This is a genomic window from Blastocatellia bacterium, from assembly GCA_035573895.1.
Taxonomy (GTDB): Bacteria; Acidobacteriota; Blastocatellia; order HR10; family HR10; genus DATLZR01.
In genome coordinates, this window is the sequence record DATLZR010000029.1 from 1 (window position 1) to 57,671 (window position 57,671).

Annotated in this window: 43 protein-coding genes (1 of these 43 running past the window's edge); 29 read left to right on the forward strand and 14 right to left on the reverse strand. The window is 59.2% G+C overall.

Features of this window, described 5'->3' with window-relative positions; translation table 11 throughout:
• Positions 1 to 89: 89 nt before the first annotated feature.
• The 3 genes from VNM72_03385 to VNM72_03395 all read right to left on the reverse strand — a co-directional run bounded on the left by VNM72_03385 (position 90) and on the right by VNM72_03395 (position 2,807).
• A complete protein-coding gene (locus VNM72_03385) occupies positions 90 to 1,013 on the reverse strand; it encodes an ABC transporter ATP-binding protein (protein ID HXF04440.1) in 924 nt (307 codons plus the stop codon).
• 76 nt (positions 1,014 to 1,089) lie between these two features.
• Entirely contained in the window at positions 1,090 to 1,809 is a 720-nt protein-coding gene (locus VNM72_03390; GenBank protein HXF04441.1) for a hypothetical protein, read from the reverse strand.
• Positions 1,810 to 1,868: 59 nt separating this feature from the next.
• The gene (locus VNM72_03395) at positions 1,869 to 2,807 is read right to left on the reverse strand and encodes a hypothetical protein (protein ID HXF04442.1); all 939 of its coding nucleotides are present in this window, start codon (positions 2,805 to 2,807) and stop codon (positions 1,869 to 1,871) included.
• A gap of 271 nt (positions 2,808 to 3,078) precedes the next feature.
• Here VNM72_03395 and VNM72_03400 point away from each other — a divergent pair, with 271 nt between their 5' ends.
• Both VNM72_03400 and VNM72_03405 read left to right on the forward strand, forming a co-directional pair.
• A complete protein-coding gene (locus VNM72_03400; GenBank protein ID HXF04443.1) occupies positions 3,079 to 4,788 on the forward strand; it encodes a M23 family metallopeptidase in 1,710 nt (569 codons plus the stop codon).
• 100 nt (positions 4,789 to 4,888) lie between these two features.
• Positions 4,889 to 6,757: a bifunctional homocysteine S-methyltransferase/methylenetetrahydrofolate reductase gene (locus VNM72_03405; GenBank protein ID HXF04444.1), complete on the forward strand. Its 1,869-nt coding sequence runs from the start codon at positions 4,889 to 4,891 to the stop codon at positions 6,755 to 6,757.
• A gap of 16 nt (positions 6,758 to 6,773) precedes the next feature.
• On the opposite strand, the gene VNM72_03410 is transcribed toward VNM72_03405, so the two are convergent.
• Together VNM72_03410 and VNM72_03415 are read right to left on the reverse strand one after the other, a co-directional pair.
• The gene (locus VNM72_03410) at positions 6,774 to 7,178 is read right to left on the reverse strand and encodes a HEPN domain-containing protein (protein ID HXF04445.1); all 405 of its coding nucleotides are present in this window, start codon (positions 7,176 to 7,178) and stop codon (positions 6,774 to 6,776) included.
• Between the two features lie 19 nt (positions 7,179 to 7,197).
• Positions 7,198 to 7,551 (reverse strand): nucleotidyltransferase domain-containing protein, encoded by a 354-nt coding sequence (locus tag VNM72_03415; protein HXF04446.1) that lies wholly within the window; start codon positions 7,549 to 7,551, stop codon positions 7,198 to 7,200.
• 7 nt (positions 7,552 to 7,558) lie between these two features.
• Between VNM72_03415 and VNM72_03420 the strand changes: the two genes are divergently transcribed.
• The gene (locus VNM72_03420) at positions 7,559 to 7,837 is read left to right on the forward strand and encodes a hypothetical protein (GenBank protein HXF04447.1); all 279 of its coding nucleotides are present in this window, start codon (positions 7,559 to 7,561) and stop codon (positions 7,835 to 7,837) included.
• Between the two features lie 289 nt (positions 7,838 to 8,126).
• Positions 8,127 to 11,477 carry an amidohydrolase family protein gene (locus tag VNM72_03425; protein HXF04448.1) on the forward strand — a complete coding sequence of 1,117 codons (3,351 nt, stop codon included), beginning with the start codon at positions 8,127 to 8,129 and terminating at the stop codon, positions 11,475 to 11,477.
• A 460-nt stretch (positions 11,478 to 11,937) separates the two neighbouring features.
• Here the strand turns inward: VNM72_03425 and polA are convergent, their stop codons facing one another.
• Positions 11,938 to 14,697, reverse strand: a complete 2,760-nt coding sequence (polA, locus tag VNM72_03430; GenBank protein ID HXF04449.1) for a DNA polymerase I — start codon at positions 14,695 to 14,697, stop codon at positions 11,938 to 11,940.
• A 408-nt stretch (positions 14,698 to 15,105) separates the two neighbouring features.
• Between polA and VNM72_03435 the strand changes: the two genes are divergently transcribed.
• From VNM72_03435 to cyoE, 7 genes are all read left to right on the forward strand, one after another.
• On the forward strand, positions 15,106 to 15,732 hold the full coding sequence (locus tag VNM72_03435) for a Rieske 2Fe-2S domain-containing protein (protein HXF04450.1): 627 nt from the start codon (positions 15,106 to 15,108) through the stop codon (positions 15,730 to 15,732).
• Between the two features lie 213 nt (positions 15,733 to 15,945).
• Positions 15,946 to 16,857 (forward strand): cytochrome b N-terminal domain-containing protein, encoded by a 912-nt coding sequence (locus tag VNM72_03440; protein ID HXF04451.1) that lies wholly within the window; start codon positions 15,946 to 15,948, stop codon positions 16,855 to 16,857.
• 82 nt (positions 16,858 to 16,939) lie between these two features.
• Positions 16,940 to 17,875 carry a cytochrome C gene (locus tag VNM72_03445; protein ID HXF04452.1) on the forward strand — a complete coding sequence of 312 codons (936 nt, stop codon included), beginning with the start codon at positions 16,940 to 16,942 and terminating at the stop codon, positions 17,873 to 17,875.
• Positions 17,876 to 17,900: 25 nt separating this feature from the next.
• Entirely contained in the window at positions 17,901 to 21,104 is a 3,204-nt protein-coding gene (locus VNM72_03450) for a hypothetical protein (protein ID HXF04453.1), read from the forward strand.
• A 78-nt stretch (positions 21,105 to 21,182) separates the two neighbouring features.
• Positions 21,183 to 22,040 (forward strand): carboxypeptidase regulatory-like domain-containing protein, encoded by an 858-nt coding sequence (locus VNM72_03455; protein HXF04454.1) that lies wholly within the window; start codon positions 21,183 to 21,185, stop codon positions 22,038 to 22,040.
• Positions 22,041 to 22,274: 234 nt separating this feature from the next.
• Positions 22,275 to 23,234: a COX15/CtaA family protein gene (locus VNM72_03460; GenBank protein ID HXF04455.1), complete on the forward strand. Its 960-nt coding sequence runs from the start codon at positions 22,275 to 22,277 to the stop codon at positions 23,232 to 23,234.
• An 11-nt stretch (positions 23,235 to 23,245) separates the two neighbouring features.
• On the forward strand, positions 23,246 to 24,151 hold the full coding sequence (gene cyoE, locus VNM72_03465) for a heme o synthase (protein HXF04456.1): 906 nt from the start codon (positions 23,246 to 23,248) through the stop codon (positions 24,149 to 24,151).
• 308 nt (positions 24,152 to 24,459) lie between these two features.
• Here cyoE and VNM72_03470 read toward each other — a convergent pair whose 3' ends face one another.
• From VNM72_03470 to coxB, 5 genes are all read right to left on the reverse strand, one after another.
• Positions 24,460 to 24,783, reverse strand: coding sequence for a cytochrome C oxidase subunit IV family protein (locus tag VNM72_03470; GenBank protein HXF04457.1), 324 nt, complete (start codon positions 24,781 to 24,783; stop codon positions 24,460 to 24,462).
• 27 nt (positions 24,784 to 24,810) lie between these two features.
• On the reverse strand, positions 24,811 to 25,446 hold the full coding sequence (locus VNM72_03475; protein HXF04458.1) for a cytochrome c oxidase subunit 3: 636 nt from the start codon (positions 25,444 to 25,446) through the stop codon (positions 24,811 to 24,813).
• Positions 25,447 to 25,455: 9 nt separating this feature from the next.
• Positions 25,456 to 26,136, reverse strand: a complete 681-nt coding sequence (locus VNM72_03480) for a heme-copper oxidase subunit III (protein ID HXF04459.1) — start codon at positions 26,134 to 26,136, stop codon at positions 25,456 to 25,458.
• A 9-nt stretch (positions 26,137 to 26,145) separates the two neighbouring features.
• A complete protein-coding gene (locus tag VNM72_03485) occupies positions 26,146 to 27,903 on the reverse strand; it encodes a cbb3-type cytochrome c oxidase subunit I (GenBank protein ID HXF04460.1) in 1,758 nt (585 codons plus the stop codon).
• Positions 27,904 to 28,344: 441 nt separating this feature from the next.
• Positions 28,345 to 29,136, reverse strand: coding sequence for a cytochrome c oxidase subunit II (gene coxB / locus VNM72_03490; protein ID HXF04461.1), 792 nt, complete (start codon positions 29,134 to 29,136; stop codon positions 28,345 to 28,347).
• Positions 29,137 to 30,029: 893 nt separating this feature from the next.
• Here coxB and VNM72_03495 point away from each other — a divergent pair.
• The 8 genes from VNM72_03495 (at position 30,030) to VNM72_03530 (ending at position 39,160) form a co-directional block, all read left to right on the forward strand.
• Positions 30,030 to 31,142, forward strand: coding sequence for a hypothetical protein (locus VNM72_03495; GenBank protein ID HXF04462.1), 1,113 nt, complete (start codon positions 30,030 to 30,032; stop codon positions 31,140 to 31,142).
• On the forward strand, positions 31,105 to 31,455 hold the full coding sequence (locus VNM72_03500) for a di-heme oxidoredictase family protein (protein HXF04463.1): 351 nt from the start codon (positions 31,105 to 31,107) through the stop codon (positions 31,453 to 31,455). Before VNM72_03495 ends, VNM72_03500 begins: the two co-directional genes overlap by 38 nt.
• A 1,073-nt stretch (positions 31,456 to 32,528) precedes the next feature.
• Positions 32,529 to 33,377 carry a hypothetical protein gene (locus VNM72_03505; GenBank protein ID HXF04464.1) on the forward strand — a complete coding sequence of 283 codons (849 nt, stop codon included), beginning with the start codon at positions 32,529 to 32,531 and terminating at the stop codon, positions 33,375 to 33,377.
• A 791-nt stretch (positions 33,378 to 34,168) separates the two neighbouring features.
• On the forward strand, positions 34,169 to 34,309 hold the full coding sequence (locus VNM72_03510; GenBank protein ID HXF04465.1) for a hypothetical protein: 141 nt from the start codon (positions 34,169 to 34,171) through the stop codon (positions 34,307 to 34,309).
• Between the two features lie 250 nt (positions 34,310 to 34,559).
• A complete protein-coding gene (locus tag VNM72_03515; protein ID HXF04466.1) occupies positions 34,560 to 35,012 on the forward strand; it encodes a hypothetical protein in 453 nt (150 codons plus the stop codon).
• A 98-nt stretch (positions 35,013 to 35,110) separates the two neighbouring features.
• Positions 35,111 to 36,043 (forward strand): RluA family pseudouridine synthase, encoded by a 933-nt coding sequence (locus tag VNM72_03520; protein ID HXF04467.1) that lies wholly within the window; start codon positions 35,111 to 35,113, stop codon positions 36,041 to 36,043.
• A gap of 35 nt (positions 36,044 to 36,078) precedes the next feature.
• On the forward strand, positions 36,079 to 38,244 hold the full coding sequence (locus VNM72_03525; GenBank protein HXF04468.1) for an AAA family ATPase: 2,166 nt from the start codon (positions 36,079 to 36,081) through the stop codon (positions 38,242 to 38,244).
• Positions 38,245 to 38,296: 52 nt separating this feature from the next.
• Complete coding sequence (locus VNM72_03530; GenBank protein HXF04469.1) at positions 38,297 to 39,160, forward strand: HEAT repeat domain-containing protein; 864 nt, start codon at positions 38,297 to 38,299, stop codon at positions 39,158 to 39,160.
• A 213-nt stretch (positions 39,161 to 39,373) separates the two neighbouring features.
• Here the strand turns inward: VNM72_03530 and VNM72_03535 are convergent, their stop codons facing one another.
• Positions 39,374 to 39,778, reverse strand: a complete 405-nt coding sequence (locus tag VNM72_03535) for a 4Fe-4S ferredoxin (GenBank protein ID HXF04470.1) — start codon at positions 39,776 to 39,778, stop codon at positions 39,374 to 39,376.
• A gap of 414 nt (positions 39,779 to 40,192) precedes the next feature.
• Between VNM72_03535 and VNM72_03540 the strand changes: the two genes are divergently transcribed.
• Positions 40,193 to 40,519 (forward strand): hypothetical protein, encoded by a 327-nt coding sequence (locus VNM72_03540; GenBank protein ID HXF04471.1) that lies wholly within the window; start codon positions 40,193 to 40,195, stop codon positions 40,517 to 40,519.
• 72 nt (positions 40,520 to 40,591) lie between these two features.
• Here the strand turns inward: VNM72_03540 and VNM72_03545 are convergent, their stop codons facing one another.
• A complete protein-coding gene (locus tag VNM72_03545) occupies positions 40,592 to 42,694 on the reverse strand; it encodes a hypothetical protein (protein HXF04472.1) in 2,103 nt (700 codons plus the stop codon).
• A gap of 13 nt (positions 42,695 to 42,707) precedes the next feature.
• The gene (locus VNM72_03550; GenBank protein HXF04473.1) at positions 42,708 to 43,721 is read right to left on the reverse strand and encodes a DmsE family decaheme c-type cytochrome; all 1,014 of its coding nucleotides are present in this window, start codon (positions 43,719 to 43,721) and stop codon (positions 42,708 to 42,710) included.
• A gap of 1,050 nt (positions 43,722 to 44,771) precedes the next feature.
• On the opposite strand from VNM72_03550, the gene VNM72_03555 reads away from it, so the two are divergent.
• The 9 genes from VNM72_03555 to VNM72_03595 all read left to right on the forward strand — a co-directional run.
• The gene (locus VNM72_03555) at positions 44,772 to 45,236 is read left to right on the forward strand and encodes a (2Fe-2S)-binding protein (GenBank protein ID HXF04474.1); all 465 of its coding nucleotides are present in this window, start codon (positions 44,772 to 44,774) and stop codon (positions 45,234 to 45,236) included.
• Positions 45,233 to 47,677, forward strand: a complete 2,445-nt coding sequence (locus VNM72_03560; protein HXF04475.1) for a molybdopterin cofactor-binding domain-containing protein — start codon at positions 45,233 to 45,235, stop codon at positions 47,675 to 47,677. The genes VNM72_03555 and VNM72_03560 overlap by 4 nt, the downstream gene beginning before the upstream one ends.
• Positions 47,678 to 48,093: 416 nt before the next feature.
• The gene (locus VNM72_03565) at positions 48,094 to 48,561 is read left to right on the forward strand and encodes a (2Fe-2S)-binding protein (GenBank protein HXF04476.1); all 468 of its coding nucleotides are present in this window, start codon (positions 48,094 to 48,096) and stop codon (positions 48,559 to 48,561) included.
• Positions 48,558 to 50,897 carry a molybdopterin cofactor-binding domain-containing protein gene (locus tag VNM72_03570; protein HXF04477.1) on the forward strand — a complete coding sequence of 780 codons (2,340 nt, stop codon included), beginning with the start codon at positions 48,558 to 48,560 and terminating at the stop codon, positions 50,895 to 50,897. Before VNM72_03565 ends, VNM72_03570 begins: the two co-directional genes overlap by 4 nt.
• Positions 50,898 to 51,055: 158 nt before the next feature.
• Positions 51,056 to 52,978: a hypothetical protein gene (locus tag VNM72_03575; GenBank protein HXF04478.1), complete on the forward strand. Its 1,923-nt coding sequence runs from the start codon at positions 51,056 to 51,058 to the stop codon at positions 52,976 to 52,978.
• A 68-nt stretch (positions 52,979 to 53,046) separates the two neighbouring features.
• Positions 53,047 to 54,189, forward strand: coding sequence for an XdhC/CoxI family protein (locus VNM72_03580; GenBank protein HXF04479.1), 1,143 nt, complete (start codon positions 53,047 to 53,049; stop codon positions 54,187 to 54,189).
• Positions 54,190 to 54,281: 92 nt separating this feature from the next.
• Positions 54,282 to 55,286 carry a GTP 3',8-cyclase MoaA gene (gene moaA / locus VNM72_03585; protein HXF04480.1) on the forward strand — a complete coding sequence of 335 codons (1,005 nt, stop codon included), beginning with the start codon at positions 54,282 to 54,284 and terminating at the stop codon, positions 55,284 to 55,286.
• 30 nt (positions 55,287 to 55,316) lie between these two features.
• Positions 55,317 to 56,012: a molybdenum cofactor biosynthesis protein MoaE gene (locus tag VNM72_03590; GenBank protein ID HXF04481.1), complete on the forward strand. Its 696-nt coding sequence runs from the start codon at positions 55,317 to 55,319 to the stop codon at positions 56,010 to 56,012.
• 162 nt (positions 56,013 to 56,174) lie between these two features.
• A protein-coding gene (locus VNM72_03595) for an FG-GAP-like repeat-containing protein (protein HXF04482.1) crosses the window boundary here: on the forward strand, positions 56,175 to 57,671 show its 5' portion. The gene runs 285 nt beyond the window's last position; only the first 1,497 of its 1,782 coding nucleotides appear in the window; its start codon is at positions 56,175 to 56,177; the stop codon falls past the right edge of the window.

Below are 57,671 nucleotides of genomic sequence, written 5' to 3' on the forward strand. Positions count from 1 at the left end.
GGGGAGGTGAAAGGCGAGGAAGAAGGCCAGCCACTTCCAGCGGGTTTCCCGCCATTCCTTCCAGATGAGGGCGCGTCTCATGGCGCGTGTCATTGACGTGCCCCTTCGGAGGTGGTCGCCATGATCGTCTCCACGAAAATCTCTTCGAGCGTGAGCGACTCGACGTCGAGAGGAACAATGCCTCGGTCCTGGAGCGCTTGCAGGATCGCTTCGCTGAAATCTCTGACGATGATCCACTCGTCTCCGTTGACCGACTCGCGCCGAAGGAATCCCGGCACATCGGTGGAGGAGATGGTTCTGCCGTTTGTGCGGCATCGGATCTTCCGCACCGATTCTTTGAGCCATTTGATCGGCGCGGCCAGCAGAAGTCTCCCCTCGTGGAGAATGCCCACGTGATCGGCGACTTTCTCGACTTCTTCCACAATATGTGAGGAAAAGAGGACGGTTTGTTGCGACTCCGTTCTTTCGCCGAGAATGTGAGTGGTGAAATCTCGCCGGACGATAGGATCGAGACCGGTCGTCGGCTCATCCAGGAGAAGGAGTTCGGGATTGAACGAAAGGGCCAGGGTGAGAGCGAGCCGCGCCCGGTTCCCCCGGGAGAGTTCTCTCACTCGCTTGCTCAGGGGGAGATTGAAGCGTCGGACGAGGGCGGAGGCTTTCTCATCGTCCCAGGTCGCATGAAACGCTCGGGTGAAATGAATGATCTCGCGGACGGTCATCCACTCGTAGAGGTAATGATGTTCGGCGACGTAGCCGACGCGCTCGCGCAGCTTGATGCACTCGCCGTCGAGCGGGTGTCCGAGGATTCGTATCCTGCCTCGCGTCGGTTTGAGATGCCCCATGAGCAATTTCAGCAGGGTGGATTTGCCGGAGCCGTTGGCTCCGAGCAGACCGAAGATGGATCCCCTCGGCACCTGAAGGGTGACCGACCGGAGGGCCTCGACCGAGCCAAATGTGCGCCAGAGGTTCTCCGTCTCGACGGCGTATGGGCGATTCTCCTCACGGACAGTCACGGTTGTCGGCGAATCCAGTTGCTGGTCGTGTGCCGTCTGCCGGTTGGCTCGGGCTGACGCCAGGAACCAGCCCGGATCATTTCTTCGTCGAAGGGGGGCCGATATGAATGTGCGCGCCGGTAGCGGACTGCGGAACCTGGCCGGTGAAGGCGATGTAGGGAATCCCGCGTTCGCTGAGGAAACGGATCACCCATTGTCCGGCTTCGCTTTCGGGATGAAGTGCGACATCAATGCGTCCGTGATGATTCAGACCGAGGCGATCGTGCGTCGGCGTTTGCCCGTAGGCGCTCACGGGAAGATCGGTGTGGAATCGTATTTTGAACTCGCGGAGCAATGTCGAAAAGTCCTCGTTCGTCCAGGAGCTTCGGCCGGCGGATCGGCTCACCCGGGTGATGAGGGGATGGGGAGAAGGAGAAGAGGGTTCTCCGTCCGCAGCGCGAGCTTTTGCCAGGTAGTCCTTGGCCCGCTCGACGACCTCGCGCGCCAGGGCGACGACCTCTTGCACTGCTGCCAGGCGAAGGCGGGCCTGCTCGGCATCGGATTCAGCTTTCTCCAGGTCCTGTCGGGCCACGACTCCGTAAGCGGCGAGCGCGCGATATTTCTTCACAAGCTCCTCGGCTCGGATGACCTCCGTTTCCGCCTGGGAGAGATCGCGCTCCGCGTTCTCCCGTTGAATTTCAGCGAGGCGAAGGCGCACCGTGGCGTCGGCCACGATCGCCTCCTTTTGAGCGGAGGTTGATGATGGAAGGGCGCTCACCAGCGCCATGAGCATGACGGCTTTCCCGACGCGTCCCATTCTCCTCCTCGTCTGAAAGAGCCCCCATTTTAGCACAGCTTGCCGGCGGACCGAAAAGCTCAGGCGCTTGCGGGCGAGATATTCTTGAGATTGTTCCAGAAGCTGAGGCGGTACTGGAGCAGCGTTTTATGAACCTGTCGGGGGGTGATCCCGCCGATTTTCTCCGACAGGTGTTTGTGCAATCCCATCTCCGGGGGCTCACTCTGCTTGAGGTAGTCGTTATAGGCGGCGATGATCTGTGCCCGTTGTTCGTCGGTCACATCGGGATCAGCCGTGAGGCTCTTGCGCCACTCGTGTAATTTCTCCAACCACCACCAGACGCGCCCGACATCCAGTTGGAGTTCTCGAGCAGCCGTCTCCGCAATAGCACGAGCGTCGTCCTGTCCCTGAGCCAGCTCGCGCCAGTAGATTTTTTCGATGTCGAAATTGGTCCGTCGCAGCCGTTCATGCTGAAGGTAGTTGCGGACGACATCCGCCACGAGATTGTACGGCAGGCCGAGAAGCGCGGCGATTTTCTTCCGTCGCCCTTCGGGGGGACGCTCGTTCCGTGCGACCATGGCGCGATACATTTCTTCCACCCGGGCTCGCTGCTCGGGCGTGAGCGACATGGGCTTGGGCGGATGGGCGCGCCGCGGACGCAGTTTTTTCATTGTGGCGCGTGCCGCCTTGGGCCGACCCGGTCGCGCGCCGCGTCCTTTCTGGTCGCGCGGTCCAAGATGCTGGCGCCGGATCGGCTCCGCCTCATTCTGGTAGCGCGGCAGGCCCGGTCGTGCATGCGGACGGCCTCGATGGGGAGGCGACGGCGCCGGAGGGACAGAGCGGGATTGATATCGCGGCGGCGGGCTCTCCTCGATAACGGGTGGTACCGCCGTGCGCAAGCGAGCGTCTGCCGAGGAGAGGTCTTCCGGCCCCGGGCTCCCCGACGGCGACGTGGGTTTCTTAATGAGTCGGGGACGTGGGGGCGGGGCGGATGATTCTCGGGGCGGCTGTTTTTTCATCGTCCTTCTCCTTGATCACGCTTTCCTTCCGGCTCGTTTCCCAGTCTCATCTGACAACGTTCGACCTTCACCCGGTCGCGCTATATGATAGCATCACGCTCCGATTTGCCCAAGGACAGAGGGTGTGTGCACTCGCGATCCGTTTTTCCTGTCACCGGCGTCTGTGATTTCTCCCCATGGTACACTCATCGCCATGATGGGTCGGATCTCACTCCCGTTTGCCGCTTGCTCATCGCGTCTCTCTGTCGTAGCCTTATGACAGGCGGAAACAATGATCGCATGGTGGTGGCCACGACGAGAGTCATTTTTCACGCAATCCGCCGCCGCGGTGCTCGTGGCGGTGATGATTCTCCCGGGACCGGTGATCGGACAGAAGCGGCTGGAAAAATTCGTCAACGATAAACATCGGGTCTCGCTCTATTATTCCCCCGATGTGTGGAATTTCCAGCTCCAGAGTAGTCCGCGCAGCGATCTCGCCGTCTTCACGGCGAAGGGCGATCCCGAGGCCGTGGCTGTGCTCAACATGTTCGATCGGGTTCCGGGCTTCACGCTCACCCCACGTCAGCTCTACGAGATGGACAAAGCCTCGCTTCAAAGCATCTTCGGCGGCATGGAGATCCTCGATGAGCGCATGCTCACCCTCGGAGGAGCCAGCGCTCATCTGGTCGTCTTTGACGGCAAAGAGAAGCGCGTTATTCGGTACACCATCGTCCATCAGGGCTACGTGTACCTGCTGGGATATTTTGCTCCCAAGGAGAGACATGCGACTTATCTGAGCGATTTCAAAACGATGGTGGATACCTTCGCCATTGATGGGCTGACGACTCGCGCTCCCGTTCCCCCGATTGATCCCGCGGTGAGCGCACCCCCAGCCCCCTCGATGGCGCTGGAGATTTCCACCCGCCCGCGAAAAGTTTTCCTCGAGCAAATCGGCGACAGTGTGACCTGGCATTATCATCTGGTCGTCAAGAATCCGACATCGGTGGAGGTCGAACTCCAGGGAGCCTTGCTCAAACTCATGAGTGGGACGCGGGTGGTCGAGGACGTGAAACTCGATGCGGAGATGCTCAGGCAATCGGTTCGGACGGAAACGACGCGTATTCCTCCGGGGGGAGAAATCGTTTTGCTTAATAATGCCGAGCGCCGCCCGGCCAGCATGCGCATTGACCGCGTGGAATATGCCCTGCAGTTTCGTCTAGCGGGGGATCGCCTCTACCAGCAGGTGATTTCCATTCCGCTGCTCTCCTATCGTCAGAAGACCTCCCTCATGTTGCCCTTCAATGGAACCTGGCGCGTCGTTCAGGGACACGACATCTTTGAGGGTCACCGCCAGGCCGCCGACGGGCAAGCGTTCGCCTACGATTTCGTCTATGAAGTGGAGGGGCGCGACCGACGACCGACCTCGTCCTCATCTCGCAAGCCCGCTCTGGAAGATTTTTATGCCTATGGCCGGAAGGTTCGGGCTCCCGCCGATGGGCGTGTTGTCCGGGCCGTTGATGGCATAGAGGATGGTCCGCCCACGCTCACCCGTCCGCCCTTTGTCACGCCGCCAGCAAATAATCCCTATAGAATCCTCGGCAATTATGTTGTGCTTGATCACGGCAACGGCGAGTACAGCCTGCTGGCTCATCTGAAAAAGGGGTCGCTGACGTTCAAGGTGGGCGATCTGGTCAAAAAGGGGCAGATTCTCGGCGAGTGCGGCAATTCGGGAAACTCCACCCAGCCGCATATCCATTATCAACTGATGGATGGGCCGGATCATTTCAAGAGTCTCGGCTTGCCGGTGAGATTTTCTCGCTATCGGTCCCGACTGAACGAGAGAGAAGTGGAGGTGGCTGTTGGCACTCCGGTCGTGAGGGAACTGGTGGAGAATCTCGTCCCGCCAACTCCGCCCAAGCCGTCCCCGCGTCTGCGAAAGGCTCCACGCACGAAGGCCTCCGCACGTTCCGTTCCCTCGCGCCGACGAACGCAGCGACGATGAGACTTTGACCGGGGAGGGCGGCCTCTCCTGTTGCCCTCGCGGGAGGTGGTGTAGAATAAGGCCGCTTTTCACGGCAGACAACCGGAGAGGGAGATGCGCGATGGCCAGTGCGTTTTTGGATGTTCTGGAAAAAGAGGTGATGCTCGCCGACGGGGCGATGGGGACGATGCTGCTGGCGCGGGGCATTGATGTCAAAGCCCTCATGGAGCAAAATCTCACCAACCCCGATCTCATCCGGAGCATCCACCTCGACTACATTCGGGCGGGAGCGCGACTGATCGAAACGAACACGTTCCTGGCGAATCGGCTGAGGCTGGCCGAATACGGATTGGAGCACGATCTGGAAGCGATCAATCGGGCGGGCGTGCGCATCGCCCGCGAGGCGGTGGCAGAAAGCGGCGAGCGAGTCTTTGTTGCCGGTTCGGTGGGACCGCTTGGCGCGCTCGTCAAACCCTACGGCAATCTCAGTCTGACTGATCTGGCCGCCGCCTACACGGAGCAGATGGCGATTCTCGTTGACGAAGGCGTGGACGTTCTCATTATCGAGACGCATCCCAGCCTGCTGGAGGCACTGGAAGCCGTTCGGGCCGCCAAAACCGTCTCGCCGACGACGCCGATCATCGCCCAGATGACGTTTCTCGAAGATGGTCGGTCGAAATTCGGCGACGATCTGCGTCGCTCACTGGAGGCCCTGGCGGCTGCCGATGCCGATGTCGTGGGCGTCAATTGCAGCGGGCCGCAGATGACCTATGACATCCTCTATGAGTTCCTCTCCACGACCGATCTTCGCGTCTCGGTGATGCCTAATGCCGGATTGCCCCAGTTCATCGGTGGACGCACGATCTATTTGTCCTCTCCCGAGTATCTGCGGGAATATGCCCGTCGCTTCGTTGAAGCGGGAGCCAATATTGTCGGCGGCTGCTGCGGCACCACCCCCGAACATATTCGGGCGATGGCGACCGTTGTTCAGAATCAGGTTCCCCGCCGCCGTCGCGTCCGTTCGAGTGTGACCGTCGTCGCCGAAGCGACGGGTATGGTCGAACCGGAAATGCAACGGCTTCAAACGCCCTTTCGGGAGAAACTCGGCAAACAGCTCGTCGTCACCGTCGAGGTGAATCCGCCCAGGGGATTGACCTTGGGTCCGCTGCTTGATGCCGTGCAGGCGCTCACGCGGCTCGGCGTGGATGCCTTCAGTGTGACGGATCATCAACTCGGTGGCATCCGATTATCGAGTCTGGCGCTGGCTCATCTCCTTCAAGGACGCACGGGACGGGAAGTCATCCTCCAGTATGCCTGCCGCGATCGCACTCTGGCGACCATTCATTCGGACCTGCTGGGCGCGGCGGCGCTCGGTATCCGAAACATTCTCGCCCTGACGGGGGAGGCCCCAAGCGGGGGCGAACTGCCGCGTCTGCCCGCCGCGCATGAGGTGAATGCGACGGGCCTGGTGAAGATCCTCGACAGCTTCAATCATGGATTTACCATGACGGGAGCAGCCATCGGCCCGGCAACGGATTTTCTGATCGGCGTCGCGGTCAATCCGGCCGCCGACGATCTGGAGGCTGAAATGGAGCGGCTTCATGAGCGCCTCGAAGCGGGAGCCCACTTCGCCCAGACGCAGCCGATCTATGATCTCGATCTGTGTCGGCGGTTCTTGGACCGCTGTCGCTCACTCCGCGTGCCGGTTCTCGTCACGGTGCTTCCCCTCAAGAGCTGGCGTCACGCCGAATTTCTCCATCACGAAGTGCCCGGCATCACCATTCCCGAAGCCATTCGCGATCGCATGCGTCGGGCCGAACCGGATGCTCTGGCCGAAGGACTGGCGCTCGCTGCGGAATTCGTCGAGCAGCTTCGCGCCGATGTGGCGGGCATTCACATCATGCCTCCCGGCGAGAAGGTGGAGGTCATTGCCCCTCTGGTGGAAGTCTGCTCGGGGAAATCGGTCGGGTTGTCAAGCTCGGCGAAATGACAAGGGGGTGGCCCGATTAGGATTCCGTCTCGCCTGACGACTCAGTGGGCGACGGTTTGATCTTCATGGTCACGAATTCCACTGCCTCTGCCGCGAGGCGAACGGCGTCTGCGGCTGCTGCCTGCGTATAGACGCGAGCCGGGATACTATCGGGAAGGCTGTGGGGGTACCGGGTCGGCACATAATAGCCGTCGAGGATCGCCCAGGTTTTACCTCTCTCAGCGAACTCGGGATCGTATTCCGACGCCCGGCTGCACAGACGTTCAACCGAATGTCCCGTGACCACCGGCTCCCCTTGAGCGTAGAGGAACGCTTTGAGTGCCTTCTCAGCAATCTGCTGGGCGAGAAAGCAAGCGATATGGTAACCTCCTTCCGCTGCCAGCATCGTCGCCCATTTCAAATCTTCCTTTGCTTGTTCCAACCAACGGAGACCTTCCTCTTCAGGAGTTCTTTGCATAAACGACGATTCCTTCCTTCAACACATGCCGGATGAACGGCGTCCGTTGCATTCGAGCAAATTCCTCCGGTGTGTATACGAGGATATCGGCATCTACCTTCGGGTTGAGCTGTCGGTAGATTCGCCCATGCCGTTGGACAAAATCCCATTCACTGTTCATCACCACGATGAGGTCCAGATCACTAAAAATGTTCTCCCGGCCTCTGGCAAGCGATCCAAACAGGATAACTTTCTCTGCGCCCATTATTTTCAACACGCTGACAATACGGTCCAGTTCCTGGCGCAGGAGGTGCTCATAGGTGACCGGGGATCGAACCTCTGTCCGTAGCTTTTCCATCACGAGCGTGATTCTACAGTTTTTCAGGGCGTGGGTCTATCCTTTGATGTTGCTTAAAGGACTCGTCGCCAATCCGGTGTGGCGACTGACGGATAGGTTTTTCTCTCCCATTGATCTTCCGGGGCGGTTGAACGCGGCATGTCCGAAGGGGAATTCCTCCTTCTTCTCACCAACGAGCAGGGCGAGTGGAACTGCTCGCCTGACCAAGCTCATCGAGTGCGCTCAGATGAGGAGATCGGTTTCGCCGGGGGATTGGCCGGAAATCCCCCGGAGCGTTACCGGGTGAGCGGTGCACGTGGATCCGAGAACTCTCGCGATCGAGTATTGACTTTGAGGCGGAGACTCGGTGATGATCACCCTCTCAAAGCCAACCCCACACGAAAGGCTGAGGGGGACGGTACATGCGGTGGACTGAAGATGGAGGGAGATTGAACGGGTGAGCGTCCGGGGCAGCAACTCCTCTCCCTCTCGCCGCGGTTGGGCAATGAAGGTTGGGAGAAAATGCCGACGGAATCGCCCGTCCTCGCCTTTTAGAGGGGACGTACGGGATACCATGAAGCTGCGGAGGTGAAACGATGAAAAGACCATTCTCTCGTGTTGTCATGAGCTACATCCTCTTGCTGCTGATTGGACCGATGTTCGGTCAATGGCCTCGTGCCATCGTTCATGCCGCTTTTCAGGGATCCGCGCAAGAGGAGAAGAAAGACGAGAAGAAGAAAGATGAGGAGCTGCCGATCAAACCGACGGAGACCATCGAGTTCACCACCGATGAAGGAACGTGGATGTCGCTCGATGTCTCGCCGGACGGCCAAACCATCATTTTTGATTTGCTCGGCGACATCTACACGCTTCCGATCAGCGGAGGGGAGGCCAGGCGAATTATCGGTGGGATGTCCTTTGAGAGCCAGCCGAAGTTTTCTCCCGATGGAAAAAAGATCGTGTTTCTCAGCGACCGGAGCGGAGCCGAGAACGTCTGGCTGGCCAACGCCGACGGATCGGACCCGAAGCCGCTGACCAAAGGCCGCAATCAAATGTTTTGTTCTCCCACCTGGACGCCGGACGGCAGGTACATTGTGGTGTCGCGGGCGACCGAAGCGATCGGGACATTTTCGCTCTGGATGTATCACATCGAAGGAGGCACGGGCGTTCTCATCGGCCCGCCGGAGCCGCCGTTACCCGAACCGGGTTCGCAGGAACCCGCGCGTCCCCGACAGAACAAGCTGGGAGCCGTCGTCTCGCCTGACGGTCGCTACATTTATTATTCGGTGCGCACGGGAGCTTTTAACTATAACGCGACGTTCCCCATCTGGCAGATCGCTCGATTTGATCGGGAGACGGGGGAGACGACCACCATCACCAATGCGCAGGGGAGCGCCATGCGACCGGTTCTTTCACCGGACGGGAGGATGCTCGTTTACGCCACCCGGTACGAGACGGGCACGGGCTTGCGGGTGCGCGATCTGGAGACGGGGGAGGAGCGCTGGTTGATCTATCCCGTCACGCGGGACGATCAGGAATCGCGGGCGACGCGCGATACGATGCCCGGCTATGATTTCCTGCCCGATGGACAATCGCTCGTTGTGCCGATTGACGGCAAGATTCGCCGGGTGGATTTTGAAACCGGTCAGTCCACGCTCATTCCCTTCACAGCCAGGGTGCAGGCCGAGATCGGCCCGCGCGTTTACTTCACATATCGGGTGGATGACAGTCCGACGGTTCGCGCGCGACTGATTCGATGGCCAAAACTCTCGCCCGATGGACGGCGGCTCGCCTTCACCGCATTCAATAAAATATGGGTGATGGACCTGCCCTCGGGAACGCCCCGCCGTCTGACGCAATCCACCGTCGGCGAGTTCATGCCCGTGTGGTCTCCCGATGGGCGATACATCACGTATGTGACGTGGTCCACAAGTGGCGGGCATATCTTTCGTGCGGCTGCCGATGGGAGCACTCCGCCGGAGCAACTGACGCGCCGATCCGCCTATTACTCATCGCCCGTTTATTCGCCCGATGGATCGAAGATCGTTTTTATTTCCGGCACGACCACCCAGCAACTTTATGCTGATCTTCGGGAGTATCAGGCGAACCCGCATTACGACCTTTTGCCCGACGAGGCGATGATGGCGCGAGCGACAGAGATTTCGGGCATCCCGCAGGCGGTGGGACTGGAGCTGCGGTGGATTCCGGCTGACGGCGGTGAGTCAACGCTCATCGGGCCGACGCAGGGAGGTCGGTCGCCTCATTTCAGCCGGGAACCCGACCGCGTTTACCTGACGACCGCGCGGGGACTCGTTTCGGTTCGGCTGGATGGGCTGGATCGGCGAACGCATTTCCGCGTGCGCGGGTCGGCTCCGGGCCCCTTTCCGCCCGATGCGGAAGAGATCAAGCTCTCGCCCGACGGCGAGCGGGCCTTCGTCAGTTTGCAGAACAAGCACTACTTGATCACCGTTCCCCGGGCCGGACGAGAAACGCTCACGATCACCATCGCTCCCAGCGGCACGCCGGCTGTTCCCGTGAAGAAAATGTCCGTCGAAGGAGGCGATTATCTGGAATGGTCAGCCGACGGGAAGCTGGTCACCTGGTCCTGGGGGGCGAAGTTTTACCGCCAGGAGATTTCCGCCGACAAGCCCGACATCACCGATGTGGTCGTGGAGGTCGCGCGGGCGCGGCCTCAAGGGACGATCGTTTTGAGCGGCGCTCGACTGATCACGATGAAAGGGGATGAAATCATCGAACGTGGCGACATCGTCATCACTGACAATCGCATTGCTGCCATTGGGCCGAAGGGGAAGGTCTCCGTTCCTGCGGGCGCGCGCGTCATTGATGTGACGGGCAAGACCATCATTCCCGGCTTCGTGGATGTTCATGCGCACATGTGGCCGCCCCGGGGCGTGCATCAAACGCAGGTCTGGCAATACCTGGCCAATCTGGCCTACGGCGTGACGACGACGCGCGATCCCCAGAGTTCGACGACCGACGTTTTCGCCTACGCCGATCTGGTGGATGCCGGTGAGATTCTGGGGCCCCGGATTTTCACCACCGGTCCCGGCGTCTTCTCCGGGTCGGGGCTTGATGACAAAGACGCCGTGCGCGCTTTCATCAAGCGATACAAGGAGGCCTATCACACCAACACGCTCAAGCAGTACGTGGCTGGAGATCGCATCGTTCGCCAGTGGGTTGCGCAGGCCTGTCAGGAGTTCGGCATCACGCCGACGACCGAGGGGGCGCTGGATATGAAACTCGACCTCACTCAGATGGCCGATGGATTTTCCGGCCACGAGCACGCGCTCCCGCTTCAGCCGCTTTACAAAGACGTCATCGAGTTCGTCGCGCGCACGAAAACCTTTTATACGCCGACGATCCTTGTGGCCTACGGCGCGCCGTGGACGGAAAACTTCTACTTTGAGTCGGACGATGTCCATGGGAATCAGAAATTGCGCCGCTTCATCCCCCATGAACTGCTCGACACGATGGTCAAGCGCCGTCGCCAGTGGTTCATGGCCGAGGAATACGGCCACACCGGTATCGCCCGAGCCGCAGCGGCCATCGTCGCCGCTGGCGGACGCGTGTGTCTGGGCAGTCACGGACAATTGCAGGGGCTGGGAGCACACTGGGAGATCTGGAGCCTCGCGTCAGGCGGAATGCCCCCGCACGCCGTGCTCAAAGCTGCCACGATCTTCGGCGCCGAAGCGATCGGTCTTCAGCAGGATGTGGGCTCGCTCGAAGTGGGAAAACTGGCCGATCTGATCGTTCTGGACAAGGATCCGCTCAAAGATATTCGCAACACGACCGCGATCCGCTACGTGATGAAAAACGGCGAGCTGTTCGAGGGGGACACACTCGATCGAATCTGGCCCACGCCGAAGAAGCTGGAGAAGCAGTACTGGTGGGGGACCGATCCTCCGCTCTCGACTACCAATAAATAGGAGTTGCGCGCCTGGCTCAACCGCTCAGATGGGTGAAGGGGGCGGTGCCGCCGTCGTCCTCTGGTGGGCCGCCCGCTTGCGCCCTCTCCCATTCCAACAGGTGCGCTGCAGTTTTTCGCGGACCGGAACGTCTGCGCTACTTCTGCCCCCTCGCATTCCGGCAGGTGCCTTGCAGTTCTTTTGGCGGACTGGAAAGTCCGCGCACCTTCTTCGTGGGCCGCGCCCGCTCGCACCTCTTCGCATTCGGACAGGTGCTGAAACCCAATTTTCCGACATTACGGGTTGCGCGATCTCACGAGTCCTCGTGATGCTCGTCACCGGACGGCGTAAGCCCCCATCAAAAGAGGAAAGGGACCGTCCCTTACCGTGTGATGACTCAGCCGATCATCCGCCTCGGTCGGTCAATCCTCACTGGGTCCAGGAGGCGGACATCGTCCCTTCCGAATCCTCTCTCGTTCGGTTATTCCCCCTTGGCTTCCAGCCAGTTGTGGCCTATGCCGACATCCACCACGAGGGGGACGCTCAGGGGATAGACGGTCTCCATCTCTGATTTGACGAGGGCGGGAACGATGTCTCGCTCGGCTTCCGGCACTTCGAGCAGAAGTTCATCATGGACCTGAAGGAGCATTCGACTCGTGAGGCGTTCTTTTTTGAGGCGGGAGTGGACGCGGATCATGGCCATTTTGACGAGGTCGGCAGCCGCTCCCTGGATCGGAGCATTGATGGCTTCGCGCTCGGCGCGAGCCCGCAGGCTGGGATTCTTGTTGGCGATGTCGGGAATGGGTCGGATCCGTCCGCAGAAGGTTCGCACGTATCCCGTTTCACGCGCGCGTTGAGGGGTCTGCTGCATGTAGCGGCGGACGGCGGTGTAGGTGCGGTAATAGTTCTCGATGATGCGGTGAGCCTCGCGGCGGGAAACCCCGATGCGTTGCGCCAGGCCAAAGGCTCCGATGCTGTAGGCGATACCGAAGTTGACGATCTTGGCCAGTCGGCGCATCTCGCGGATCTGTTCCGGTGTCGTCGCTCCAAAGACGGTTCGCGCCACGTGCGCGTGAATGTCGGTGCCCTGGCGGAAGGCTTCGGTCATGGCCTCATCGCCGGTGATGTGCGCCAGCAGCCGCAACTCGATCTGCGAGTAGTCCGCCGAAAGCAGGAGCCAGCCCGGCTCCGCCGTGAAAGCGCGACGAATCCGTTGCCCCCATTCGGTCCGCACGGGAATATTCTGCAGGTTCGGCGATGAGGAGGAGAGGCGCCCGGTCGCCGTCCCCGTCTGGTTGAAGGTCGTGTGAACCCGACCGGTCCGAGGATTGATGAGCTTGGGGAGGGCGTCCACATAGGTTCCCTTCAATTTCACCAGCTCCCGATATTCCAGCACGAGGCGGGGGAGAGGATGCGCGCGGGCGAGTTCTTCCAGAACATCGGCGCTGGTGGCGATGCGTCCCGTCTTTTTCGTTCGACGCGTGGTGGTGAGTCCCAGCCGCGCGAGGACGTCGCCGAGTTGCTGGGGAGAGTTGATATTGAACTCCTGTCCGGCCGCGGCGTAAATCTCTCCGGTCAATCGTTCGATTTCTCCATCCATCTCGCGGGAGACGTCAGCCAGGGCCTGAGTATCAATTCTCACGCCGATTTGCTCCATCTCAGCGAGAATCTCGATGAGTGGAAGTTCGATCTCGCGATAGACCCGCACCAGTTCCAACTCCTCCATCCGCTGGTTGAGAACCTGATGGAGGCGAAAAAGGAAATCGGCTTCGCGGGCGCGAACGCGCCAGGGCGTTTCGTCCTCCGGCCACTCGATGTGAAGGTGATCGCGCACGAGCGTCGGCAGGTCATATTTCCCTCGATTGGGATTGAGCAGCCAACCGGCGATCATCACATCATCGGCCAATCCTTCAAGTGCGATGCCCCTCTGGGCGAGCAGCTTGAGGGAGGTTTTGACATCGTGTCCGATCTTGGCAATGAGGCCGTTTTCAAAAACATCGCGCACGGCAGCGAGCGAGCCCTCGGCCTGATGGAGGTCGAGATAGTCCGCCGACTGAGGCGCTGTGGCCAGGGCCAGACCTTTGATCTCGCCGTCGGCGACGTCGAGGGAGAAAGCGAGCCGATCCTTTTGCCAGATTTTCTCCAGCGCGCTGGCGACGTCCGAGGGATGAGTCACCAACCGGTAGGTTCCTGAGACCGGTGTGAGGGTGGAGGGAACGGGAGCTGCTTTTTCGGCCGCTCCGAAGGCCGCGATCAGCTCTCTCAAGAGCGAGGTGAACTCCAGCTCTGTGAAAAGCTCACGCATGGCTTTGACGTCGGGGCCGGTGTAGACTAGATGAGAGAAGTCAATCTCCAGGGGGACATCGAGCCGCAGAGTGACGAGCTGGCGAGATTTGAGAATCTGTTCCCGATGATCCCGCAATGATTCCCGGTAACTTCGCTTCTCGATTTTGTCCCAGTTCTCCAGGGCTTTTTCCAGAGTGCCGAACTGGCGAATGATCTGAGCGGCTCCTTTTTCGCCGATGCCGGGAGCGCCGGGAATGTTATCCACCGAATCGCCCACGAGCGCGAGATAATCGGCCACCTGCGAGGGTTTGACGCCGAGGCGCTCCTCCACGCCTTTTTCATCGTAGTAGACGTAGTTTTGCCGATCGGCTTTGAGAATGCGAACCTTGTCGTCAACGAGCTGACAGAGGTCCTTGTCGTTGGAGACGATGACGACGTCCATTCCCCGGTCGGCGGCGCGTCGGGCCAGAGTCGCAATGATGTCATCCGCCTCGTAGCCCGGTTTGGTGAGCACGGGCACCCGCAACGCCTCGCACACGCGGTAGATATAGGGGATCTGTTCGGCCAGATCATCCGGCATTTCGCTGCGCGTCGCCTTGTAGTCGGGAAACATTTCGTGACGAAACGTCGGTTCGGCGGTGTCGAAGACGACGGCGAGATAGTCGGGCTTCTCCTCGGTGATGAGTTTCTTGAGCATGGCGGTGAAGCCGTAGATGGCATTGGTGGGAAAGCCCCGCGAGGTCGAGAGCCCGCGAATCGCATAATAGGCGCGGAAGATGTTCGACATCCCGTCAATGAGGAAAAGCCGCCGTTTCGTGCTCATCGGTGTGAATTCTACTTGGTTGCCGGGAGCCGTTTCAATCTCATCCTGCGGCGCGGGATCCCCTGTCGCCGGGATAACGAGTTTGGCCCTGACGCGGGGAACGAGAAGAATTTTCGCCTCGGGTGGCGCCACTCTCCGGAATCCCGGGGTAACTTCGTTGTGGTGAACGTCCTGCCGTCGCCGCTGCGCTGAGAAGCGAGTTGACAAACGAAACGAGGTTGTATTATAAAATCGCCTCATTTCGTGGGACGAGGTAGGAGAGTCTACGTGTTGAACCACAGGTGGCTACGGCAGGTGCTATTGTCTTGAACCGTTGCGGAGTGAGGGGATGCGCAAGCGGACCGGCGAAAAAACCCGAGCGATCGCTCACCGTAGGAGAGGCCGTGACTAGGGCGCGTCGAGACCTCAAGCCAGTGGGCCTTTCGAGCATTCTCCCCGCCGTTCGTTTTCTTCCCGTAAACCAGCAGAGCGAGCGGGATCAACCGATCCGCTCCAAAGGGCATTCCCTTCGAACGATTTTCTTCCTGAGGGGGAACGAATATGGATAAGGTGAACCCTTCGGTCGGTGCGGCAGAGAAAATTCCGGCCACCTCTGCCGCCGGGGTCCCGTCGGCAGCCCGGACCGCGAAAAAGGATGCCGGAGAAGTGGCTCCGTCGGTTCCCACCGATGAAGCGTCGGACCGCTCTCTCATAAACCGGATGCGTCGTCGTCTCGTGTGGACGTCGGTCGTCGGATTTTTGACGGCGAACTTCCTGATGTTCTTGCGATTCTTTTTCCCTCGGGCATTGTTCGAACCGAGTACGGTTTTCCGCATCGGCTATCCATCGGATTTCGCTCCCGGCGTGGATACGCGGTTTCAGGATAAGTATCGGATCTGGGTGGTGCGAACCGCCGATCGGTTGTTTGTCATTTATGCGCGGTGCACGCATCTGGGCTGCACGCCCAACTGGAGCCAGGGGGAGAATAAGTTCAAGTGTCCCTGCCATGGCAGCGGCTATGATATGGAGGGGATCAACTTTGAAGGCCCCGCGCCACGCCCGATGGACCGCGCCAAGGTTGAACTGGACGCCGAGGGACAGATCGTCGTGGATGTCAGTAAGCTCTATTCCTGGCCCAAAGGCGGTCCGAATCAGTTCAATGAGCCGGGTTCCTATATTCCCGTTTAGAGCGTTCCGTGGGCGATCTCACATGATCCGGGGAGCGATTGAGGAGGCCGGTGCTCGAACTCGGATGCCGGAAAGGTCTGTCGCATTGATGGTGTCCTTATGTGAGCTGCTTCGGGAGGAGACTGTGCGGTCGCCTGCGGCGATGCACAGAAATACAGCGTGTCCCGTCCGCGGGGACATGCGGGCTCGTAAGCCTGATCGGGGGAGACCATTATGAGCGAGGAACTGAAGTCCAAAAGCAGCGGCGTCGGCTTGCTGGAACGGGTTCGTGAGGAGATCGAAACCCTCAAGCCGAGGGTGGTGGAGGAACTGGAAGAGCTTAAGAAGGATTTCAAGGAACCGCAACGAACCCAGATCTGGCGGTCCATCTTTCGCGTGCCTCATGATCGAAAGGATCCGCGCAATCGCGCCATTGCCGTGCTGGCTAACGTCTTTTTGCATTTGCATCCGGCGCGGGTCAATCGAGATGCAGTGAGGTACAGTTACACCTGGGGCATGGGTGGCATCACCTTCTACCTTTTCATCGTTCTCACCTTCACCGGGGTGTTGCTCATGTTCTATTATCACCCGACCAAGGTTCAGGCCTTCCGCGACATTCTCTACCTGGAGCACGATGTTCCCTTCGGGCGACTCCTCAGGAACATGCATCGGTGGGCTGCTCATTTGATGGTCATCACGACGTGGCTGCATATGTTTCGGGTCGTATTGACGGGGTCGTACAAGAAGCCGCGCGAGTTCAACTGGTGCGTGGGTGTGATCTTGCTCGTGCTGACGCTGCTTTTGAGCTTTACCGGCTACCTTTTGCCCGACGATCAGTTGGGCGTGTGGGCTGTCACCGTCGGCACGAACATGGCGCGAGCGACCCCGTTACTGGGCCATGAAGGGCCGTTCGGACCGCAATTGGGGATGACGCCGTACAATGACGTGCGATTTGCCCTGCTCGGCGGTTCGATCGTGGATGCCAATGCCTTGTTGCGGGCGTATATCTGGCATTGCATTGCCATTCCGCTCATTGCCGCGATCTTCATGGGGGTTCATTTCTGGCGGGTGCGCAAAGATGGCGGAATCTCCGGCCCGGCTCCCGTGATGCTGGAGTCCGAGATGAAGCCGGTGAGGAAACTGTGAGGGAGCGGAGGGAAAGAAAGTCGGCGCTCCCGCCCGGATGGCCACACTGCGGCTGAGCCTCGTGTGAGGAGGAGGGACGCGTATGGATTGGGGTCAACTCTGGGAAATTATTTCCGCTCCGGATAACATCCCCATCGTGGCCTTGATGATTCTGGTCCCGTTTTATACCTGGTACGGGTTTCGGCAGGCGCGGGCCAATGATCGCCTGATCGCCGAACTGGAAGCTAATCCCGAACTGGCCAAGACGCATCATCGGAAAACGTTTCCCTACCGTCCGGGTTGGCCGCTGGAGGTTCACACCTGGCCCTATTTGCTGCGGATCGAGTTTCTGGCGGCGATCGTTGTGACGGCCATCTTGATGGTCTGGTCCATCACGTTGAACGCGCCGCTGGAAGAGCCGGCGAATCCCAACTTGACGCCCAATCCCTCGAAAGCTCCCTGGTATTTCGTCGGGCTCCAGGAAATGCTCGTCTATTTCGATCCCTGGTTCGCCGGCGTGGTTTTGCCCACGTTAATTATTCTCGGCCTGATGGCTTTCCCCTACGTAGATGCCAATCCGCTGGGCAACGGTTATTACACCTGGCGGCAGCGGACGGTGGCGGTGACGTCGTTCTGTCTGGGCTTCCTCATGTGGATCCTTTTGATCTTCATCGGGACGCTCATTCGCGGGCCGGGATGGATGTGGTTCTGGCCGGGGCAGACCTGGGATCACAATCGCCTCATCTACGAAGTCAACCGCGACCTGCCGGATCTGTTTGGCGTCACCAGCGTCTGGGGCAAGGCCGTTCTGGGGTTTTTCGCCGTCGCACTCTTTTATCTTGTTGCGGGCTGGGTCATTCATAAGCTGGTGACACGGACGCCGCTCAATCGGAAGATTTTCGAGCGGACGAGTTTGGTTCAGTACCTCACGTTTCAATTTTTCGCCATCACGATTTTAGCCGGGTTGCCGATGAAGATGTTGCTGCGGCATCTGTTCCGCATCAAGTACGTGTGGATCACACCCTGGTTTAACGTGTGACCGGGGAGGTCGGGGAGAAGCAACAATGGAAGAACCGATCACCGAACGCGACTCGCTGAATCAGGCAACGGATGATCCCGATCCGATCGTCAGCTCGTCCTTGAGCGGACCGCTGCTGATTGCCTCGCTGGCCCTGATCGGAACGCTCCTTTGGGCGCTGTACGATGAGATTTACGGCAGTCGCCCGTGGAAGGCGATGCAGCGGCAGTTCGTCGAACGCTATACTGCGTATCTGAAGCGGCTGATGCCTCAACAGGAGCGGGCCGAGCGAGCGTTGCGCCAGTCACCCGAATTTCAAAAGATCGAGCAGGAGCTGCTCGCTGCCGAGCGCGAAGCGGCCCCGCGCGTGCGGGAGATTGACGCCGAACTGGCGCTCATTGAGCGACAGTTTTCGGCCATCACCGTTGTCTTTCAGGATGCCAGGGCGAAGATCGGAGCCCTCACCTACGAGTGGGAGGTCGCCACGAGCGAGCGGGCCAAGCGGTCCAAGCAACAGGAGATTGATAAGGCCAAGCAGGGACCCTACACAGTAGCCTGGCCGACCACCGTCGCCGATGGGAACACCGAGGAACGGCGCATGAGCTTTGCCGAATTGGAGGAGACCTTCAATCGGCTCCAGCAGCGAAAGGCCCAGCTTGTCGCCGAGAAAGCCCGGGTTCTTGCCCGCGCCACCGAGTTGCGCCGACAGCGGGATGCTTATCTCCAGGAACATCTGGTTGGCTTGAGCCGGGAGCAAATTGACGGACTCATCCGCAAGATGGAATCCTTCACCATCGGAATCAAGCAGATCCATGTTCAGGATGGGGACCTGGTGGATCGCTGTGAGTCCTGTCACCTCGGCATTCGGGAACCGGTGACGTTGACGGCGGCGACGATGGGCAATCGGGCCTTCGTCAGTCATCCCAATCCCCGGCTGTTGAAGATTCACGATCCCGAAAGGTTCGGGTGTTCGCCCTGTCATGGAGGGAACGGTCGGGCAACGAGTAGTGTGATCAAAGCGCACGGACTCTACAAGCACTGGCTCTGGCCGCTCTATCGGCGGGAGAACGTGGAGGCGGGATGCCTTCAGTGTCACTTCTATGATCGTGTTCTGGAGGAAGCTCCCGTCCTCACCCTGGGGCGCGATCTGTTTGAGTTGAAAGGATGCGTCGGCTGTCACCGCTATGAGGGGTACGATCGGGAGACTGACGGCCTGATCGCCACCCGTCAGGAGATTCGGCGCCTGGAGGCCGAACGCGCCGCCAATCTCCGCGAGATGGATCGAGCAACAAAACAGGCCGATCAAACGGCCGATGATGCCGAGGCGCGACGACTCTATGCCCTGGCCGAGAGCTTGCGGGTGCGCAATAGCCAGATCGCCGATAAGCTCGAGCAGCTCGAACTCCAGGCCAAATACCTGATGCAGGATCAGAAGAAAGTCGGTCCGAATCTCAAAGATGTCCGGGTCAAGCTGCGACCGGAGTGGATTCCCGTGTGGTTGGAGAATCCCCATGCCTTTCGTCCGGGGACGAAGATGCCGCGATTCCGGTTCAATCCGGGCGAACTTCAGGCGATTGCTGCCTACCTCTGGCAGTCGGGGCTGGAGGAGAAACTGCCTCCGCAGCCGCCAGGGGATCCGATTCGCGGCCGGGAATTGTTTGAGACGCGCGGCTGTTTAGCCTGTCATTCCATCGGGGAGGGCGATCAACGACTGGGTGGCACGTTCGCCGCCAATCTCTCCCGTGTGGGCGAGAAGATCCGTTATGACTACCTCGTGCGCTGGATTCACAATCCTCGCGAGCGATTGCGTCCCTACTGCCCGACGGAGAAGCGCGACATTGGCCCGGAGGACTATGCCAAGCGAGGACTGCCCGTCGTCTTCGATCTGGATCATTCGCGCTGCCCAAGCTGCGGACACGAATTACAGGTTCAGCAGATGACGGTCATGCCGAGTCTTCGTCTGTCCTGGCAGGAGGCGCGAGACATCGCCAGCTTCTTGATGACTCAAAAACATCGTGACGCTTCCTATCCACCGGCACCTTTCCTGAATGACACCCGCCTGCGCCAGCAGGGAGCGCTTTTGATTCGGCGGTATGGGTGCGCGGGCTGTCACGAGATTCGCGGGTTCGAGGAGGAACCGCGCATCGGCACGGAGCTGACGCGGGAAGGAAGCAAGCCGCTCGAGCAGCTCGATTTTGCCCTGCTCACCCGTCAGGCCAAGAAGGAAGGGTGGTACAATCACAAAGGCTTCTTCGAGAACAAACTCAAAGATCCCGCCATTTATGATCGGGGCAAGCAGAAACCCCCGGAGGAACGTCTCCGGATGCCAAACATTGAGTTGACGCCGCAGGAGATCACCGCCCTGACGACGTTCCTTCTGGGCAGCGTCAATCCCACGCTTCCACCGAGTTACTATTACCGGCCGACCGACCAGCGGCGCGATATTCAAGAAGGATGGTGGGTGATCAAGAAGTACAACTGCATGGGGTGCCATACCATTCAGGTCGGTCAGAGGTCGGTCTTGAGCACGTTGCCGAGGTATCAGGACCCCGACTGGAAAGAGCAACTTCCACCGAGTCTCATCGGCGAGGGCGCCCGCGTCAATCCCGAGTGGCTCGTGCGATTTTTAACTAACCCGGCATTGAGCACAACGGATCTGGACCGCAACGGCGTGCGAGGCTATCTGAAGGTCCGTATGCCGACGTTTAACTTCTCGCCGAACGAGATCCGCATTCTGGTGAGGTTTTTCGAGGCATTGTCGGCGCAGCCTCAACCGTATATTCCGCCGACGCTCGAACCCATCACCGATCAGGAGCGAATGATTGCGCGCCAGCTCTTCACCTCACAGGCGGCACCCTGTCTGAAATGCCATATGACAGGAGACCCCGCGCATGATGCGCGCGCGACGGCGCCCAATTTTCTGCTGGCGCGAGAGCGCCTCAAACCCGGCTGGACAGGACGGTGGATGATTGACCCTCAATCCATCAGTCCGGGAACGGCGATGCCCTCGGGATTATTCCGGCGAGAAGGAGATCGCTGGGTATTCGCCGGACCGCTGCCGGAATCTCTCAAACAGTATCGGGGCGATCACGTTGATCTGCTCGTCCGCTATATGTTCCAGTTCACCCCGGAGGAGCAGCGACGGTTAATCGGGGCCACGCGTCTGGTCACGGGGACGAATCCCCGGGCGGCGCGTCGTGTCGCGTCGGGATCGTCTCAACCCAAACTCGTTATGCGGGCACAAAAATAGCGCAACACAATCGAGCGAAGGCTTTCCGGTCGGCGCCGCAAAGCCTGCGCTACATTCTTCGGAGGAGGAAAAAGAGACATGGTTCGTTCGATGACACGTTCTCTCGCATTGATCATCGGTCTTGCCCTTTTCTTTACAAATTGCGGCAAGAAGGAAGAGACACAGCAACAGGAGCAACCGGCCGAGCAAATGGCGGCGACCTATCAGCCCACCGGTGATGAAGCAACCATTACCGGCGTCGTCAACTTCACCGGTGAGCCGCCGGCCCGCCGGAAGATTCAGATGGATGCCGATCCGGTGTGCGCTCAAAAGAACCCCAATGCGCTGGCCGAGGATGTCATCGTCAATAATGGCAAGCTCCAGAACGTCTTCATTTATGTCAAGAGTGGAGCGGAGAAGTGGTCGTTTCCAACGCCCCAGGAGGAAGTCGTGCTCGACCAGGACGGGTGCGTTTATGTTCCGCACGTCCTGGGCATCCAGGCGAATCAGCCGTTGAAAATCACCTCGTCCGACAATACGAACCACAACATCCATCCTTCGCCCAAGAACAATCCCGAGTGGAACGTGAGTCAGCCACCGGGCTCGCCCCCGATCATCAAGACGTTCGCTCGCGCCGAAGTCATGATCCCGGTCAAGTGCAATCAGCATCCCTGGATGCGGGCCTATATCGGTGTGCTGCGCCATCCGTTCTATGCCGTGAGCAAAGCCGATGGGACCTTCGAATTGAAGGGACTGCCGCCGGGTGAATACGAAATCGAGGCCTGGCACGAGAAGTACGGAGCGCAGACGACCCGGGTGACGCTCGCCGCCAAGGAGGCTAAGTCCATCGAGTTCACCTATCAGGCGACGCAGGCCTATCGGCCCGGATCATTGAAGATGATGCCGGCACTGGTTCTCCCGTGCTGCGGCGAGGGAGCAAACGCCGAAGGCCATTGAGAGAAGATTCAGACCGGAGGCGGGGGATTGTCGCCTCAGCCTCCGAAAGTGCTCTCTCGCTCTCGATGAGGGTTCACTGACGGGAGAGGCCTGCGCGGTGATTGTTGACGGAAGCGCGTGACTCTCCCACGTCGGGTGCATCACGAACGGCAGGTCGTGAGTTTCTGCCAAGATCAGCAGCACCTGCCGCGCTGATAGCTCCCTGCTTCTTCGCGTTTGACGAGTATGAGGGACATGACAAAGAGTCCCTGGGGACACCGCCTGGCCTGTATGACGGCGGGGATGACGTTGCTCCTGCTTATTATCGGAGGATTGGTCACCAGCAATGAAGCGGGAGATTCGGTTCCCGATTGGCCGCTGGCTTTCGGGCGGCTTCTTCCCCTGGGATATCTGGTGGGCAATGTCGTTTACGAATACACGCATCGGGTGGTCGCGGCGAGCGTCGGAGTGCTGACCCTCGTGCTGAACCTCTGGCTGTGGCGACGGGAACAACGACCCTGGATCCGTCATGTCGGATGGGCCGCGTTGATCGCCGTTGTCACCCAGGGCTTATTGGGAGGCGTGCGCGTTCTGTTGCTGGAGTATCGTGTCCCGGTGGCGATCATTCATGCGACGCTGGCCCAACTTTTCTTCAGTCTCACCATTGTCCTCGTGGAGATCACATCGGCTCGATGGGAAGCGTTATCTCCGCAGGGGGAGGGAAGTGCGAAGGAACCCTCGCGTGCGAGGGCGCTGGCGAGTTTGTCTGTGGCGGCCCTCTTCGTTCAACTCATTCTCGGCGCGGCCTATCGTCACAAGGCTATCGGTATCATTCCTCACGCTGTTGGAGCCGGAGTCGTTAGCCTGCTGCTCGTTCTCGCGGTGAGATCGGTGCTGCGTGTCACCCGAACGCCGTCAGCAGCAACACTGGAGCCGACGCGGACCCTGCTTCGACGTCCTGCCCGTTGGGTTCTGGGGACCTTGCTCGTTCAAGTTCCTCTCGGTATTGCGGCATATCTTGCACGACGCGCCTCAATCGGGGATCCGCAGCCGATGGAGCCGATGATTTCTCTCACCGTGAGCCACCTCGCCTGTGGGGCCGTGTTGCTGGCAGCGACATTGACGCTCGCCCTCCGTCTCCATCGTGTTTTCGGGGCGGGGATGGAAAAGAGGGAACTCTCCACGGCGGTTCCTCGACCGATGACCTCGAGCTAAGGCACCCTTTTATGGAGCGCGCTCAGGCACTTCTCATTCAGTTGACCGAGCGATCGCCGCTGTTGGCCCGGCTGTATGCCCTGTTCGAGCTGACCAAGCCGGAGATCAGCTTCCTCGTCATCATGACGGCGGTGACGGCGTTTCTCCTCGGGTCCGACCGTCCCCTCGACTTCGTCCGGCTCGGCGTCGCCACCGGTGGGATTACGCTTCTGTCCTGCGGTATCGCTACGATGAATCAGTATCTGGAACGCCGGCTCGATGGGAAGATGCGGCGGACCGAGCGTCGTCCACTCCCCAGCGGTCGTTTGACGGCGGAGGTCGCCCTTCTTTTTGGCCTCACCCTCTCGGTCGCTGGCGAAGTCATTCTTCTTTTCTTCGTCAACGGACTGACGGCCCTCGTCGGCGCGGCGGCCTTTGTGAGCTATCTCTTCGGTTACACGCCGTTGAAAACCAAGACTACGCTCTGCACGGCGGTGGGTGCGATCCCCGGTGCCCTCCCTCCAGTCATGGGGTGGACGGCGGCGCGGGGAGAGCTGTCTCTGGAAGCGTGGGTTCTCTTTGCTCTGCTCTTCCTCTGGCAGTTTCCCCACTTTTTCGCGATTGCCTGGCTCTACCGGGAAGACTACGCCCGCGCGGGCATCCGCATGTTGCCGGTCGTTGATCCGGCGGGGAAAGTGACGGGACAGCAAATTGTCCTTTACACGGGGATGCTCGTTGGCGTGAGTTTTCTGCCGGTGGTGATGAAAATGTCGGGTGTGATCTATCTGGTGGCAGCGATCATCCTCGGGATCTATTTCCTCGCCGTTTGTATTCGAGCGGCCATCACTCGTTCCAAATGGGACGCACGTCGAGCCATCCACGCCTCAGTGATTTACCTTCAGCTTCTGCTCCTGGCCATGGTTCTCGGTCGGCTGTAGCCCAGGTCTCTTCCTGGCGCCAGCGTGACATGAGAACGAAAATGGCGACGAAAAGAAGCAAGGCGGGAACCAGAAGAGCGAAAATTCCCAGGTTCAAAACGCGACTGATGTGATCCGTGTTGGACGCGGCGGCGACGGACGTTTTGCACATGGCGCATTGAGCGAAGCCGGAGAGCGCATCGGCCAGAATGAGCAAGCTCGCCGGGACCAGCGGTGGCCGGAGACAAGTTCTCATCATTCTTCCCTCCCTGTGTCGGACGGCGATCAAGAAGCTCCCGTTTGATCCTCTCTCCCGCTCCGGCGGTCGGTCAGCGGACGCCCAGCTCGTTCAGACGGAAGCTATCCGGGAAAAATGCCGCCAGCAGAGAGATGGTAATGACCATCATCGGCACGAGCGTGAAGACGAGGTTGAGCTTCTCGAACCGAAGATGCATGAAATGGGCGATGATGAGCGCGGCTTTGACGATCGAAATGCCCATGAGCAGGACGATCATCAGGTGAACCGAGAGCTGCTCGTAGGCGAGGAAGACTTCGACTGCCGTGAGAATCAGCAGCCAGACCCACGTCATATAATAGAGGCGGTGGCTGGTCTCCGAATGAGTCGTTGTTGTTGCGGCGTGTTCGTGTGCCATAAGATGCCTCCGTAGGTCTCCCTCGCGTCAGAGCTTGACCGAGAGGAGGTAGACGAGGGGAAAGATGAACATCCACACGAGATCAACGAAGTGCCAGTAGAGGCCGCTCACTTCCACATCCTCGTGCGTGAGTCGTCCCCGGGCGTAGGCCAGAGCGATGACGGCGAGGTAGACGGTCCCGCTGAAGACGTGAAACATGTGCAGTCCGGTCAGGGTGAAAAACGCCGCGCCGAAAAGCGGTACGTCGGGGGCCCAGGGATTCTCCGTGAGCTTGAGCCCTTCGTGAATGAGACCTCGCCATTCATTGGCGTGCAGCAGGATGAAGGCCCACCCGCCGAGAATCGTCAGCCAGATAAAGCGTGCGGCCTGGGACCGGTTTCCTCGCGCCGATGCCGAGACGGCAAGCACCATCGTCAAGCTGCTTGAGAGCAAAAAGAATGTCATCAAGCTGGCCATCGCGATGGACGGCCAGAGGTGAAAGGGCATCGGCCAGTGCGGACTCGCCACGCGAAGGTAGCTATAGCCGACGAGCAATCCCGCAAAGGTGAGCGAATCCGAGACGATGAACAACCACATTCCTAATTTCTTCGAGCCGATGGCGTAAGGCAGGACGCCTCCACCCCACACCGACTCTTTCGCATTCTCCACGCGTGCGCTCGCCATGGTGGTCGTTTACCTCCAGAGGAAAAGGAGTAACACCAAGAAGATCCATAATCCATCAAGGAAATGCCAGTAGAGCGACGTGACATCAACCGCAATGCGGCAGCGAGCAATAGTCGCTGACGTGGCTTCGGTCGGGCGAACAAGTCGCCAGGCGAGAATGCTCAGCCACAGCAGCGCCACTATCCCTCCGGCGAGATGAACGCCGTGCGTTCCCGTCAACAGATAGAAGAAGGAGCTGTTGGGGTTTGTGTTCAGATAGATGCCGCGCATCCGGAGTTGGTGCCAGACCCAGAGCTGCCCCGCGAGAAATCCAAGACCCAGAAGAGACGTCACCGTTGTCCATCGGGCGAACGCGCGCCAGTGAGTATGATGAAAACAAACCCCCGCCCGCCACAAGGTGGCGCTGCTGGTGAGCAGGACCACCGTGTTCACCCACAGAACAGGAGGCCAATCGAACGGTTGCCAATCCCCTCCGAGTCCCTGGCGGACCACATAAGCGCTGGTGAATCCCAGAAAGAGCATGGAAATCCCGGCCAGTGCGAAGATCATCCCCAGCCGATAGGTGCGCGGCGACGGAGGCGGTGGCTCCCCCCGATCGGGCGGTCGGCCATCATCGGGACGCCCGGCTCCGGGCCGCTGGCCGAGCGCCGGGGTTCGCACCCGCGTCGTTGTTGTTACCGAGGGAATCATATCGTCGTCTCAGGTTCTGGCCGGGGCTTCGGTTTGCATGATGAAATCTTTCTCGGCTCCGGGAACACTGTACTCGTACGGCCCGTGGTAAACGAGAGGATCCGTGTGCCCGAAGTTATCGTGTGGCGGCGGTGAGGGAACCGTCCACTCCAGGGTCGTGGCCTCCCAGGGATTCACGCTCGCTTTCTGTCCCTTGGCCAGGCTCCACACGATATTGAACAGGAAAAGCAGTTGAACGGCGGCCGTGAAGATAGCCGCATAGGTGATGAACTCATGAATCGGCATGATCGGCTTGAGGAAGTCGTAACCGATGCTCTCAGCATAGCGTCGCGGATGGCCGACGATGCCCATGATGTGCATGGGTACGAAAATGGCGTAGACGCCGATGAAGGTGAGCCAGAAGTGAATCTTGCCGAGCCCCTCGCTCATCATGCGACCGAACATCTTGGGGAACCAGTAGTAAACGCCCGCGAAGATCCCGAAAATCGCCGCCACCCCCATGATCAGGTGGAAGTGAGCGACCACAAAATAGGTGTCGTGAAAGTAGAGATCCAGAGCGGGCTGGCCCAGAACCAATCCTGACAGGCCTCCACTCACAAAGAGCGAGACAAATCCAATGGCGAAGAGCATGGGAGTCGTGAACCGTATCTTGCCTCCCCAGAGCGTGGCCAGCCAGTTGAAGGTCTTAATCGCCGATGGGACTCCGATCGAAAGCGTCAGAAGCGAGAAGGCAATCGAGGAGTAAGGGCTCATTCCGCTGATGAACATGTGATGGCCCCACACGAGGAACCCCAGGAGCCCGATGGCGAAAATCGCCAGACACATTGCTCGATAACCAAAGACCGGCTTACGGGCGAAGGTCGAAAGAAGTTGCGACGTGAGCCCCATGCCCGGCAGGATGGCGATGTAGACTTCAGGATGACCGAAGAACCAGAAGAGATGCTGCCACAATAGCGGAGAGCCCCCTTTGTGAGGGATGATCTTATCACTGACGACCATGCCAGCCGGGACGAAGAAGCTCGTTCCTCCAATGCGATCCAAAAGCAGCAAAATGCCGCCGGCCAGCAAGACCGGGAACGCCAGCAGCGCCAGCACCGCCGTCGTGAACCAGGCCCATACCGTCAGGGGCAATCGGCTGAGCGACATCCCTTTGGTCCGGAGGTTGATCGTGGTGGTGATAAAGTTCAGGGCGCTCAGCAACGACGCCAGGCAAAAGAGGGCAATGCTGATGATCCAGAGATTTTGACCCATACCCAGTCCCGGCCCAGCCACCTCGCCGATGGCGCTTAAGGGAGCATAGGCCGTCCAGCCGGAAATTGGCGCCCCTCCTTCCACCACAAGCGCCGCCAGCATCACCAGGAAAGAGGCCAGTGTTACCCAGAACGACAGCATGTTGAGGACGGGGAATGCCATATCACGAGCGCCGATCTGGATGGGCAGGAAATAGTTGCCGAATCCTCCCATCGGTGCCGTCGTCAGCACGAAAAAGACCATGATCGTTCCGTGCATGGTCATCAGTGAGAGGTAGAACTCCGGCGTCATCGTTCCATTGGCCATCCCTTCCGGGAAGAGCTTGGAAAGCAAGGGCCAGGTTTCGGTGGGCCAGGCCAGGCGTAACCTCATGTAGAGGGAGAGAACGATCCCGATCAAAACCGCCACAAGCGCCAGCATCAGATACTGGATTCCGATGATCTTGTGATCGGTGCTGAAGATATAGCGGCGAATGAAACTGCTCGGCGGGTGATGAGTAGTGACGGCGTCCGTCATCGTTGCCTCCTCCGAAAATTAGCCACAGAGGGCATAGATTTGGCCTGAGCTTTTATGATCAAATCCTCGGAAAAAAGCCCACGAAAAACGCCAATGGACGCGGCATCCATGGGCATCTTTCAGCCGCTGGCAGTTCGGGTTTTTGATCGTTTCCGAGAAGCCCTCCCGTGCTCCGTGAGCAATTCCGCCAGTGCTGGAACGCCTTTTGGGCGGAGCCGAGTCCCCCAGCATACCGCCCGAATGCCTTTAGCCAAGGGCGGGATCGGTCTCCACCGATGTTCTCTGCCGCGAACGGCCACTCACCGGCAACGCTGTCCGGGAATTTCTGATTGAGGATTTTCCACCGATGCCGAAGATCGCCGAGTGTGACCGGAAGGCCGAAACCCGCTCGCTGTTGGGGCCAACGACCGATCGTTGTTCCCCCCATGCAAGAAAAGCTTTTCATTGGCTTGCTCGTTGCTGTAACCAGCGCTGGAAGTCGCTTTCCGACTGAACCGACAAAAACCCTCGCATCCGATGGTGTCCGAGTCCGCAGAGTTCAGCACAGGCGATCTCGTATTCTCCGATCTTCGTTGCTTTGAAGTGAATGGTGATCGCCAGCCCCGGAACCGTATCCTGTTTCAGTCGCAGCCAGGGGACCCAGAAGCTGTGAATGACATCTTTACTGCGAAGGATGAGTCGAATGTCGCGGTTAACCGGGATGGCCATCCGGTTCACCGTCACGATGTCGTCACGTGCAGCCGGATCGGTCAAATCGAGCCCGACCGGGTTATCCACATCATTGATGAGTTCGGGTTTCGTGCGGCCAAATTTCCCGTCGGGTCCCGGATAGCGAATGTTCCACACAAACTGCTGCCCCGTGACCTCGATGGGGACGGCGTCGGCGGACGGTTCAGTCAGGTGAACTTTCGCCCAAATGCGCTGGCTGAGTACGGAAAGACCGACGAAGACAATCGCCGTCACGACCGTCCAGGCCACTTCCAGCTTCGGGTTGTCGTGCCAATAGCTGGCCCGTTCGCTGCCCCTGGCACGATAGCGGAGGACAAAGTAGCCGAGAGCCAGTTGAGCGAGGATGAAAGCAACACCGATGACCCCGATCGTCAACGCGAACTGGCCGTCGAGGTCCTGACCGTGCTCGGAGATGGATTCGGGGAACCACCAGTGTTTTCCGGCAAAGAGAAGTGTCGTCGCAATAGCAATCACCCAGATGAGTACTGCAAGTGCAACCCCCACCGGCGAACGCTCCTTTGTTTGAGATTAAATGTAAGGCCGTTTTATAGCAAAGCCCCTTGGGGTTGTCAACGGACAGGGTGTTACACCGTCAGCGTTGAAGGTCGCGTCCATCCCGTCTTCCGGAGAGGCCGCCCAAGGTCATCCCGCCTCGCCCCAGCAAGCCTAACAGCAAATCGCTGATGCGGGGCCCACCTCGCAGGTGGAGCGACCTTCTTTTGTCTCCTCGCGCCGGTCGTGCGAGGCCTTCTCGATCTCCCGGTACTTCCGTAAAAACTCTCGCCACTCCTGGGCCCCTCCCGTACCATCAGGCCTGTCGGTCCATACACTCTTTTAGGGTCGCACCTTGCGATCTTTGATCTGCTCAAGCTGGCGCTTCAACCTGAAGGCCTGTTGCTCCACATCGGCCCGATCCAGCTCACCCTTCCAACGCTCTGCTGGGGACGCGTGACCGCACGGTCGAGCAGTCATGATTGAAACGGCTGAGGGATGGTCCGTGAGTGCTGATGGGGTGGTGCTCTCTCCAGGGGCAAGGGGATGCTTCATCTCGCCAGCTTACGGAAGGGAACCGGGCGGGCCACTGCGGCGATCATCGCAAGAGCGCGCGGCTCAGGCACCCAAGTAAGCAGGCCGGTGGGGGATTCGCCCGCTACCGCCGATGCTCGTGATCTTTATCGAGACCGATCTTGATCTCAGGTTGCTTGACAATGACAAACCGGGTCGCACTGCCTATAATTGCTAGTGGGATCATTAGGGAAATATTCTGGAGCCGAGGTATGTACAGTCAAATCATAAAACTGGTTTCTTGTGGGTTATTGCTTGGAGGTTTCGCCGTTTTCGGAGATAACGAAGTTGGTGCGCAAAGGGAGGGAAGACGCTTCGGGGAGCGGCCAGCTTTGGAGAGGCACCTGGATCAGGCCGAGATCGAAGGAGGTCGGATTCCGTTTGATGAGCTTTTGGAAGTCGGTGAGCGGATCTTCGCCGCTCGGTGGACGACGCTTGACGGGCAAGGGCGTCCGGCAGCGACCGGGAGCGGCGTGCCGACCAAGCGCGATCGGAACAATGCGCGACGCTTCTCGCGCGTTTCGGGGCCGGATGCGACAAGCTGCGCCGATTGCCATTTCCAGCCGACCGTTGGCGGTGCGGGGGGCTTTGTGGCCAACGTCTTCGTTCTGGCGCAGACACTCGATCCCCCGACCGATTCTATCTCCGCCGAATTCTCCAATGAGCGGAACACGTTGGGGATGAACGGATCAGGGGCGATCGAAATGCTCGCCCGCGAGATGAGCCTGCAGCTGCAAGCCATCCGAGCAGCGGCCGTGGCTGAGGCTCGGTCATCAGGACGATCAGTGACGAGGGCGCTTGCGACGAAGGGGGTGAGTTTTGGCCAGATCACAGCCCATCCCGATGGGACGGTGGATGCCTCGCGAGTCGAGGGAGTAGATCGCGACTTGATCATCAAGCCATTTAATCAAAAGGGGACGGTCGTCTCGCTGCGGGTCTTCTCCATCAATGCCATGAACCATCATCACGGGATGCAGGCCGTGGAGCGCTTTGGCGTCGGGCAGAAGGACAGTCAGGGGAACCTCATCACGACGTCGGATTTTGACGAAGATGGGGTGCCGGATGAGCTGACCGTGGGGGACATCACAGCTTTGACGCTCTTTCAAGCGGCGATGAATATTCCGGGGCGGGTCTTGCCCGATGATCCTGTGCGACGGGCGGCGGCCGAGCGAGGGGAGCAGCTTTTCGCTGCGATCGGGTGTACCGATTGCCATCGTCCGGCGCTTCTTTTGGACAATCCCGTCTTCAGCAAGCCCAATCCCTTCAATCCCGCCGGGGAATTTGCGTCCGGAGGAGGTCACGCGCCCGATCACGTTCGATCTGACGCGCGACGGGCCGGGACCTCGGCTGGAGCGAACGTCCGACGGCAGGGCTATCGTGCGGGCCTATACGGACCTGAAGCGCCACGTGATCTGCGACGAGCAGGATCAGTTCTTCTGCAATGAGCGGAAGGTTCAAGATGGAGTGCCGCCGGAACAATTCCTTACGCGGAAGTTGTGGGATGTGGGAAGCACGGCCCCTTATGGACATCGAGGGGATCTGACGACCATCACCGAAGCGATCCTCCATCACGCTGGGGAAGCCCGCCCCCAGCGAGAGCGATTTGCCGCGCTCAAGGAGAAGAAGCAGGCGGCGATCGTGGAGTTTTCGAAGACGTTGCAGGTCTTGCCTCCGGGAGCGCCGCCGGTGCTGACCGAAAGCGAGTTGCAGGAGTTGGTGCGGCAGCGGCGGATGGCTGGAAGGGAGTGGAACCAGTAGTTTTTTCGTGGGGACTCACGCAACTCCCCCTGTATGGGATTTACGGAGGTCAAGCGTATACACTTGCATCGGAGAGAGCTATAGCCCTTTTGTTCGTCCTTGTGCTTTTTGTGTGGCCCCCAGGGCACGAGCCAACCCTTATCCTCAAGAGCAACAGAGTGCGTCGTCAAACGAGGTTCAAGAAGCCGAGCGGGAGCGGCAGCTTGAAGCTTTGCGGTAGCAGGTTTTGACCAAACGGGCGGCTCATTTTCGACCGATCCCATTGCATGCTCCATTTTGGCGGGTGGGGGAGGGATTTCGCTCCCTTTTGATCAACCGGTTTGCAGCGGACAATCGCTGGACAGCACAACTGTGGCTCGAATGCCGAATCACCTTCACTTGACGTGTGGGGATCGTGTGCTCACTGCGGGATTGGGCAGCCATCCCGGAATAGTTAAGACTGTCACTGATGTATGCCCGGGGGATGGGGAAGGCCAGTTCACTGGGCCGGAGGTGACTGCATGCACCGCAACCAGCTCCTGCCAGAGTGGTCCACACGAGAATTTAAGAGGAACTTCCTTAGCGAAGAGGGACAGGGTCGCCAGGGGGAGTCAATCTCAACGGGAGCGGGATTGATCGCACCAACACAGTGATCCAGATCGAATTCTCCTGCACGAATCCTCCGGCCAACTGTCCCGCTTTTGAGGGCAGGAGGTACCGGAGGCCTGCGAGCTTATGGACAGCTTGCCAAGACATCCCTACGGTTGGCACCACGGTGGCGGTGTGGCACCGGCACCCGATTTTGAGATGTAGTCATCCCGTTTTTATTCAGGGGATCGGATGCCGGATAGTCCAGGATACCGGGGCGGGTCCCCCTCCTCCCCAAGATTGGATTGATTATTACGGTGGGATTGGGCGAGCGGTTTGTAGTCAATGAACCAATCCCGTCGGGCGGGTTATCAAGATCAATATGATGGGGAAGGCCTTATGAAAGGAGGGTACTCATGATTCCCATCAGCTTGACGCTTTTGCTCATTTCTAGCCTGGGGCACGTTCCGATCTTTTGGATGGGTCAGAGAGGCAGGGAGGTTCAGGTGATCAACAACGAGATCTTCGTCCGGGAGGAATCTGGAGTGTTGAGGCAGCTGACCCGCGATGGTTCTGTCAAGGAGCATGTCACGGTGAGCCCGATGATGCGAAAGGTCGTCTACAGTCGGCCCTGGACGGCATACGGGATGGAGGCAACGCTTCCTACCTTTGTCGTTGTAGATTTGGAGACGGGCGAGAAGGTGCGAGAAATTCGACCCACCCTGTGGCTCTCCAGAGTCATCAGCAGCGTGAAATGGATAGATGAGCGGTTCCTTATGGTCAGGGGCGAATTCGTGGTCATTTTCGATGTGGAGAGCGGGAAGCAAACGCACCATCTGTATGCAGATGCCTACTTCGCCCTTTCACCTGATGGTCGAATGATGGTTTTTGTCAGGGGACGGCTCCCTCGATACGGATATAAGCCACCGCAGGATGAGTCGGATGAGATCATGTTGAGTGTTATCGGCGTCGAGCTGCCGCTCAAAGAGATGAGGATCAACGCGGCCGCCCGTGCAATTTATCCGGAATTGCGTCCTTGGGGAGAGACTGAGGATCGGTGGTATGAGGATCTCAGCGAGCGGCATCAGGTGAAAAGCGGGTCATTCTGGTCCGCGGAGAGTCGGGAGGTCGCGTTTGTGGAGGAGCATCGGGGAGGGTTCTGGTTGGTGGTGTTAGCTCTCGACGTGAGGGGATCGGAAGTGGGAGTTGCTCCGAGGGCGTTCAAATTGGGGGAGAAGCTGGGGGTGACGGCGGTGGAGTGGGTGGGCGATAGACGCGCGATCAGGGTGAGGGCCAAAGAAGTCGTTTACGTCGTTGACCTTGAGCGGGGGACGGTTCAAGTGCCGTCGAGGTGATGCTGCTCCCAGTCGGGAATCGAACAGACCACAGGTGAGGATTCATTTCATCTGGCGAATTTGATCCGTCCGAAGAGAGATGGCGGAGACCGGAGAGGTGGGATCTTTGAGGAAGGAAGTTGAGGAAGACGCGAGCCCTGCAAAAAGCTACTTCGACTCTCCGGTCTTTCCCGCAAAAGACCACAGCATGGACCAGATCACTTAATGAAAATATCGGTTGAGAGTTGGGCAGTTTCTGAATGGCGCTTGTGGCGTCGTTTGCTGCTGGAGTTGGGATCCGAACAACTGTAGCGAGGAGCGGTGCTGCCCTCCCGGTGAGATGTAGCGTAGCTTCGAGAGCAGAACATGCCGTCGCTTCCCCAGAGGCCGTTGAGCCTAACTCGATCACCATTAGTTGTGCTCTTTTGCGATAGAACTCCTGCGATGAGGGTTAAGCTTAACGGGGTGGGCATGCAAAAATTGGGCTGACACGACTACCTACGCTTAGCCGGAGGTCAGGATCATGCATCGCTATGGTTTTTTGTTGCGTCCCTTTGCTGCATTGGAGATTGAGCTTCTGGTTTCTCCGGGCGTGCTCAGTGAGGCGGGGAGATTATCTTGCGCACAGATAGATAGCCCGAAGGGACGATCTGGGGGTTCATATGCAAGATGAGCCCCCACTCCTGTGGGATCTCAATAGGAATCAGGCTCATTCTGTGCCCAAGACGGCTTTCAGCCGCCTGCGGGGATTGGCCGATAAGAAAGCTGAGGCGAAGGCCTCAGGCCGTTCGGCGACCGACAGGGAGGAAGAAATGAGCAAGCTGAAGGCCTCCATCCTGCGGAGAATAGCGAGGCTTAAGCCGGAGCTGATAAAAGAACTGGCGGAGATACATCCCACGGGGGCACCACACAAGCGGCTGTTTTTGACTGGACTCCCGAGGCGGATGCCGTAATGGTGGTCGCCACGGAGGAGATCGAGCGCAACCCGGCCCTTGCCGCGGAACTCTTGTTTGCGGCTCGCGGTGAGTCCGCCCCGGCCACGCCTGCGCCCCGTTTTGTTGACATGTCAAGCCTGAAGCCGCTGCGGAGGATGACACCCGGGAGATTGAAAAGGCCGCGTCGCAGGTGAAAACCAGCAGAGATTCGAGAGCCCGCGGCGAAGAGTACAGGAAGCTAGCAATAGACGCAGCGCTGAGGGCAGATGTGCGATTGGCTGAGGAACTCCTGTCGAGGATCGAGAACGACGAACTCCGGCGAAGGGCGAGCGTCGGCGTATACGGTCCGCTTGTGAGGAAAACGTTGGGCGAAGCCGACTGGGTCCAGGCAAAGATATATGCGCTCAAGATCGGTGACCCGCTTGGGCGAACTCTGGTGGTTGATTGGGTAGCCCGCGCGATGACGGCAGCGAATCAGGAGGAGCAGGCTATTAAGGAGCTTTACTACGCGGCGCTGGCACAGCTTCAGCGGGATTCACGCACACATGACCTTGGCAAAAGCTTCCTGATCCTTGCCCGGTCACTTTTCACGATGGACCCGGAAGGCAGCTTTATCGCCATAAATGTGGCGGTCTCCGCGCAGCCTCGCGCGGGGCTTTTTCCCTGCGAGTACGGATCAGGGATGGGCTTCGATAGAGCGCGGCGCAGCACAAGCGGCTGAGCTTCCCCTTTCGATTGCTTCAGCTCTCAATCTATACTCACGACGCTATGGGGAATGGGGGAGAAGTCCAGCTAAATGTTTCCCGCGACTGGCAGGGCATGCGCTTGGATCACTTTCTCGCCCGGCAGTTTCCTCAAATCAGTCGAGTCGTCCTTCGCCGCGCGACGGCCGAGGGGAGAATTCGAGTGAATGGTCAACCCTCCCGCTCGAATTATCGCTTGCGCGAAGGGGACGTCGTTACCGTCGCGATCACCGAAGCGCCATCCCCCGGTCTGATCCCCGAGCCCATTCCTCTGACGATTCTCTTTGAAGATGAGCACCTGCTTGTGGTGGACAAGCCCGCCGGGATGTTAGTCCATCCCACGCGCACAGTCACATCGGGAACGCTGCTGAATGCCCTCAGTTTTTATCTGCAAAGCCAGCAACCGCCCTCTCGTCCGGGGCTGGTTCACCGGTTGGATCGAGAGACGTCGGGCCTTGTGGTCGTGGCCAAGACCGAGCAGGCACACCGCGTGCTGGCCCGACATTTTCGAGAGCGCCGTGTGAGCAAATACTACCTGGCGCTCGTTCGAGGAACAGTTGCCGAGGAGACGTTTGACATCACCTGGCCCATCGGATGGGTGGCTGACCGGTATCCCCATTGGGGGGTGGTGGAGGCGGGACGGCCCGCCCTCACCACCATTCGCGTATGCGAACGATTGCCCGGATTCACTCTCGTCGAGGCGGAACCGAAAACGGGACGCACGCATCAGATTCGGATACACCTGGCGGCCTGTGGTCATCCCGTCGCTGGGGATCGGCTTTACGGGAGAGATCGGGTTGAGTCCGTCGGGGAATCTGAAGCATCCGGGCCCATATTTCCTCGTCATTTTCTTCATGCCTGGCGGATCGTGTTCCATCATCCTCGCACCGGAGACTGGTGTGACATCCGCTCGCCTCTTCCGTCGGATCTGGCTTCGCTGCTCGACGAGATTCGGTCTGACGGCAGGCAGTCTCGCCGGGAGTTCGATCGCACGAACGGTAATTGCTGATGGCGATCTCCATCGGCTAGAATTACGTCGCGCGTATGGAGAACCCAGGGGATCAGCGACCAACCGAGCTAATTCTCCGTGTCGTTGAGGCACGTTGCCGCGATGTCGGTCGAGGTCTGGCCCGGTTACATCCCGCGGATTTAGAGCTGCTCGGTATTGTGCCCGGTCAACTCCTGGAAATCGTCGGGCAGCGACGGACGGTTGCCCGCGCGATGCCCACGCTGGGGATTGAGCGAGGGACCAATGTCATCCAGATTGATGGGATCATCCGGGAGAATGCCGGCGTCGGCCTGGATGCGCCAGTCACCGTCCGCCCCGTTGAGGGATCGCTGGCGACGCGCGTGACCCTGCGGCCCCTGTCCGAGGCGGAAACCCCTCTGCCTCGGGAGGAGACGATAAAGTACATTGCCCGGCAACTTGACGGAATCCCCGCTGTCGTCGGAGATATGGTTCGCGTTTCCTTCTTCGGGACGAGCGGACAGGAGTATGCTGTCGTCGCCACCGATCCGAGCGGGCCAGTGATCCTCCAGCTAACCACCGATTTTGAGATCAGCATTGCCGAGTCCTCGGACACGCCGCCGGTCCGATGCTCTCGACGATTCTCTTACGAAGACATCGGCGGACTGAAACGAGAGGTCGCCGAATTGCGGCAGGTGGTTGAGATCTCTCTCGGGCATCCGGACGTCTTCGCCCGCGTCGGGATCGAAGCCCCCCGCGCCCTTCTTTTGAGCGGCCCGCCCGGCGTGGGGAAATCGCTCATTGCTCAGGTGGTCACGGAGAACTGTCAGGCGACCTTCATCTCGACGAGCGCGCCGGAGATCATCTTCGCCTCTTACCGTCAGAACGAGTCCGTGCTGGAAAGTCTCTTTGCTCAGGCGCGCGCCCGGCAGCCGGCTGTTCTTTTCATTGACGAGATTGATCTGATCGCCTCGCGTCAGAACCTGGTCGCCGGAAGCTGGGAGAAACGAGCGACGGCGGAGTTGCTCGCCTTAATTGATCGCCTCGATCCGACCGATCGTGTTCTCGTCATTGGTGCGACAACCAATGCTGATAATCTCGATCCGTCGCTTCGGCGTCAGGGTCGGTTTGAACGTGTCATTCATCTGGGTGTCCCCACCTACCGGGATCGGATTGAGATTCTGGAGATTCATTCGCGGGGGATGCCGCTGGCTGAGGACGTTGACCTGCAGCGGATCGCCGAGCTGACGCCCCGGTTCGTCGGAGCCGATCTACGGGCGCTCTGTCAGGAAGCGGCTCTTTCGGCTATGCGGGATGTCTTGATCGAGCATGCGGGTTCAGAGCGGCTGTCGTTAGAGATGCTGAGTGATCTCAAGATTACAATGGAACATTTCCTCAACGCCCTGCGAACGATAACCTCCCTGCGCCCGGAATCTTCCATAGGGGAGCTAATTGAAGTGGGATGGGATCATGTCGGTGGACTCGCCCACATTCGTCGGCTCCTGTTCGAAGCCGTCATCCATCCGCTCCGATCACCAAAGGTATATGCTGACCTTCGCGCTCGACCGGTTCGCGGCGTGTTGCTGTATGGCCCGCCGGGGACAGGCAAGACCCTGCTGGCGCGTGCCTTGGCGGGAGAAACGGGGATTAATTTCCTCTCCCTTGGCGGATCCGACATTCTCTCGCAGTGTGCGGCATCGTCGGGGCACATCATTCGGGAACTTTTCCACCGCGCCCGCCAAATGTCTCCCTCCATCATTTTCCTGGATGATCTCGATTTGCTGTCGCCCGTCCGTCAACGCGGAGAGATGGCCAGCCTGGCAGAAAAAGCCGTGGCCGATTTGGTTCGTGAGATTGACCGACTGGAAGAACTGCGCGGGGTTGTTTTGTTGGCGGCAGCTCACAGCCTCGATGATATCCCGCCGGAGCTTCTCCGACCGGGCCGCTTTGACCTTTTGCTTGAAGTCCCGTTACCTGATCTGGCAGCTCTGCAGGAGATTTTCGCCATTCACCTTCGCGGTCGCCCTCTGGCTGACGATGTTGACCTCCTCGCATTGGCGCACCTGGCCTGCGGCTTCACGGGAGCTGACGTGGAAGCCGTCTGTCAGGAAGCTGCCTTACTGGCGATCAAAGAACACCTCGCGGAGGGAACGACTGCGTCTCTCCCCTCACCGGTCATCGCCCAACGCCACCTCACCGTTGCTGTCGAACAGATGTGTTTGCGTAAACTCCAGGAACGATGAAACGGTCTCTTGACCCTGTGGTGGTTCCTCTATAGAATTCGCGGCGGTTGAGATGATGAGAACGCCAATCTCCTTTCAGCCTCCCTCGCGCACGGAGCCACAGAAGCGCCGTCCCTCACCGGCTCTGTTGATGGTTCTCGCCTTCCTGTTTGTGTTTGTTCCTTTCCTGACCTGGTATCTGACCTGGTTCGGGCGACCCCTCACCGACAGCCAGATCGAGGCTTACCTGAACGATCAGGAGAAGCCACGGCACGCCCAGCATGCGCTGTCGCGGATTGCTGACCGTATGATGCGGGGAGATCGGTCGGTCACACGATGGTATCCCAGGATTGTCGCCCTGGCCGATCACCCCTTACCCGAGATTCGACAGACGGTCGCCTGGGTGATGGGCCAGGATAATGAATCCGCCGAATTTCATCAGGCGCTCGTCCGGTTGCTTGAGGATCCCGTTCTGATGGTGCGGTGGAATGCGGCGCTTGCGCTTGTGCGATTTGGTGATACCAGGGGTCGGCAGACGATCCGGGAGATGCTCAAACCGCATGTCATCACCGCGCCAAGCGATGGTGTAGTCACGGCCAGCATCGAACCGGGCACATCGGTCCGTCCGGGAACGGGACTGGTTTCCCTGACGAGAGACGATGGGCAGGTCGTGAAGGTGAGATCACCTCTTATGGGACGAGCCGATGTTCTCCTTGTTCCCGTGGGCTCGCGCGTCACTGCCGGACGCGAACTGATCCGCATCACTCCGGCGAGCGAAACGGTCTACGAGGCCCTGCGGGCACTCTACCTGATCGGAGACGCCGACGATCTGCCGGAAGTGGATCGCTACGCCAGTGGCGTGGATGGCATGTCCGATGCCGTGCGCCAGCAAGCCGTCTTCACGGCTCGCGCCATTCGACAGCGCCTTTCGGGATGACACGGCCAAAGCCGGTAAGCACAGCGCGGTGAAGAGGAAGTTTTGGTGGCCGTTGGGGCCGTCGCATTCCCCATTGACGTGAGCCCGGGATAGCTCTTCTCCTGGCCGAAGGTGCTTTATGGCTCCGAGAAGAGATGTCGTCTCCTCTGGAGCAATTGCCCGGGTGAAATCAGCCCGCCTGGACCAGATCTCGCGGTGAGAACGCCCTGGCCATCAAACGTACTCAGCGGGGACAATCATCCACTCGCTCGGGGGACGATTGGGAGTATCGGGTAACCGAACTCCGCGCGCTGCCTCCCATTCCTCGGTGCGAACCATGTCAATGGCATCCCAGGGGCAGCCGTCGAGGAATGTTCCGTCGGGCCCTTTGCTCGTGCATTTGGCGCAGCCGATGCAAAGCGTTTTATCCACTTCGATGCGCCCGAAGGGAGGATGCTCTTCGTCAGGGACCCAGAACATGCACTTGTCAACCGGGCAGTATTCCACACAGGCCGGCGAACCCGCGCACCCGGTGCAGTTCTCGTTGATCACAGCCACGAGTTTGGGCTTGCGTTTGCGAAGGTCGGTGCGCCCGGATGAAATCGGCGCGCGCTTCTGAATGATGAGGGCAGTAGTCATTGAACTCTCCTCCTTGCCCGAGCCGTTACAGTGTCCTCGAATCTCATCACGACCATCGAGCGTGAATCCTACTCTAGCACAGTATGTCCATACTGAGCAATTCCCTGCGATGCGGCGGGACACCGTATCCATGCGCGAGGGTGATTTCTCCGGATTAAGGACGTTTCTCGCCCCACCTGGTCATGACGGAGCGCGAGCTTTCACCCGGAGCTGTGGTAGTTGCCCCATTGCGGAGGAGGCCGATGGAGCCGCGCCTCATTTCACTCCGCCTAATCTGTCATAACCAGAGAGTTGGACAAGGAGGGCACCGGACCAGCAACGGCACGCAATTTGCACATCAAACTGTGTGTCACGAGCGATAATTGGCATCTTACTCACGAGCCGCCCGCAAAAGCAGCGGCGAGGAGGTGACTGATGAAACGCGACGCACTAGTACATATCAAGAGTGTCCTCTCGTGGATGGGGTGGGGAACTCTCATTGCCGGAGTCTTCGTCGGAACGTTCATGATGGGAGGGATAGTTGGTCTGATGCTGCTTCACCTTGTCGCGTGGAGTGCACTTTTTCTGATTCTCTGGGACTCCCGGTTCCCGGTTTCCGAGAAGGCCTTCTTCCTCTGCGGGGACTGTCGCTATCACTGGCCGCTCGATGAACACAACGCTATCTGTGCGCTCACGGAGCAGCCGGCGTTTGCTCCTAATCCGGCGTGCCGGGAGATGAGGGTGAAGCGGCCAGCCGCCTGAACCGGGGGACGGGACCGGGCAGCCGGACGATGTCTCGATGATGACCGATTTATTGCGTGCAGGACAGGCGTATCAGAATGAAACTTTCAGGCTCGTGGTAAAGAGGTTTGCGCGATAATCCTGAACTGATCGGAACCGGTCGTTGTAGCCGTAGTGCTGATAGTTCAGATTGACGCTGAGGGCGCGGTGCAGAGGAACGCTCAGCCGCGCATACGGGCGGTGGAACCGAATCGGGAGACTGCCCTCGGAGTGCACCAGGCCATACCCGACGGCGAGGCGGGCTTCTTTGTAAAGGGTGAGGTCGAGGCCCCCGTGGAAGACATGGCTGTCCTCCCGATACAGCAGCGAAGGGCGAGGAGCCCCTCCGGCGCGCACGTCTATGAGCGCCATCCGGGCCGTCAGGTGACTCCGGGTGTAATCGGCATCCACAGCCACACGTTCGGTAGCAGCCCAGGAGAGCGAAAATCCCCCGCTACGACCGCGATTTTGATTGCGGAACGTTCGGTCCAGAGCAAGCGCCCGACTCGGCCGCGTTTGATCGGTGAGCGACCCGGAAGCCGTGATCGTCCATTTGTCGTTCGGCCGGAGGGTCAGGCGGACGCGCCCGCGCTGATAATCGCGAGGATCCACTCCGGTGAATTCCGTCAGGTATCCCCCGTTTTCATAATCGAGGGCAAGGCGGAAAAATCGCCGCACGCGGTAACTGAGTCCGGCCAGCAGCGTCTCTGTCGTTTGCTCGCTTTCGATCCGCCGTTGCCGATTGAGCGTGGGAAAATCAGGGCCGGAGATCGTGTCGAATCCCACATCGGTTTGATCGAGGAGGACGCGGCGGTGCTCCACCCGGTATCCCCCTCTCACGACGAGCGTGGGAGTCAGGAGCACATCCCCCTCCACCTGATTCGTCACGGTGGCGAGTCGAGTCCGTCGGAAAGAGGATTCCTGTCTGCCCACGGGGACGTCGGGAAAATCACGATCCGTCAGTTGCTCGGTGAGAAATCGTGATCCCGCAATGGTGAAATGAGTCCCTCGAAAGGTAGTCGTCACAGTGAGGCGACGGGTCAGGGCAACGCGCACCGTCCCGTCAGCGACGGTCATGGGTTTGGTCGGTTGGGCGCGATGTCTCGATAGGCCATCGGCAGCGAATATACTGGTCTCCCGATTCAAAACCAGACCGGCAAACGACTGGGCGAAGTGGTAATCGCTATCGGTATCGCTATAGGTGAGCCGCGCAGTGAAGGCAATCCGCCGCAACCGGTGCGAGGCCAGGGAGACGCGGGTGAGGGGAGCCGTCCCCCGGACAAAGTAACTGCGGAGAAAATCGGTGAGGAATAATTGCTCGAGATCGAAAATCAAATCGGGATCGTTACCCAGGCTCAGACGGCCCGGCAGGGTATTCCCCTGATCATCTTTGAACTGACGGAATCCTTGTTCCAGGCTGAGCCGAAGCGGACCCAGTCGCAGATCCACTCCCGCGCGGTAGTCGTTCACCGTGTTCTTGACCAGGCGACGGATGAGGAATTCATCTCCGCCCAGATTGACGGTGGTGAAGGCCGGGCCGAAAGCGGCATTGCGACTGTAGCTCAGATGGGCTTGAAAGCGATCGGCATCGGGGAATAACTCTAACCGGAACGAGGACATCCGACGGGTCGAATCGTAGCTGTGCTGGTCGAATAAAATTCCCCGGTCGAAAAGAGGATTGGCGAAATCGGGAATGAAGGTGAAGTAATCAATCTTCCGGTAGCGATAGTGCAGGTCGTAGACGAGGTTTTTCTTCAGGTGCACATCCGCCGTGTTATAAGGATCACCGCCCCAGTTGTCGAGTGCTACCGAGAAGAGGTCGAACAAGCGCCCGCTGCTCTCCGGCACGGTTGCTTCCAGCGACGAGTGAAGGAGTTTCAATCCGGTTCCCAGGTTGATGTGACTCCGGTAGACGTGCTCGTTGCCGCTCACGTCCCGCCAGCGGGGTCCAAATTCGAGCGTGTGCTTAACTGCCACACCGCGCACGGTGAGTCCTTCCTGAGCGCGTGGCCGAGGCGATGGATTCGCTCCTGGTGGGGCCGCCGGACGAACCTCTGCGACCGAGTCTTTCTCTCCCGATTGGAGTGCTCCGACGACGGGCATTCCCGTGGAGAGGAGAAAAAGCACGGCGAGCATAATGAGCCTGCATTCCCTCATGGCAGCTTCCCTTTCATCGGAGAAAGAGACGGTTCGTATTTGATCCGTGGATCATCACATGGCAGCTCGTGCAGTTTTGATACCGCGGGCTGCTCAGATCGTGAAACCCTTGAGGCGCATCCGCCGCCGCTCCCTGGCGATCACCGTGACATTCCAGGCAAAGCAGCCGGATGTCGCTGCGAACGAGCATGCGGGGATTGATCGAACCGTGCGGGACGTGACAGGCGAGGCACCGATCCGATCTCAACGCGATGTGCTCGAAGACGAAGGGGCCCTCCTTATCCGTATGACAGCGGAGACAAAGGGCATCCCGGCCGCCGAGCGTCTCCACGCTCTGCGTGATATTGAAAGAGGAATGTTGCTCGTGACAGTCGCGGCAGTTCATCCCTCCTTCGGGAACCTTGTGGTGAAACGGGCGGGCGAATTCCGCTCGAATCTCGCGGTGGCAATCGAAGCAGAGGCCCGGCGCCTGGTGACGAAGGATATAAGGATGCGTTACCTCCTGGTGGGGATTGTGACAATCGTTGCAGGTGACGGAATCAATTTTGTGCTGGTTTTGATGGAAGCCGCATGTCCCCGCCCGCTTCTCCTGGTGGCAGGTAATACACATCTCTGCGACTTCTCGTGCCGAGGCTTTTGCCGGATTGAAGATATGTCCCTGTCCCCCGGCCTGGACGTGTTGTCGGCCCGGGCCATGACACATCTCGCAACCTTTGACCGGAGGAACGTACCTTGGGCTACGTACGGTCGCAAAATGAGCCGTCCGCGAGAACCAGGTGTAAAACTGCGGGTGACACGCGCGACAGGTCTCTGCCCCCACAAAATCGGCTGCCTGGGCAGGCTGTTGCGTCTGCTGTTGGTGAGCCGGTACCTCGTCCCGGCTGTGAGAATTCGGGTGAGCCGCGACCATGCTCGACGCTCTTGCCGGGATCGCGCTTCCCACAAAAGCATCGGCCACGGTCGCGCCGATAATGAGTGAGAGGGCAACAAGAGGAATCCAGATCATCCAGGAGTGGTTCTGCGTCATAGGATCGCTTCGATCATCGCCAAAGGGAGAGGGGAAAGAGCGGGGCCGTTCGATCGCCATTCTTCCCTGCAAGTTCCTTGCGGGATGTTACGCCTGCCACCGGTCATCTTACCCTCCCTGGCGACGAGCGTATCATCTCCGTTTCTCAACCCGCTCGGAAGCATCCTCCCACTCTGGGGAGAGATAATCGAGATCACGCCTGATGTACCCACCCTCAGGCAGCGCAGCTTAAACGTGCTCTCCCTCATCCTGAATTACGCCTATCCTAGGAAGGTGAAGACGGCCATGTTAATGATCTGAGACCGCTCCGTCAATGAAAAATGATCTACGTGATGCAAGTCGTGGGTTAGAAAAAAAGAACAGCAGTCAAGCAAAAAGTTAGTTGACACGGCGGCGCAGAAGCATACAATAATACGCGACCCATCCTGGTGAAGAACTAGCCTTCGGTGCAAATTGCAAGGAGAGGGGCCAGGAAAGCTGTGGAGTGGAAAAATCAAGGTTTTGGTGTAACTGCCAGGCGACATGATTTCGTATTTGCTGACGGCCTTATGATATTTCATTGGGTGAGGTGTCTGGACAATCGGTCGTATGATTTTCTCCCTTTGAACGCAAGGCAGAAGTCAGTTTTCAGGGTTCTTTACTCCAGGTAGATTTTCGTTAGCAGCCGTTTCTTTTGAGAAAGCACCGGAGGGATGCGGGTGAGGGGAAGGCGAGAGCGGGCATTCCACGACAGGGTCAGACTTAATAAGGTCCGCCGGCTTCACATCGCTCTTCTCTGGACGTTCTCCTTCCAAGTCAGGAGGCCCGCTGTGCAGTACACGTTCACCTGCTGCCGGGTCGGTGCGCGTGATCCCTTCTACGTTTCCCGAGCAGACCTGGTCGAAGGCGGCGTCATCAAAAGGCGATACTTTGTGCCTTTCTCAACCGCTCCACTCGGTGCGCGGGTGCTTATCGCAAGCATTTCCTTCGGGGTGTCGTTTGGCAGCAGGGGGGATCAGTTTCCTCGCCCTGTGCTTTTGACCACACCAAAACTTAAGGAGGGATCAGCCTATGGCGATAAATCTCAAAGTTAACGGGAGGTCGGTGACACTTGACGTTGATCCGACGATGCCCCTTCTTTACGTGCTCAGCGATTTCCTCCAGCTCAACGGACCGAAGTTCGGCTGTGGTCTCGGGCAGTGCGGGGCCTGCACGGTTTTAGTCGAAGGTGAGGCCATTCGCTCGTGCATTACGCCGGTGTCGTCCGTTGAGGGGTTCGAGATCGTGACCTTAGAGGGGCTTGGATCGCCGGATAATCCACATCCGATTCAGCGGATATTTATCGAGGAACAGGCTGTGCAGTGTGGCTTTTGCCTGAGTGGGGTCATCCTCACGGCTAAGGCGATTCTCGATCAGAACCCGCGCGCCAGCGAAGAGGATATCTCTCGGGCCATGAGCGGCGTTCTCTGCCGCTGCTGCACGCATGTTCGGATGGTGAAAGCCATTCAGCGTTACCAGAAGGAGGTGGCCGTATGAAGAAAAGACGAGTCCGAAGGACGTATGAGCCGCTTCTGACTGCTGATGCCCAGGCCGCCCTGGAGAGGGCGGGCTTCACCCGCCGGAATTTTCTCAAGGGAGCCGGGGCCTTGATCGTTAGTTTCAGCATGGCCGGCGTTGCCGAGAAGGTCGTGGGATCGGCAGCCGGTGCCGTACAGCAACCGGCGGATCCAAGAGACCTGCTCGATTCCTGGATCGCCATCGCCGAAGATGGGCGAGTGACCGCTTACGTGGGCAAGGTGGAGCTGGGGCAGGGAATCGCGACGGCTCAAGTGCAGTTGGTTGCGGAGGAGCTTTATGTTCCCATCTCGCGCGTGACGCTGATCTACGGCGACACAGCCGTTGCGCCTGATCAAGGAGTGACGGCGGGCAGTCAATCGCATCCCACTAATTTCAATCCGCTGAATCCATCGAGTCCCGGAAATCGCAGTTTGCTGACGGCCGCCGCGTCGGCTCGTGAAGCTCTGCTGAAATTGGCCTCCGAGCGCTTGGGCGTTCCCGTCGAGCAGCTCACCATTTCCGAAGGAGTGATCAGCGTGAAGTCCGATCCCTCCAAGAGGGTGAGCTACGGCGAGTTGGTCGGCGGCAAGAAATTCAACCTTCCCGTTGATCCCAATGCCAAGCCGAAAGATCCAAAGGAATGGACCATTCGTGGAACCTCCGTTCCTCGTCTGGAGATCCCGGCGATGGTCACCGGTCAGTTCGAGTATGTTGGAACGGTGCGGGTTCCCGGCATGGTTCACGGACGTGTCGTGCGGCCGCCGGTTGTCGGAGCGACGCTCGTCAGCATTGACAATCAAAGCGAAGTTGAACAAATGCCGGGCAACGTGAAGGTTGTCCGCAAGGGCAACTTCGTGGGCGTTGTGGCTGACACCCAATGGGCTGCCCAGAAGGCCGCGGAGGCGCTCAAGATCACCTGGAAGATGCCCGATACTCCTCTGCCTCCCTTTTCGGAGTTTTATCAGTGGCTGCGCTCGCAGCCGCTCGATAAGTTCAGCCACACCCGACCTGTTGACTCTGGCGACGTGGATCAGAAGCTGGCTAATGCTGCTAAGGTCATTCGGGCGACGTACTTTCACCCCTACCAGATGCATGCCTCAATGGGAGCTTCCGTAGCTGTCGCCGACGTGCAAGGAGATAAAGCGACGATCTGGTGCGCCAGCCAGAATGTCTACGCTCATCGGGATACGGCCGCGCGTATTCTCGGCATCCCTGCGAGCAACATTCGCGTGATCTTTCGCACTGGCACCGGCTGCTACGGGCTCAATGGGGCGGACACGGTCGGATTCGATGCCGCGATTCTATCCCAAGCTGTGGGCAAGCCCGTGCGCGTGCAACTTTCGCGCAAAGATGAGATGGCCTGGGAGAACTATGGGCCGGCCTACGTCATCGAGCAGCGCGCCGCCGTTGATGCTCAAGGAAACATCATCGCCTGGGACCATGAGAGCTGGACGCTGAACCGGGGTGGTCGCCCCAATGCGAATAATCCGGGCAATGTTCCCACGGGCTATCTTGTCGGATTCCCCTCGCCGACGGTCACGCCGAGCGGCACAATCCCCAATCCTCCGCAAGCTTTCCCCCGAAATGGGAGCAACCACGTTCCCTCGTATGTCACCGGTCGAGGACGAGACGGGGTGGCCCGGTATCTGGGAACGGTGGAAAGTCAGCGGGTGATCGTGCACACGCTGGCGTCACCCTTCTTTACCGGACCGCTTCGGTCTCCGGCGCGATTGCAAAACACTTTCGCCCACGAATCGTTCATAGATGAAATTGCGGCCGCTGTTGGCGCTGACCCGGTGGAATTTCGTCTCCGCCACCTCAACAACGTCCCGCCGACCGAGGAGATCAGCGGTGAACGACTCAAGGCGGTTATTCGGGCGGCGGCCCAAGCTGCGGGCTGGGATCCGCGACCTTCTCCCAAGCCCGGCAACCCCCGTACCGGTGTTGTCACGGGTCGTGGAATTGCCGCCTGTCTCTACGAGGGCGACAATGGCTATTGCGCGGTCGTGGCGGAAGTCGAAGTGGATCAGGACACGGGTGTGATTACTCCCACGAGGTTCTTCGTCGGCCATGATTGCGGCCCCATCACCAATCCCGATGGATTGCGCAATCAGATCGAAGGCGGCCTCTATCAGGGCATGAGTCGGGCTCTGGTGGAAGAAGTGAAGTGGGATAGTGAGAAGATCACCTCTGTGGACTGGATCACCTATCCTGTGATGACGTTCGGCCACAAGACTCCTGAGATCGTGAGCGTACTCATTGACCGCCGGGACGTCGAAGCCATGGGTGCCGGTGAGACAACGATTACCGTTGTCGCTGCTGCCATTGCCAATGCTGTTTTCGATGCCACGGGCGCTCGGCTCCGGCAGATTCCCTTCACGCCGGAACGAGTTAAGGCAGCATTGGCCGCACGTGGGTAGTCGGTTTTCGGGGCGTGGGTCGGTAGTGCCCACGCCCGATCTCGTGACGCCAAGAGGAATGGGATGAGGGTATCTTCGCCTGATGAGACCGGTCGGGGCAGCCTGTACCGGTCTGCCGATCTTCAGCCGGTTCGTTCTCATCGCTCCAGGTGTTTCCCGTTCGGATCGAGGCGGAAGAGGAGTAATCCGCATTTTTTTGACTTGAGAAACGCGAAAAGAGCGCTGTGGTCAGTTTCAGGAGACGCCGTTCATAGAGTCTCGCGCCCCGTGACTTGGGGTCATCGGGGCGGTGGATGAAGGAGTCTGCATCAAAAGGAGCTGACCTAAGAAAGGTCCGCAGACCTTGCGATGCGCGTCCCCTGGAGCATGGCGTGAGCTTCAGGTGGAAAACCCAAACTGAAAGGAGGCATATCAGCATGAGTCGCATCACCCTGAAGGTCAACGGTCGTTCGGTTACGGTGGACGTGGAGCCGGACACGCCATTGCTGTACGTGTTGCGCAATGACCTGGGATTGAACGGGCCGCGATTCGGCTGTGGTCTCGGGCAGTGCGGAGCCTGTACGGTGATCGTGGAGGGCGAAGCGATCCGATCCTGTATCACCCCCGTTGAATTCGTCGAGGGATTCGACATCATCACGCTCGAGGGATTGGGAACGTTGGAAAATCCACATCCCATCCAGAAGGCGTTCATCGAGAACCAGGCGGCACAGTGCGGTTACTGCATCAACGGGTTCATCATGCAGGCAAAGGCGTTTCTCGATCAGAATCCGCGGGCGAGCGACCAAGAGATCATCGCCGCGTTAGAGGGAAATCTGTGCCGTTGTGGGACCTATCTGCGAATCCTCCAGGCCGTCAAGCAATATCAACAGGAGGTGCGCCTATGATGACGAGAACACTCATGCCAGAAGCTGTTGCCGACCCGACCAGTGTCGAGGATGTCTTCGCCATCACCGGTTTTGATGAGACCGTGAAAAGGCGAGGGATGTCCCGGCGAAGTTTCCTCAAAGGCACGGGCATGCTGGTTGTTTCCTTCAGCCTTGGTCGTGCTATGAAGCTGGCGGAGTGGGGAGAGGAGGCGCTCGCCCAGGTTCCGTCCAACCAGGTTGATTCTTTCATCGCCATCGCGGCCGATGGAAGTGTCACCGCCTTTACCGGGAAGGTGGATCTTGGCACGGGGATTTCCGTCGGTTTGAGGCAGATGCTGGCGGAGGAACTCGATGTCGCTTACGAACGCATCCGTTGGATTCAAGGGGATACGGCTGTTGTCCCCGATCAAGGGGCGACTGTGGGCAGCCGATCCATTTCCGACGGAGGAGCCACAATCCGGCGAGCCGGAGCCGCCGCCCGCCAATTCCTTCTCAATCTGGCGTCCGAACGATTGGGTGTCCCTGTGGATCAACTGGTCGTCAATGATGGCGTGGTCAGCGTCAAGTCCGATTCGAGCCGCAAGGTCACCTATGGGGAGCTTATCGGTGATCGGAAGTTCGGCCTGACAGTTCCGGCCGCCGGTCAGATCCAACTGAAGACGCCCGATCAGTTCCGGGTCATCGGCAAACCGATTCCGCGAGGAGACATCGCGGAGAGAATCTTTGGCGTTCCCTTCGTGCAGAATGTCCGCGTGCCGGGGATGGTACATGCCCGGGTCGTTCATCCTCCAGCCAGCAATGCCAAGCTTCTCAGCGTGGATGAATCGGCCGTGAGGCAAGTACCGGGCTTCATCGCGCTCGTCGTCAAAGGGGACTTCGTCGGCGTGGTTTGTGAACGGGAGGAACAGGCGATCAAAGCGGCCAAAGTCCTCAAGGAGGCCTGCCGGTGGTCAACTCCTGATCCCTCGTTCCCGCCAATGACCGACCTTTACACATGGATGAAGCAAGCGGATGCTGCGCCGAGCAATATCATTCCACCCGTCGGCGATGTGGATGCCGCTCTGGCCAGTGCTCCCCGGGTTTTCAGTCAAACCTACTACTGGCCCTTTCAAATGCATGGAGCCATGACGCCCATGTGCTCGGTCGCCGATGTCAAAGGGGACAAGGTGACCATCTGGTCGGGGACCCAGTATCCACATGGGACGCGCACGCCGGTGGCCAATTACCTGGGCATTCCTGTAGAGAATGTGCGGGTGATCTACGCCGAAACCTCAGGGGTCTATGGCCGGGCAGTGACCGACGATTCCGTCCTTGAAGCGGTGATCCTCTCACAGGCGGTGGGTCGTCCGGTCAGACTGCAGTGGATGCGCGAAGATGAGCACGGCTGGGAACCAAAAGGTCCGGCTCACGTGATGACTGTCCGGGCAGGTACGGATGCGGCGGGTACGATCATCGCCTGGGAGTTCGAGGATCGGACGTTTCCCTGGACGATGTCCGAACCTTTAGCGGCCCGGCTTATGGGCTCGACACGTCCGGATGGGACCTTCAATAATGGGTCCGGCTGTGCCGGTCAGGAGTACGCCTTCCCCAACAAGCGGATCATCAGACGTAACCTCAGTTTTGCTGCTCTGGCCAAGTTCCAGCAGAATACGACGCTTCGGACAACGGCCTTGCGGGCCCCGGGAGATCCGGCGCGCGCCTTCGCCTGTGAGTCGTTCATTGACGAGCTGGCGGCAGCAGTCCAGGCCGATCCCATCGAATATCGGCTGCGCCATCTCAACCCGAGCGACGCTGTTCAATCACGGGTCATTGATGTGATCAAGGCAGCAGCGGAACGGAGTGGATGGCAGCCGGGACCTTCTCCGCGGCCGGGGGTCCCACGAACGGGCGTCGTGACGGGACGGGGATTTGCCTTCGCCCGTCGGGGAACGTATGTAGCTGCTGTTGCTGACGTCGAAGTGGATCAGGACACCGGTGGAGTCCGGGTCACTCGCATCGTCATTGCCCACGACTGCGGGTTGATCATTAATCCCGATAGTGTGGTGCAACAGATCGAGGGGCAGGTCATCCAGACCGTCGGTCGAGCCCTCCGGGAAGAGGTCGTCTTTGATCAGTATCGGGTGACGAGTCTGGACTGGATCACCTATCCCGTCACGCGGTTCCCGGACGTGCCTCAAGTGGACATCGTGCTCATCAATCGGCCCGATCAATCTCCAATGGGCGTTGGTGAGCCTGCCCTCAATCCCGTCCCGGCAGCAATCGCGAATGCGATCTTCAACGCGACGGGAGCCCGGCTCCGTCAGGTGCCTTTCACGCCGGATAGGGTGAAGGCCGCCCTTGACGCTCGTCGCTGAGGAAGCGGGCTGCTCCCTCGTCCGGTATCCGCTATTGAGGGAGCAGCCTTCCCCTGTCGCGGGATGACAAGAGAGAAATCTGTCTCGTCTGGCTGCTGAAAGGGGGTGGAACACAGGGGCCATCTGCGGTTTTTGCGCGCTCTGACCGAGGAAACTTTATGCGTATAGTGCTGCTGTGGATCAGCGTCGTTGTCGTCATTCTGACCCCATTTCATCACCTCCTGCATCCGGTAGGCGCCGCATTCAACACTCGGACTCGTCATGCAATTCAGTGGTCTGGCCATCTCAATGAGGCCGACACCCGGCCGCAGAGTAAGCTGAGCGTCTACGCCCCTGATCGAATTGTGGCCGACAGCCCAACTCGCGTGGTGGAGTTCATGTCCACGGGGTTTCGATATGTTCCCAGGGGAATTTCGGTTCCCGACTTCCACTTCGGGCTGGAGACGATTTCGGCAGGAAATTTCCTGCTCCGCGTACGAGATCACCAAACGCTTCCTCAGCTGACCGGTGAAAGCGAAGTCAGCTATCCCCGGGGATTCGGCGTGACCGAAGTCTATTTGGTTTTTGACAATGGGATTGAGCAGTTATTTTTCCTGAAGCAAAACCCGAATCCCGCGGCCCGCGCCCTCATCATTTCCGGTCGGGTTCTCACGGAACTATGGAGTCCCGTTACGACGACGGTTCGGGGAATAACGTTCTACGCCGATGGGCGCGCGGCTCTGCACTACGGTCCGGTGACCGTTATTGATGCAAAGGGTCGTACGCTGCGGGCGGAGATGGCTTTCACCGGCACGCACCTGAACATCATCATTGATGGAGCCTGGTTGCGAGAGGCGACATATCCGGTTGTGGTTGATCCGTTCATCGGCCCGGTGACTCCGATCGCGGCGACGCCTTCTGCTGCGGGACATCCGGCCATGGCCAGCGACACGGACCACGGCCGCTACCTGGTTGTTTGGGAGCAGGAAACCTCCGGCGACAGTGAGATCATGGGGCAGTTGATTGATGCCAGCGGCAGTCCTGCGACCTGTCATCCCGATCCGTTTCCGATCAGTCGGCAGCAGCGGGCTCGCGATACTTCGCCGGCCATCGTGTACGATCCATCTCGCCGGAGATTTCTCGTTGTTTGGGAAGAGCGGGACTCTGACTCAGCAATGGTCACCTCCCGGATCAAAGGACGGTTTGTCGGCAGTCCCGACGATTGTGCTTCTCTGACTCCGGCAGGATCTGCCCTTGAGCTGACGCGGGGAGATGCCCGCGCGCGAGCCCCCGATGTGGCCGTCGGCGTGCTGCCCGATGGAACAACGCGCTTCCTCGTCGTATTCCTCAAGCAGGGGGCAGGTGAGGAGGCCGATGTCTTCGGGCAGATCGTCACGGAGGAGGGAATGTTGTCCGGAGACTCCATCTACATCGGAGGACCAACCGGGTTCGCGCCTCGGTTTCATCCTTCGGTGGCCTTTGGTGAAGCGGGCCGCGCTGAATTTTTCTCGGTCGTCTACCGGGCAGCGGATCGAGTCTTACGAATGGCCAGAGTAACGCCCGCGGGGAAGAGTCAGCCGGTGGCTCAACAATTGATCGTTGATCCGGTGGTGAATGATGATCCCGCTGACGGAGGACCGCTGGCCACCGACGTGCGTCCCGTGATCGCCTATAGCCGTTGGGGTCATCGGTGGATGGTGAGCTGGATTGACTACTCTCCTCGTTTTGGCGCGGTCTTGCAATGGATGGAAGTGCTGGCCACGAGCTTCCTCTGGCAGAGCACATTCACCACACTTCTCGGCCCCTTCCGCTACGTTCGAGGTTTGTCGTTGACCAGTTCTCCACACTCACCGGATTTTGTCGCTGCCCTCGCCGTCGGGGTGAGTCCGCGGACGGGATTTGACATCTTTGTCTTCCAGCTTCAGTACCGGATTGACTTCTTCAGCGCAACACTCCGACGCGATACCCTGGCGGGCGGAAGCTGGAACGATTGGTATCCGATCATCGGAGCGAGTTCACAACCGGAGGATTATTTTGTCGTCTGGCAGCGGAATCTTCCCGATGGGACGTTCGACATTGTCGGGCAGAGTTATGTTCCCTAGTGGGCTGGACAGCAGTGGCCGACCGTTCTACCATTGCCTCATCGCACGCATGGGGAGGAGGAAAAGTCATGAGCGAGCGGGAGGAACTCCTTCGAGCGATTGACGCAGCAGGAGCGGTGGGCAAGAGGATGGCCCTTGCTTCTGTCGTTCGCGTGACAGGCTCCGCCTACCGACGAGAAGGAACCCGAATGCTCATTGACGAAGACGGGACAATGACCTGCATGATCTCCGGCGGCTGTCTGGAACCGACAATCGCCGAGATCGCCCGAACCGTCATGGAAACGAACAAACCCGCGATCCATCATTTCGATCTGGAAGAAGATGTCGTCTGGGGACTCGGCATCGGTTGTGGCGGCTCCGTTGATGTCTATATCGAACCTCTGGAAGTGGTTTCTCCCGTTGATGTGTGGTTGGAGGATTTGCGAGAAGGGAAGGCGGTGACGCTCGCCACCGTGATCGAGGCTTCTGGGCCGGGAGAGGTCTCCGTTGGAAACCGCATGCTCGTGCGCGAGGATGGGTCGCAGAGGGGAACGCTGGGGTCATTGAAGTTGGACGAAGCGGTTCGCCAGGTCGTGGAGCAAAAGTTCCGTGAGTTGATGCCGCGGTCGGAGACGCGGAAATTTTCTCTGCCCACGGGACAGACGGCGGATGTTTTTATTGATGTGACCGTCCCGCCGTCAGAACTCGTCATCTTCGGGGCCGGTCACGATGCCATTCCGCTAGCGGCTCTGGGGCTCGGCCAGGGGTACCGGGTGGTGGTCGTGGATGCGCGACCGGCCTTTGTGACATCGGAGCGTTTCCCCGGAGCGAAGCTCATCCTTGCTCATCCGGCCGAGTTCAAGGATCGTGTTGTGCTTGGCCCGCGCAGTTACATCGTCATCATGAACCATCATCTGGAGCGGGATCGCGCCTGTCTCCGGTTCGCCCTTGAATCGGCGGCCCCTTATGTCGGGGTGTTAGGGCCGCGTTCGCGATTTGAGAGATTGGTCGAGGGCCTTCGCGAGGAGGGATTCGAGCTGACCGATGATCACCGTGCTCGGGTCTACAGCCCCGTGGGTCTCGATGTGGGAGCTGACTCGCCGGAGGAGGTTGCCCTCAGCATACTGGCCGAAATTCTCGCCGTGAGGAATCAGCATGCGGGGGGCTTTCTGCGTCAACGCCCCGGTCGCATTCACGCTCCGGCTAAAGGCGCGGAGGCGTCCGCCGCATGAAGGTGAATCGAACGGGCTTCCGGATCCGAAGGGCCCAGGAGGCCCAAAAAAGAGGCCGTCTCAGGCGATGAATTGCCATCGGTTGCAGGAACATGGGGGGAGGAACGGGACAGTTGACTGATTCCTTTGGCCGCGTGGCACGGAAGTTGCGCATCTCGGTGACCGATCGCTGCAATTTCCGCTGCTTTTTCTGTATGCCCGTGGATCCAAGCTGGCTGCCGCGCGACAAGATGCTGACGTATGAGGAGATCGCCCGATTGGTTCGGATCTTTGCATCGCTCGGCATCTCGAAGGTGAGGCTCACCGGAGGCGAGCCGCTCGTGCGGCGAGAAATCGAGACGCTCGTGGCGATGATTCGCCAGGTGCCGGGAATCGAGACGATCAATCTCACGACCAATGGGTTTTATCTGGCTGAGAAAGCGGCCAGCCTCCGAGCCAGCGGCCTTCAGGGAGTCACCGTCAGTCTTCATAGCCTCCGCCCGGATCGGTTCCATGACATGGTCCGGGCCAGTGGCGTCTTCGAGAGAGTACTGACCGGGATCGACTGCGCCAGGCGCGAGGGGCTGCACGTCAAGATCAACTGTGTCGTGATTCGAGGCTGCAACGAAGATGAATTGCTTGATTTCGCCCGGCTCGCCTACGAGGGCAATGTAACGGTGCGGTTCATCGAGTATATGCCGTTCGATGGGGAACAGTCCTGGGATATGAGGAAGGTCGTCAGCGGGGAGGAAATCATCGAGCGCATCTCAGCGGTGTATCGTCTGATCGAATGTCCCCGGGAAGCTGGAAGCACGGCCCAGCTCTATCGCTTCCAGGAGGGATCGGACGGGGAGATCGGGCTGATCACCTCCATGACCAAACCCTTCTGCGGTGATTGTGATCGCGTGCGCCTGAAGGTCAATGGAGCCATCGTGCCCTGTATGTTCAGCCCTGCCGAATACAGTATCATGCCCCTGTTGCGGGGAGGGGCATCGGATGAGGACCTGAGATCGTTCATCTCCAGCGTTTTTTCAAAGAAAGCGCCGGGCGTTCAAGCACTCCTGCAGCACGCTAATCTGGGTTCTCATGTTCGTCCCATGTACACCATCGGTGGGTAGGATGGCCTGCTCACATCGAAATCAGTAGCAATGGTTACGGTCCGCGTCATTTTCTTCGCCCGCTGTCGAGATATCACGGGAACCGAAGAGGACGAGCTTATCCTTGCCGATGAGCCGTCGGTGAAGATGGCTGTCGAACGCCTGGCGGAGAAGTATCCTCGTCTCAAGGAAATGCTCGATCGGTCTCTGCTGGCGGTCAACGAAGAGTTCGCCACCTTGACCACCCGGCTCCGGGAAGGCGATACGCTGGCTATTTTGCCCCCGGTGAGTGGCGGCAGCGAGGACGACCTCTGCGAGATCACCCGTGAGCCGATTGATCCCTCCGGTGTGATCAAACGCCTGCTCCGGGATGAGGATGGAGCCGTGGTGACCTTTGAAGGTGTGGTGCGCAATCACTCGATGGGGAAGACTGTCCTTCACCTGGAGTACGAGGCCTATGAGCCGATGGCACTCAAAATGATGCGTCAGATTGCGGAGGAGGTTCACCAGAAGTGGCCGATAGATCGGATTGGAATCGTTCATCGGCTGGGGCGGCTCTCCATCGGAGAGACAAGCGTTCTGATCGTGGTCACATCAGCACACCGGCGAGAGGCTTTTGAAGCCTGTCACTACGCTATTGATCGGCTGAAGAAGATTGTGCCGATCTGGAAACGGGAATATTTCGAGGATGGGGTGGTGTGGGTTGAAGGGGAAGGGCGCTTCCCCGCAGAGGGTTCCCCATCGTAGCCGCGCGAGCCTTGTCATCGCGCGATGGCCCTGATATGAGGTGAGGTCTTTCTCGCCACGAAAGCAGGAGGACGCACGGGCGATCCTCCGAGCGAAACGCTCGACAGATATTTTTTGGCGCAATCTGCCCGAAGACACTCATCTTGCAAGGAGAGGGAAACGATGAAGCAGAAATTGGTCAAGGTTATGGCAGTAGGTCTCCTCTGCTTTGTTCTGTACGTCGGAGCCGTTCGGTCGAATCAAACCGGTCCGGTTCCGGGCGCCGCAGGCGTCCCGGCAGGCGGGGGTATTGCTGCTGAATCCACCTGCATTCAGTCAGGCTGTCACGAGAGCTTTCCCCTCAATCCCGACTCGCGGGGGCGGATCGAGCTGAGCGGAGTACCGGATAATTACCTCCCGGGTCAACGGTATACGCTCACGTTTCGCATCACCCATCCCGATACGGATCGGCGGCGGTGGGGATTTGAGGTCACAAGCGTGAATCTTCTGGACTACAGACCGGCGGGGACTCTTGAAGTGACCGACCGACGCAACACCCAGATCGTCACCGACCCCCTTCGCGGCAACCGACAATACATCGGCCACAGCGTTCTGGGGACGGGACAGGGTCGGACAGGCGGCTTTAGCTGGACATTCGCCTGGGTCGCACCGAGCGGCAATGTCGGCGATGTGGCGTTCTATGGCAGCGGGAATGCAGCCAATGGCGATTCGCAGCCTGGTGGCGACAAGATTTATAACCCGACGCCCAACCCGCTCGCTGTTGCTAAAGGTCAGTTCAGCTTCCGAAATATCGCCGCGGCGGCGAAAGTGGATTCTCCCTCCGGTGAGGGTGTCGCCGTCAGCGATTTCAATAAAGACGGGCTGGATGACATCTACATTGCCCGCGACGGACAGGATGCGCTCTTTCGCAACAACGGCGACGGGACATTCACCGATGCCGCCAGAACTGCGGGCATCACCGAGGACCAGGCTGGTCGTGCTGCCGCTTGGGGTGACTTCGATAATGACGGCCACCTCGATCTCTACGTCGTCAATGAGGGCCCGGATCGGTTGTACCGCAATAACGGTGATGGGACCTTCACCGATGTTACGGCTCAGGTCGGGATTAATGAGCCGACTTCGGGTCATGGCGTCGCCTGGGGAGATTTCAACGGAGATAAGTGGCTCGATCTCTACGTTGCTAATGACGGTCAGGATGCACTCTATCTCAACAATGCCGGCATGTTCGTGAAGGTAGATCCAACGACGGCGGGCCTGGCCGAGTCAGCAGCAAGTTGGGCTGTCGCACTGGCTGATTTCAACGGAGATGGACGGCTTGATATTTTCGTCGCTCGTGACGGTCAGGCGGCGCTCTATCGCAATGAAGGCAACGGTACGTTCACAGACGTCGCGGCGACAGCCGGAATTCAAACGACGGATGCCCAGGCCCGGGCCGCCGCCTGGGGTGACTTCGACAAGGATGGCCGGCCCGATCTCTTCATCGCCGCCGTGGGCAAGGATTTCCTCTTCCGCAACAAAGGTGATGGCACCTTTGCCGATGTAACGACTCAGGCCGGCGTAGCCGATTCCGCCGTGGGCCGAGCCGTCGCCTGGTCTGATTACGATGAAGATGGAGACCTTGATCTTTTCGTCGCGAATGAGGGTCAGGATTTCCTCTAT

Excerpts from the sequence above, each read along its gene's own strand:
- VNM72_03445 (HXF04452.1), top strand. The coding sequence starts at position 16,940 with ATGGATTGGGGTCAACTCTGGGAAATTATTTCCGCTCCGGATAACATC.
- VNM72_03400 (HXF04443.1), top strand. The coding sequence starts at position 3,079 with ATGATCGCATGGTGGTGGCCACGACGAGAGTCATTTTTCACGCAATCC.
- VNM72_03565 (HXF04476.1), top strand. The coding sequence starts at position 48,094 with ATGAGTCGCATCACCCTGAAGGTCAACGGTCGTTCGGTTACGGTGGAC.
- VNM72_03415 (HXF04446.1), bottom strand. The coding sequence starts at position 7,551 with ATGGAAAAGCTACGGACAGAGGTTCGATCCCCGGTCACCTATGAGCAC.
- VNM72_03480 (HXF04459.1), bottom strand. The coding sequence starts at position 26,136 with ATGATTCCCTCGGTAACAACAACGACGCGGGTGCGAACCCCGGCGCTC.
- moaA (HXF04480.1), top strand. The coding sequence starts at position 54,282 with ATGGGGGGAGGAACGGGACAGTTGACTGATTCCTTTGGCCGCGTGGCA.
- cyoE (HXF04456.1), top strand. The coding sequence starts at position 23,246 with ATGGAGCGCGCTCAGGCACTTCTCATTCAGTTGACCGAGCGATCGCCG.
- VNM72_03485 (HXF04460.1), bottom strand. The coding sequence starts at position 27,903 with ATGACGGACGCCGTCACTACTCATCACCCGCCGAGCAGTTTCATTCGC.
- VNM72_03580 (HXF04479.1), top strand. The coding sequence starts at position 53,047 with ATGAGCGAGCGGGAGGAACTCCTTCGAGCGATTGACGCAGCAGGAGCG.
- VNM72_03425 (HXF04448.1), top strand. The coding sequence starts at position 8,127 with ATGAAAAGACCATTCTCTCGTGTTGTCATGAGCTACATCCTCTTGCTG.
- VNM72_03405 (HXF04444.1), top strand. The coding sequence starts at position 4,889 with ATGGCCAGTGCGTTTTTGGATGTTCTGGAAAAAGAGGTGATGCTCGCC.
- VNM72_03390 (HXF04441.1), bottom strand. The coding sequence starts at position 1,809 with ATGGGACGCGTCGGGAAAGCCGTCATGCTCATGGCGCTGGTGAGCGCC.
- VNM72_03510 (HXF04465.1), top strand. The coding sequence starts at position 34,169 with ATGAGCAAGCTGAAGGCCTCCATCCTGCGGAGAATAGCGAGGCTTAAG.
- VNM72_03525 (HXF04468.1), top strand. The coding sequence starts at position 36,079 with ATGGAGAACCCAGGGGATCAGCGACCAACCGAGCTAATTCTCCGTGTC.
- VNM72_03460 (HXF04455.1), top strand. The coding sequence starts at position 22,275 with ATGACAAAGAGTCCCTGGGGACACCGCCTGGCCTGTATGACGGCGGGG.
- VNM72_03470 (HXF04457.1), bottom strand. The coding sequence starts at position 24,783 with ATGGCACACGAACACGCCGCAACAACAACGACTCATTCGGAGACCAGC.
- VNM72_03550 (HXF04473.1), bottom strand. The coding sequence starts at position 43,721 with ATGACGCAGAACCACTCCTGGATGATCTGGATTCCTCTTGTTGCCCTC.
- VNM72_03395 (HXF04442.1), bottom strand. The coding sequence starts at position 2,807 with ATGAAAAAACAGCCGCCCCGAGAATCATCCGCCCCGCCCCCACGTCCC.
- VNM72_03590 (HXF04481.1), top strand. The coding sequence starts at position 55,317 with ATGGTTACGGTCCGCGTCATTTTCTTCGCCCGCTGTCGAGATATCACG.
- VNM72_03555 (HXF04474.1), top strand. The coding sequence starts at position 44,772 with ATGGCGATAAATCTCAAAGTTAACGGGAGGTCGGTGACACTTGACGTT.
- VNM72_03530 (HXF04469.1), top strand. The coding sequence starts at position 38,297 with ATGATGAGAACGCCAATCTCCTTTCAGCCTCCCTCGCGCACGGAGCCA.
- VNM72_03575 (HXF04478.1), top strand. The coding sequence starts at position 51,056 with ATGCGTATAGTGCTGCTGTGGATCAGCGTCGTTGTCGTCATTCTGACC.
- VNM72_03475 (HXF04458.1), bottom strand. The coding sequence starts at position 25,446 with ATGGCGAGCGCACGCGTGGAGAATGCGAAAGAGTCGGTGTGGGGTGGA.
- VNM72_03535 (HXF04470.1), bottom strand. The coding sequence starts at position 39,778 with ATGACTACTGCCCTCATCATTCAGAAGCGCGCGCCGATTTCATCCGGG.
- VNM72_03540 (HXF04471.1), top strand. The coding sequence starts at position 40,193 with ATGAAACGCGACGCACTAGTACATATCAAGAGTGTCCTCTCGTGGATG.
- VNM72_03560 (HXF04475.1), top strand. The coding sequence starts at position 45,233 with ATGAAGAAAAGACGAGTCCGAAGGACGTATGAGCCGCTTCTGACTGCT.
- VNM72_03545 (HXF04472.1), bottom strand. The coding sequence starts at position 42,694 with ATGAGGGAATGCAGGCTCATTATGCTCGCCGTGCTTTTTCTCCTCTCC.
- VNM72_03440 (HXF04451.1), top strand. The coding sequence starts at position 15,946 with ATGAGCGAGGAACTGAAGTCCAAAAGCAGCGGCGTCGGCTTGCTGGAA.
- VNM72_03450 (HXF04453.1), top strand. The coding sequence starts at position 17,901 with ATGGAAGAACCGATCACCGAACGCGACTCGCTGAATCAGGCAACGGAT.
- VNM72_03455 (HXF04454.1), top strand. The coding sequence starts at position 21,183 with ATGGTTCGTTCGATGACACGTTCTCTCGCATTGATCATCGGTCTTGCC.
- VNM72_03520 (HXF04467.1), top strand. The coding sequence starts at position 35,111 with ATGCGCTTGGATCACTTTCTCGCCCGGCAGTTTCCTCAAATCAGTCGA.
- VNM72_03435 (HXF04450.1), top strand. The coding sequence starts at position 15,106 with ATGGATAAGGTGAACCCTTCGGTCGGTGCGGCAGAGAAAATTCCGGCC.
- VNM72_03570 (HXF04477.1), top strand. The coding sequence starts at position 48,558 with ATGATGACGAGAACACTCATGCCAGAAGCTGTTGCCGACCCGACCAGT.